A 54,824-nucleotide genomic window follows, 5' to 3' on the forward strand; every position below is an offset into this window, starting at 1 on the left:
AGCCTCGCCGTCCTTCCATTCGTTGGACTGACGGTCGAACACGCGGGGCGTGGATGCAACGGTGAAGTTCGCAACCGCAGCACCCGCGGGGGTGAAACGCAGTTCGGGGTCGGCGGTCAGATTGCCGACCACGGTGATGACGGTGTCGCCTGCCATGTGGTTCCTCCTGCAGTGTGGGGAGTCCTGATGCGCCAGAGCCTACGGCCCGGCGCCGACAGGCTCACTTGCCGTGGCGCAGAACCTTGGTGCGGAGCACCGACTCGTTCAGGCCGAGCTGGCGATCCAGCTCTGCAACGGCAGCAGGCGTCGCGCTGATGTCGATCACCGCGTAGATGCCTTCGCTGTTCTTGGCGATCTCGTAGGCGAGACGGCGCTTACCCCACACGTCGACCTTGTCGACCTTGCCGCCTTCCTGGCGAATGACGTTGAGGAACGTCTCCAGCGAGGGAGCGACAGTGCGCTCGTCCAGGCTGGGGTCCAGGATGATCATCAATTCGTAATGACGCATAAGACCTCATCACCTCCTATGGACTGTGAACGGTCACGGACGTTCCGTGACAGGAGGGTCGTTGCGTCAGCAACCCATGAAGGGTACACGACGGCCCGGCGACCAGCGAAATCGCCGACCGTCGCGGGCAGGGGATTTGTCCTAGGGTGAGGACATGCGCACGAGCTCCGGGACCGTCTCGCTCGTCGCCGTCCTGACGTGCGCGGTGATGATGTGGTTCGGCTACCTGAACAAGGCCCGGTGCGCCGGCCCCACCTTCGACGCCGAGGGCCGCACGCTGCGGTTCGAGGACATCAAGGACGCCGACGTCTGCTATTCCGACATCCAGCAGTTGTGGATCGGCCGCGGCATCAACCTCCACGTCTTCCCCTTCGTCGACGGGGGCATCACCTCGTCGGGAGCGTTGACCGGGGGCACCGTCGAGTACCCCGTGCTCAGCGGGGTGCTCATGTGGATCGGGGCCATCGGTGCCCACACCGATGCGGAGTTCCTCCTGCAGTCGGCGTTGTTGCTCGCCCCCTTCGGGCTGGTCACCGCGTGGTTGCTCGCCCGGATGGCCGGATGGGCCGCGCTGTTGTGGTCGCTCACGCCGCCGCTCGTGCTCTACGCCTTCCTCAACTGGGACCTGCCGGTCGTGGCGGTCACCGTCACCGCCGTCGCGGTGCTGACGATCGAACGCTGGCCGCTGCGGACTCGCGGAGTGGTCGCGGCAGTGCTGCTGGGCGTGGGCTTCTGTCTCAAGCTCTATCCGGGCATCTTCGTTCTGCCGCTCATGGCCTATGTTCTCACCGGCGGGAGCTCACCCGATCGGAAGCGGGACGTCCCCGGCGCCCTCGCCGTCGCGGGCACGGCGGCAGCGACGGTCGCCGCGATCAACCTGCCCTTCGCGATCCTCGGCTACGAGGGCTGGCGGGCGTCGTTCGCCTTCCAGCAGAACCGGGAAGCGGACGGGACCAGCAACTCCATCTGGTACTGGGGTCTGCGGCCGCTGATGGGCGGCTACCAGGAATACGAGAACACCCCCCAGTACAACGAGCTGGTGGCCCAGTTGTCGCCGACGCTGATCGCGCTGTCGTTCGCGCTCGCCCTGTGGCTCGGATGGCGCCGATATTTCCGCGACGGCGTCTATCCGTGGCTCGGTACCGGGGCCGCGATGCTGTGCGGGTTCATGCTCTTCCACAAGGTGCACTCACCGCAGTACACGTTGTGGCTGCTGCCGATGTTGATTCTGCTGCGCGTGCCATGGGGTCTCGTCGTCGCCTATCTGCTCGCCGATCTCGCCATCGGCATCGGCATCTTCCGGTGGTTCGCCGCGACCGCCGGCGAAACGGACATGGCCCTGCCGCTCACGCTCGTCCACATCGGAGTGTGGGGACGCGCGGTCCTGCTGGTCGTGCTGTTCTTCGTCTTCCTGCGCGTCCCGCCCAGAACTCCGTGGCAGCAGACGGAACGGACGGGCTACGCTCGCCGTCCGACGACGACCGGGAGAGCGCAATGAACGATAACTGGATGGAACATCCCGTCCTCGAGGGCCCTCGTATCCGACTCGAGCCCCTCGCCGACGCGCACGTCGAAGGTCTGCTGAAGGCCGCCGACGATCCCGACACGATCTTCGCCTGGGCACACCTTGTGATCCGCGACCTCGACGACGCGCGCACGTTCGTGCGCGAGGCCGTGGCCGATCCGTCCCGGCTGCCCTACGCAATCGTCGACAGGGCGACCGGCGAGGTGCTGGGGTCGACGTCCTACTACCTCCTCGAACCGGCCCACCGCACACTGGTGATCGGCTACACCTGGCTGTCGACCCGGGTGCAGCGGACCCACGTGAACAGCGAGTCGAAACTGCTTCTGCTGCAGCGCGCCTTCGACGACCTCGGGGCCGTGCGCGTGACCTGGCACGCCGACGAACGCAACACCCGTTCGCGCGACGCCCTGCGCCGGCTCGGCGCCACCGAGGAGGGCCTGCTCCGCAAGCACCGCAGGCGCCGCGACGGCAGCTGGCGGACCACCGCGCTGTTCTCCCTCACCGACGACGAGTGGCCCGGGGTACGCGCCCGGCTCGAGGAGCGCACGGTGCGATGAGGACGAGGCGCGCGCTCGCAGCCCCCATGGCGATCGCCGTGGGTGCGGTCGCGGTGTGCGCCGCGGTGGCGTGGGCCGACCCGACCACGCCGGGCGGGGTCATTCCGCCGTGCCCCACCTACTCACTGTTCGGAATCCTGTGTCCCGGCTGCGGTTCGTCGCGGATGTTGTATTCGCTCGTCCATCTCGACGTGCCGGCAGCATTGCACTACAACGCCCTCGGTCTCGTCGCGCTGGCCGTGCTCACCGTGTCCTTCGGTCTGTGGACGTGGAGCAGGGCGCGGGGCACACCGATGCCGCGGTGGACGCGATACCGGTGGCCCCCGCACCTCGTGCTGATCCTGACGGCGATGTGGTTCGTCGTGCGCAACATCCCGGTCGCGCCGTTCACCGCCCTACGGATCTGACCGTCAGAGGATCGGGCAGTTGACCAGGTAGTCCCAGTCCGTCCCGGGATCCCCGGTCACTCGGACGAGAATCGAGGATGCGCTACCTGCCGGCACATTCACCACTGCGACCCAACTCGTGGTAGGTGCCGGTGACACCTTCCCCTCCCGACTGCCGCGACTGGTTGCACTGCTGGGTCGTCGGCAGCGATGATCCGTTGCCCAGGATCGCACTGCCCAGATCGATCGCCCGTCCACCCAGATCCACCACGCTGCCGGGCAGTTCGGACACGCTGCCGGGCAGATCGTTGCTGCCGGCGCTGCCGGTGGGAGCGGCCGAAGCGGCAACGGGCGCACCGAATGCGACCGCCGCCACCGTGACCGCCGTCAGAACCGCGCGCAGACCCGACCTGCGAATACGAGACATGCTTCCTCCGATGATCGATGCGTTGAATCCCCCACCAGGACGTTCCCACACCGCGAGGCCTGTGCGTATCCTGCTATCGGATGAATCTGTCTCGGTCGGAACATCTTCCGGCCATTCCGATTCACGCCGTGTCGCCGCACGGCGGCCGGAAGGGAACACCCGGCAGGTGCCGTTCCCATTCGTCCTCGGTCACCGGAGTGCCGACGGTGGAACACAGTGTCGCCGCGACGGGCTCGGGGTCGAGTTGCCACAGCCGTACGGAACGGTCGGGACCACCTCCGACGAGCACCGCTCCGTCGTGCGTGAAGGTGGCGTCGTAGACCCGGCTTCCGTAGGCGGTGAGCACCGCGTGGGTGATGGGGGAGTCCGGTCGGGTGACGTCCCAGATCCACGCCGACCCGTCGCCGACGCCCGCCGCGAGACGATCCCCGCCGGGGGAGAAGTGCAGCGAGTACACCGCGTCCGCCGGCCCGGTGATCCGTGCCAGTTCGCGTGGGGCGGCAGGCTCCGCGACATCCCACAGGCGCACACTGCGGTCGGTGCTCGCCGCGGCCAGGATCGTTCCGTCGCCACCGAACGCGACCGTCTGCGCCTGACTCTCGAATCCGGACGACTCGGAGATCCGAGTCGGGTCGGTGGGATCGGAAAGATCCCACAGTTCGACGAGACCGCCGGCACTCGCTACAGCCACGATGTCGGCAGTGGGATGCCACGACAGCATGTACGGATAGTTGTCGGCTTCGAAGGTGCCGACGACACGCGGAGCAGCGAGATCGGAGGCGCCGACGATCGCGACTTTCGCGTTCCCCGTCGCCGTTACCGCCACGACGGGTCGGTCGGGAGCGAACTCGACCACTCCGACGACACCGTGACGACGCCCTCGGTTGTCCCGGCGAACTGCGGCGCTGCAGGGTCCGCCAGATCCACAGGTGCACGGACCCGCCGGATGTTCCTGCTGCAGCGAGTGATCCGGTCTTCGACAGTGCCGCGGCACCGCTGAACCGATCCTCGACGGATGGGCTCAGAGACGGCAGTTCCACCGCCGCAACGGTATCGGCGATGTCCCACAGCGGCAAACCATTCGACCGTCCTCCGCCGCCCGAGTTGGCTCCTTTCGTTAGTGCGTGAGTGAGGACCCCGAAATCCGTTCGAGCAGTCCTTGTAGGTCGGCGTCGACCTGCGGTGGGAAGATGTGTCGGGTGCCGTTGATCGCGATGGTCGCCGACCGCAGCGGACGCAGCAGTTTGACGACCTTGACGATCGCGAGACCGCTGCGTTCCTGCACCACCCGGGAGACCGCCAATGCCGCGAACACCACCGTCAGGTGCGCCTCGATCGCATCGCGGGTGCGGTGGAAGATCGGCCGGGCCCGCAGATCCGTCTTCGACATCCGGAACGACTGTTCGACATGCCACAACTCGTGATACTTGCCGATGATCTCGCTCGGATCCATCAGGGAGACAAGAAGGTTGGTGACGTAGCCTTTCAGGCCGACGAGCATCCTGGCGCGTTCGAGCGAGGCAGTGTCCAGCCGCCGGCCCTTCGCGGTGACTGTCACAAACCGTGCGGACTTCGGCGCGGCGTCCCCGTCGACTACGGCCCGGGTGCGGGCTTCCTGGGCCGCCCGGCGACAACGGGCGTGGCCCGGATGTGCATGTTCATGTTCGCCTACGAACCCGATGGTCGGTGCTCGGGCTGAGAACTCCGCTCGGCCGATGCCGGGGTGGGTCGTGCCGGTGGGTCGAGGCAGTTGTCGCTGTGCCGGGATTCCTGGGTGCGTTCCTGAATCAGGGGGCGACGTCGATGACCACACGGACCGGGTCATCGAGGGCGTACACCGCGAAGGGCAGGGCCGCATCGGTGTGAGAATGGTTGAGAATTCCTGTCGTGCAGAGACGTCGAGATATCAAGGGCTCGCCGGCTGGGGCGGGAGCGGCCGCTCGGTGGGCAGCGGTTCGTTCGGGGTCCAGGCGTCGAAGGGCACCTCGAAGGTGACCGTGCCGGCTCGTTCGAAGGTGAAGGTCACCGGGTGGGTCAGGCCGGGGCGGATCGCTTCGGCGGGGAATCGGCCGCGCACCGTCAGAGGTCGATCCGGTGCCGTGGTCGGTCGGAGTTGTTCGATGGGTTCTCCGGCGGCCAGGGAACTGCCGGGCAGAAGTTCGCGTACCTGATCGGAGGCATCGAGTGTCAACTCTCCGGCGGGGGAGTCGATCGAGACGAGCCGGTCGGGGGTGGAGGACTGGTTGATGACGGTGAAGGAGAGTGTGACCTGTCCGTATCGGGGGACGGCTGGATCGGTGGGTTCGGCCTCGAAGTACACATTGCGCAGCAGCAGGTCGCCGAGTTCGGCGTTGGTGCCGTTGATGGCGGCCTGCTGGGTATCGGTTTGGGTGATCTGCCCTGCCCCACATGCGACGAGCAGGGGCGCCGTCAACGCGAGAACGAGGAGCGACCAGGCGCGGCGACGCGCGGCCGAGATGCGGTGGGTGGGTAGGCGATGTCGTGCAGGGGGTTCCACAGGGTCTCCTTTCGTCGTGATCGACCGGGCGTCGGTTCGGACGTTCGCCGGATCACTGCGCTTTGCGGTAGGCGTGGCGCAGCTGCCAGATCCGGGCGCCGCCGATCACCGCGGCGATCAGCAGTCCCGCCAGAGCTGCGAACAGTAGCGCCACGCCCAGCGGGAGGGTGAAATTCCAGCCGAAGAAGGCAATGGCGGTGCGTTCGGTGTTCTGCAGGATGAACACCAGCAGCGCGATGGTGACCACAGCTCCTACTGTCAGTGCCACCAGCATCCGGCCGGTGCGGGTCGGTTCGACCGCTCCAGCTGCGGGTGCGGTGTGGTCTGCGGACCCGGTGGGGGTTGGGTCGGCGTCACCGGAACGCCGGGCGGGGTGTGAGTTGTGGGTACGCATGATCGGTTTCTCCCTTCATCGGTCCGAAGCAGGCACCAGGGCGATCCCGTGGGTGGTCAGAATGTGCCGAGGGTGCCCTGCCACACGGCCACGAGGAGGTAGATGGCGACAGCGAGGGGATAGTAGGGATTCATCGATGTTCCTCAGCATGCTTTACATGGGCCGCACGGGGCGATGTGACATCACTGCTGCGAGGCAGTGTGAGGGGTCGAGATCTCGAGGGGTGCTCGACATGGGCGCCACGCGCTGTCCGAGGCGAGTTCAGTGCGGTTCGGTGGAGGTGTTCGGCCGTGTGTCGCCGACCGGGATGTCGCGCTCGGGCCGGTCTGCTGAGGTCGGCGCGTACATGCGGTCCAGGTGCAGCTTGATCCATTCGGTGGTCACGGTCCGGGGGAGAAAGAAGTGCGAGTTCATGATCCTGCTCAGCTGGTGGGTTGCGGATACTCGCAGTCCACGGTCGGGTTGATGCCCATGTAGTTCAGGGGTCCGGCCACGATGGTTACGGCGATGGTGCCGACGCTGGCGCAGTTGGTCGAGGCGTCACCGTAGTATCCGCGTTGTCCTGCGGCGACGGCGCCGATGATCAACCAGATCAGTATCAGGAGGCTGAGCAGGCCGGACAGGCGGCTTCTGGTTCGCATCGTGTGCTCCAATCCACGAAAGCGGCGGCATCGCGCACGGTGCTCGGTCCGCCGTCCCAACCCGATGTGTGCTGTGTGCGGGACTGGGTGCTCGATCCGATCGGCGTTACCCGGCGGGTGCGCCCTCCGATACGCTGTTCGTTGCGGCGAAGCAACTGTTGCGATCTATGGTGCATCGTGAAATCGGCGGTGGATCTTGCGCTTTCGTTTCTACGGTCCACCCTAGTAACGCGGTGGAGGCGTGCCAAGGCAGGAGAGAGGATGTGGGTTGATGGTTATGCGATTGCAATCACTCGGTGCGGTCCGGGTCAATTCGTGCCCGGAATGATCCGTCCCTCTCACGACAGGGCTACCGGTCACGCTCCTCGAGGCCGCGGGCAGAAAGGGTGTGCGCGTAGCGGCGATCGCGGTGACCTCAGCCCAGGCAGCGGCCTGGTTCGCCTCGTCCCGTCCGCCGCCACGTTCGACGAGCCGGAAGGCGAGCGTCGCGGTGATCTCAACTCTGCCGGCCGCTCGGACTCAGAGCGTGCTGGGTGTGGGAGGGTGGCCGGGTAGCCGCACCACATGCAAGAAAGAGTTGTCGATCTTGCGGATCACGTCGGCGAACTGATCGAAGTCGAGGGGTTTGGTGATGCAGGCCGTGCCGGCAGATCCTCCCGGCGATCGACCAGATGATTCGGCACACCCAGCGGCTCAGCGTGCCCAGCCCGTGGGGATGCCACAACGTTGCATAGATGTCCCGCAACGCCCCTGCGATGAGTGCCGGGGGGCTCCCCCTGCGCCGAGCGCACTGAGTAACCACGTCATTGCCGTCTACCTCCGGTCCCTATCAGGGGTCGGTTGCACGCGATCGCCTCGTCCTGCTCCGGCCCGGATGTAGAGTTTGCGTCCCGCCGCGCCGGTGAGACCGAACGCGACCGTGCTTGCGGTCAGCACGAGCGTGCCGGCGCCGAGCACGGCGTCGTCGACGCCGAGGCGTTCGGCTTCCATCGTCAGATAGAACAATGCGGATACCCCCACCGGCCCGAACCAGCCGAGATACACCGCGTCGCGCAGCGGTAGGTGCAGTGGCCGTCGCAACAACAGTACGACCGGGATCCGCCGCAGAAGCAGGACAGCGACCACCAGGGCGGGTGCCTTCCAGCCCAGCTCGGCCCACTGTTGCCACGGCAGGGCGGCGCCGAGCAGGAAGAACAACGGCAGGACTGCGAACCTGTTGACGGCCTCGTCGATCTCGACTTCGGAAGTCCGTTCGGCGCCGGTGCCGACGGCGTTGAAGGCCAGGCCGCCGACGAATACGGCGAGCACCCCGTCGACGTGCAGCAGACCGGCCACGCCGAGGATGCCCAGGGCAAGCACAACGGTGAATAACAGGGCCGGGCCGTGTGCGGTGGCGCCGTGCTTGTCACCCAGTCGCAGTGCTGCACCGCCGACGGCGCCGAGGAGTGCGCCGGCGACCAGGGCGCCGAGGACCTGCCACAGTGATTCGGTGACCGCCGCACCGGCGCTGAGTGGGCCGGCGACCGCGATCGCGGCGACCACCAGTGGCAGCGCCAGGCCGTCGTTCGCGGCGGATTCGAGCGAGAGCAGCTGTCGGTCCCGGGCGGGAAGGTCACGTTCTGCAAGATCGCCGGTGACCACACTCGAGGCCAGCACCGGATCGGTGGGACAGATCGCGGTGCCGAACAGCAGCGCCGCGGCCAACGGTAAACCGGCCATCGCCCATCCGAGTCCGGCCGAGATCGCCGCCATCGCGGGCATGACGATCAACAGCAACACGGCCAGTGCGCGGCGGTGGCGACGCACCGCGGCGATGGGATAACGCAACGCAACCGCCATGACGGACACGGCCAGCAGGATCCGGGCGAGTTCATGGAACAGACCGTGCTCGACCGTCACCGGTGCAATCGGCAACGCATCGAGCAGTTGGGGACCGAGCAGTACCCCGGCAAGCAGACCGAGTAGGGGTTCGGACAACGGCAGGCGTCGCATCGTCGAGGAAATCGCTGCCACGACCACGCCGAGCGCGCCGACCACGGCGAGAACGACATCGATGTGCATGACCGTCGCATTCCCGGATCGACCTCTGGCAATCCTGCACGGCTCAACGAGCGGGCTCGTGCGCGGATCGCGGACCCAGATCGGGACGGTCAGTAGTCGTAGTCACCGCCGGTGGCGCCGGAGTGATGTCCCAGCCGTCGCAGATGAGTGCGCCGGCTCAGGCGGATCACAGGCCGGGCGAGAAAATCGAGCGAGCCGAGCAAGAACAGCCAGGTGCCGGCGGTCTGGGTGGAGTCGAAGAAGAACAACACGCTGCCGACGGTGAAGAACACCGCGATCAGGACGTCGTTGACGATCGAGGCTGTCTCGTACCGGTTGTCGATCACGACCTGCTCCCGGCCGACGGACAGTCGCAGCGACGGATCTGCGCGGGTGCGATCGGTGGCCATGGCCGGGCGAGTACCCGCGTGCAGGTGCGGGTACGCCCCACGAATGTGGTTCGGCAGCTGGTCCGATCCGATGCCTGTGGTGCGCGTCGGTGCGGCCGCCTATCTCTGGCTGGTAGTTCGTACTGCGAATCTCGGCAAAACGAACCCTGGCCAAACTCAACGCCTGCGTGGTGCGGGTGGCGGTGCGCTCATACCGGCCGGCACCGAGTTTGTCGGTGGCCTCGGCTTCGATCAGCGCCTGCAGGCCTGCAGGCCGGTGCTGATCAGTTCGGCGAACACGCTGGCGCTGTCGGCGCCGGTGAGTGCGTCGAGCTGAGCGAGCAGGGCAGGGCAGGGCAGGGCAGGGCAGGATGATCGTGGGTCATCGCATAGCTGCTTTCTGTGAGTCACTGTGGTAGTTCACTCGTTGATCACTACGCGATGGCCCACCCCCGGTGAGGGATCGACACGCCGTGGACCTGTCCGGATGTCCTCACCAGATTCCCACCACTCCCCGGGAGTTACCCCGCCCGCGAAAAGGAAGTTCTGCTCACCTGACTGGCAGCGGACTCGAAGACCGAAGCGGCGAGGCGGCTGTTCATCTCGCACCCGTGGATGCGGACTCTGTCCACCCGGTTCAGGCCGCGCGCAGGGAACTCAGCGCCGCGTGCTGCTCGACACCGACCCGTCCCGGCGCCACGGCGAGCGCCACCGCGGTCTGCCACGAGTCGAGACCCACGATGGTGCGCAGGATGAGGATCTCCTGCTGGAGTCGGGTCAGAGGGAAGGCCCGCGGGCTCGCGAACTCGGCATCGGCCGCGTCGGCGACCAGCGTGTAGGCCAACCGCAGGAAAGGTCGGTCGGCTCCGGACGGCGCGGTGAGCCCGGCGAGAATCGCACGGCAGGCGGCCAGGGCGAGACGATCGGCGTCGGCGAAGGTACCTCCGGCAGCTTTCGCACGGGCCCGGAAGTAGGCGATCACGAGCGGATGCAGGTCGCGCAGAAGTCGTGGGATCGCGGTGGCGTCGCCGCTCGCGACCGTCCACGCCAACTCACACGTCGTGAACTGTGAGGCGGTGACATCCGTCCCCGCTCCGAATCCCCGTCCGCCGTTCGCCATTGTCCCCCCTCGTGCTCGTTCCCGAGCCTAGGGGACCGACGAAGTCTCCGACATCCCTCGTTCGGATGATTCTTCTCTTGTGACCCGATGGTGAGCAGGTCGCAACCTGGCGGGCAGCCATCGTGGCGGACGGTCGGGAGCCTGGTCGAGCACACCACCGACGGGATCGTCGACGAAGCCGTACCGCACGGGATCCCGCACCGGACGCCGGATCTGCCACAGCACAACCGCGCACAGTGCCACGACGGCGACGTCGCGCAGGAAGACCGTGGCGGTGAACCACTGCTCCGGCAGCCCCTTCCGATCGGGACCGAGGTAGTAGTACATGCGCGGAACCCACACCAGCGCATCGATCGTCATCCAGGCGACCAGTGCGCGCCGGTGGGGTACGGCCAGCACGGCGAGCGGCACGAGCCACAGCGAATACTGCGGACTCCACACCTTGTTCGTGAGCAGGAAGGCCGCGACGAGAAGGAAACACAGCTGCGCGAGGCGGGGACGGCGCGGCGCGGTGAGCCCGATCCACCCGATCGCGGCGCAGGCCGCGGCGAACAACACGAGCGAGACCCCATTGAAGGTCGAGGCCGACCAGGCCGGCCAGCCCACGAACGAGTGCAGCACGTTGTAGATCGAATCCGGATCCGCTCCGCGATCGGAGTTGAGTCGGAAGAACTCCGCCCACCCGCTCGGGTACAGCACCATGATCGGCAGGTTCACCACTAGCCACGCCGCGGCGGCCGCTCCCGCGGTGCGGGCAAACGACCGCAGGTGGCCGGTCCGCAGGCACAGCACCAGCAGCGGACCGAGCAACAGCAAGGGATACAACTTCGTCGCCGCACCGAGGCCGAGCAGGACGCCGGCGAGAACCGGTCGACGGCGGGCCCACGCCAGCAGACCACCCGCGGCGAAGGCCGTGGCCAGGGCATCGAAGTTCGTGAAGGCGTGCACCACGACCAGTGGTGACGCCGCGACGAGCGCGGCGTCCCAGATCCTGCGGCCCGCCGACATCGCGGTGGCCCACACCGTGACGAGCCAGGCGAGCGCGAGACCGACCGCGACGACGGCGAAGTAGATCGCGACCTGCAGTGCATCGGGGAGCCACGGTGTGGCGTCCCACGCCTTCGCGATGCGCATCGAGCCGTACTGGTAGAGCCCCGCGAGCACCGGATACTCCATGTACCGGGTCTGCACCTGCCCGTCCGGGCCGGGTTCCTCCCACGACGTCCGGTACGGGAAGGCGCCCTCGGCGAGCCGTTCGGCACCGTAGAGCGGAACGATGTCGGAATAACACATCGCCACGTACTGCCGGTTGCCGCTCCAGTCCAGGCCGAGCGCGCCGTCGGGACCGACGGGTCCCTGCTGGACGCAGGCCGCCTTCGTGAACCAGCCGAAGGCGAGGAAGACGACCGCGAGCAGCAACATCGCCCGCAGGGGAGTGAAGAAGCGGGTGCGCCCGAGCACGGCGTGCCGGCCCACCGGACCGCCGATGACGGCGGTCAGGCGCGACACCGTCGGGTCGGTACGCCCGGGGGTGTCGCGCCAGTCCAGGGAACGACGATCCTCGGCCGGTGGTGCAGCGGACACCACCGGCCGGGCGTCGGATCCCCGGTCGTCGCTCACGCGGCGAGGCTACCCGGCCGGAGCGTATTCGAACGCGCCCTGGGGACTACCGCCCTGCGCGCCCTGGAATCCGCCTCCCTGCGCGCCCGGGATCGCGGGGCTCTCGAGTCCCGGGATGCGGTTCTGCGGAGGCGATCCACCCTCGTCGGAGTCGTCGCCGGTACCACCGCCGGTTCCGCCGCCGGTATCCTCGCTCTCCTCCTCCTGACCGCCGTTACCGGGACGGGAGGGCGCGTTCTGGGTGGTCGTCTGCGGGGCGACACCCGGAACGGGGATGGTGACGCCGGGGAAGATCTCCACGTTCTGCGTGGTGATCTCCGGAACCTCGGGAAGACTCGGCACGACACGCGAGGTGGTGGTCTGCTCACGGGTGGCCGGAGCTGTCGTCGACGCGGTCCACGCCGGCACGCCGGAGACACCGGCGATCGGTTCCGGCTTCGGGAACGACTCGACCTCGGTGCCCTCGAGAGCGCCGTCCATCGTGTCCTTCCAGATGTCCGACGGGATACCCGAGCCGTAGATCATGCCGCCCCAGCTGTTCTCGAGGGGCAGGCCCTCCTCGGTGCCGACCCACACCGCGGTCGACAGCGACGGGGTGTAACCGACCATCCACGCGTCCTTGTTGGAGCCGGTGTCGCCGAGCTGAGCGGTACCGGTCTTCGACGCGGACGGACGGCCGCCGGCCAGGGCGTGGCCGTTCGAGTACGCGGCGATCGGGGTCATCGCGGAAGTGGTGTTGTCGGCCACCGCCGCATCGACGACCTGCTCACCGGCAGGGGTGCCACGGTCGAGGAGCACCTCGCCGTCGGACGTCACGACCTTCTGCACGAAGTACGGCTCGTGATGACGGCCGGACGCCGCGAGCGTGGCGTACGCCGAGGCCATGTCGAGCACGCGCGACTGGTACTGGCCCAGCACGATGCCGTAGTTGGGGCCGACGCCCTCCGGCTCGGTGAGTGTCTCACCGATGCCCGGCAGTTCCTTCGCGACACCCAGCTTGTGCGCCATGTCGGCGATGGCCTGCGGGCCGTTGTCCATCTCGAGCATCATCCGGTAGAAGCTCGTGTTCAGCGACCGCTTGAGCGCTTCGGCGATGGTGCACTGCCCGCACGACTCGCCCTCGACGTTGCCGATCTTGATGCCGTTGACCGTCAGCGGACCGCTGTCGTAGGTCTGCGACAACGGCACGCCCTGGTCGAGGTTGGCGGCCAGGCCGAACACCTTGAACGACGAACCCGTCTGCAGACCGGACTGGGCGAAGTCGTAACCGACACCGCTCTCCCCGCCGTAGTAGGCGCGGATCGCCCCGGACCGGGGATCGACCGACACCACCGCGGTACGCAACTCCTCTGGTTCGCCCTCGAGATTGCTCTGCGCCGCCTCGACCGCCGACTGCTGGGCCTGGGGGTCGATCGTCGTGGTGATCTGGAGACCGGCCGTATTGAGGAGGTTCTCGTCGATGCCCTCGCGGGACAACTCGGCGAGCACCTGGTTCTTGATCAGACCTTCGGGGCCGGACGACTGGTCGCCGTTGTCGAGCTCAGCGATCGGCACGTAGGCCGGGTACTTCATACCCGACCGTTCGGCGGCATCGAGCGTGCCGGCGGCGACCATGCCGTCGAGCACGTAGTTCCAGCGCGCCTCCGCACCCTCGGGGTTCTGCTCGGGATCGAGCAGCGACGGCAACTGGATCGACGACGCGAGCACGGCGCCCTCCTCGACGGTGAGCTCACCGACGGGCTTGCCGAAGTACGCGTTCGACGCCGCTGCGATGCCGTAGGCACCGCGACCGAAGTAGATGGTGTTGAGGTAGGCCGCGAGGATGTCGTCCTTGGCCCACTGGTTCGCCATCTTCGTCGACAGCACCAGCTCCTTGAGCTTTCGCGTCAACGTCCGCTCGGAACCGACGACGGCGACCTTCACGTACTGCTGGGTGATGGTCGAACCACCACCAGCGCTGTCGCGGCCGAGCACGTTGTCGCGGGCGGCACGCGCGAAGCCGGTGACCGAGAAGCCGGGATTGCTGTAGAAATCGCGGTCCTCGGCGGCGAGCACGGCGTTGCGGACGTGCACGGGGATCGCGTCGAGTTCGACCTCGGTGCGGTTGCCCTCCGGTGGGATCACCTTCGTGATGACACCCTGGCCGTCGGAGTTGAAGATGGTCGCGGCCTGGTTCGTCTGCAGCTCACCGGGGCGCGGCACGTCCTGGACGATGTACGCCAGCATGAACATGAGGATCGGGACGAGGATGCCGGCGGCGACCACGCCGTAACCGATCCGGCGGATCGTGCGCCAGCGGTTGCTCTTGCCGTCGCCCTTTCCACCCCCGGCGCCGCCACCCGAACCGCCGCCGGGCGGAACCGTGGGAGGTCCGCCTGCGGGCGGGCCACCGGCAACGCGCGTCGTGGGTGCATCGTCCGCAGCACTCGCACTCTTTGCAGCGCTCGCACCGACTGCAGCGCTCGCCGCGGAGACCCGCTGCGTCGGGGCATCCGCTCCGGGACGCTGTACACCTGCCGCGTCCGCTCCGGGACGCTGCGCACCTGCCGCGTCCGCTCCGGGACGCTGCGCACCTGCCGCGTCCGCTCCGGGACGCATGGCGACGGTCGGATCGGCCTGCGGCGTGCGCTGGACGGGAGGCACCGCGCCGGGCGGCAACGTGCCGGGACGCGGCGGCATCGACTGGTTGGGGTTACGCGGCTGGTTGGCGCCCGGGGCGGGCACCGGTCCGCGCGGTGGGTACGGCTGTCCCGGTCGGCCCTGCTGGGGGCCCGGTCCCTGCCCCTGACCGGGAGCCGGAGGACGCTGTCCCTGGCCGGGGGACTGAGGGCGCTGTCCCTGGACGGGGGCTTGAGGACGCTGTCCCTGACCGGGAGCCTGGGGCGGGTACGGCGGCCGGCCGCCGGGGCGCGGCGGTTGCTGACCTGCGGGACCACCGGGCTGTCCGCCCGGTCGGCCCGGCTGGCCCTGTGCTCCCGGCTGGCCCTGCGGGCGCGGTTGCGGCGGCAACGGACGACCCTGCACCGGGCCCTGGGCAGGGCGCTGCTGTCCCGGAGCGGGCTGTCCCGGACCCGGCTGTCCCTGACCGGCACCGGCAGGAGGACCGGGACGTTGCTGCCCGGGTTGCGGTCCGGCGGGACCGCTGCGCTGGGGCGGGACGGCCTTGTTGTCCTCGGGTTCGTTGTCGGGGGAACTCACGTACTCATCTCCAACTGTTCTCGCGACGCATCACGCCGCGGCCTCGACACTGCTCCACGAAGAGCCGATCGGCGATGCCGACGGACGGCAGTCGATCGACGATGTGCGCAGCGGACGACGCGACGATCAGGTCGTGCGGGTCGGACCCAGGAGCGAACTCCACGAGAAAGCGTACGGGCACGTTGCCGGTACCCCTTCACTCGCTGGCGGTACGACGGCTCGATCCCGTCGACCGGCGACGCGGGCTCTTGGGTGCTGGTTGCGATCCCAGGACGTACGACTGCACCAGGTGATTCCAGCTGCAGGTGCGGCACACCTCGACCACGTGAACCGAGAATTCCTCCTGGCTGGCGGCCAGACGCACCAACTCTTCGGGGGTGCGCGCCGACCCGGACACCGGACCGAGTTTGTCGCCGAAGACCCACGAGACAAGAGTCAACTGCTCCTTACGGCAGATGGGGCACATCACATCGCTGCCCCGGCCGTGAAATTTCGCCGCCCGCAGCAGATAGGGGCTCGCGTCGCAGACCTCGCTGACTCCGCGTCGCCCCGAGTAGACCTCTGCGAGCAGCGAGCGCCGCTGCAACGCGTAGTCCACCACCTGCCGCTGAATTCGCACGGCTTCCAGAGTACGTGCGGGCGATGCGGCGAGGGGCGGGGAGTGGCCCACCGGACATCGAAGACGGGTGGTCGAGGTGGCACCGACGCATGTCCGATCGGGTCCGGCGAAGGGTGCCCGCCCGCAACCGGACGTGACACGAACCGTAGGGGGCGTATCGTCGTATATATCGGCGCGATATAGTTCCGTGTCGTATCAATCGGTTGGTTCGAACGGAAACAGGAGGTGACCCGTGCTGGAACTGGCGATACTCGGGCTCCTCCTCGAATCGCCCATGCACGGCTACGAGCTGCGCAAGCGTCTGACCGGGCTCCTCGGAGCCTTCCGCGCCTTCTCCTACGGGTCGCTCTATCCGACTCTGCGGAGAATGCAGGCGGACGGCCTCATCGAAGAGGATCCGGGAATTCCCGGTCCCGTGAAACGACGTGCCCGCCGCGTCTATCAGCTCACCCCGAAGGGTCGAGAACGCTTCACCGAGTTGGTCGCCGACACGGGACCGCAGAACTACACCGATGACGGATTCGGCGTGCACCTCGCCTTCTTCGGTCGCACTCCCGCCGAAGCGCGGATGCGAATTCTCGAAGGCAGGCGCCGCCAGGTCGAGGAGCGCAGAGAAGCGCTCCGCGATGCGATCGGACGGGCCAGCGGCACACTCGATCGTTACACCCGTCAGCTCCATCAGCTCGGCCTCGAGTCCAGCGAGCGCGAAGTGCGCTGGCTCAACGAACTCATCGCCGCCGAGCAGTCGTCAGCAGCACGCAACAAAGAAGGAGAACCCGACCATGGGTGAGAACAGCACCGCGGTGCGCGTGGCCATTGTGGGCGTGGGGAACTGTGCCTCTTCCCTGGTCCAGGGCGTCGAGTACTACAAGGATGCGGACGCCGAGACCACCGTCCCCGGCCTGATGCACGTCGAATTCGGTCCCTACCACGTGCGCGACGTCCAGTTCGTCGCCGCGTTCGACGTGGATGCCAAGAAGGTCGGCTTCGACCTGTCCGAGGCGATCCTCGCGAGCGAGAACAACACCATCAAGATCGCCGATGTGCCGCCGCTCGGCGTGCCCGTGCAGCGCGGCCACACGCTCGACGGCATCGGCAAGTACTACGCCGAGACCATCGAGCTGTCCGACACCGAGCCCGTCGACGTGGTTCAGGCGCTCAAGGACGCCCAGGTCGACGTTCTCGTCTCCTATCTCCCCGTGGGTTCCGAAGAGGCCGACAAGTTCTACGCGCAGTGCGCCATCGACGCGGGCGTCGCCTTCGTCAACGCTCTCCCCGTGTTCATCGCCTCCGACCCCGAGTGGGCGCAGAAGTTCACCGACGCCGGTGTCCCGATCGTCGGCGACGACATCAAATCGCAGGTCGGCGCCACCATCACCCACCGCGTGATGGCAAAGCTGTTCGAGGACCGCGGTGTCGTGCTCGACCGCACGTACCAGCTCAACGTCGGCGGCAACATGGACTTCAAGAACATGCTCGAGCGCGAGCGTCTGGAGTCGAAGAAGGTCTCCAAGACCCAGGCCGTCACGTCGAACCTCAACGGCCCCCTCGCCGGCAAGGTCCACGACCGCGACGTGCACATCGGCCCCTCCGACTACGTGCAGTGGCTCGACGACCGCAAGTGGGCATACGTCCGCCTGGAGGGTCGCGCCTTCGGTGACGCCCCGCTGAACCTCGAGTACAAGCTCGAGGTCTGGGACTCCCCGAACTCGGCCGGCATCATCATCGACGCCATCCGCGCGGCGAAGATCGCCAAGGACCGCGGCATCGGCGGCCCGATTCTCCCGGCTTCGGCATACCTGATGAAGTCCCCGCCGGTCCAGATGGCCGACGATTCCGCTCGTGCCCAGCTCGAGGCGTTCATCATCGGAGCCGACGCGTAAGTCGTTCTCCGGCAGTATTTCCGGCGAAGGCCGCATCCCTCACGTGGGATGCGGCCTTCGCCGTTGCCGCTGTGGGTTCCGGACCCGCCTACGCCATCTTCCGGATCACCGACAGCGGCAGCACCTTCATCGCGTAGCCGAGCGGAATCCACGGCCAGCCCGGCACGTACGCCTTGGCGGGTTCCTTCTCGATCGCAGCCGCCAGTGCGCGACAACCTGTTTCGGTGTCGACGATGAACGGGACCTTCTTCACCTTCTCGTTGATCTCCGACCGGATGTATCCCGGGAAGATCGTGCTCACCGAGATGTCGGTGTCGGCGAGGTCGGCCCGCATCCCCTCACCGAGCGAGGCGACGGCGGCCTTCGACGCGGCGTAGGTCGTCAGGTTGCGCGGCATGCCCCGCACCGCGCTCATGGACGAGATGAGGACGACGTGCCCGCGCCCACGGGGCCGCATGAGCTCGAGGGCCGCTTCGCTCTGCGCCAGTGCACCGAGGAAGTTGGTGTTCGCCGTCTGGGCGTTCGCGCGGAAGTAGCCGGTACCGAGCGGTTGTCCCTTGCCGAGGCCGGCGTTGACGATCACCCGGTCGAGACCACCGAGCTCCTCGTCGAACTCGCGGAAGACGGTGAACACGTCGTCGTGCTTGTTCACATCGAGAGCGCGCACGCTCACGGTGATGCCCGGGTACGCGGCGAGCAGTTCGTCCCGCAGCTCCTCGAGCCGTTCGACGCGCCGAGCGGCGAGCGCGAGATTCCTTCCTCGCGCGGCGAATTCACGCGCCATTCCGGCACCGAGGCCGGAACTCGCACCGGTGATGAGGATGTTCCGTCGCTGCGGGCGGCTCATCGGCTCTCCTTCTCGTATCGATCGATCAATGCACTGCAACGGGATTCGAGATAGCCGACCACGATCCAGAAGTCCTTGAAGGCAGGATTGGAGGTGTGGCCGTGGTGATAGCGGTAGTAGATCTGCTGGGCGATCACGGCGAGGCGGAACAGTCCGAACACCTCGTAGAATCCCCAACCGTCCACCGGCAGTCCGGTTCGCTCGGAATAGTATTCGACGATCTCCTGACGAGTGAGCATGCCGGGGAGATCGGACGGCTGTCGCTTCGTCAGCAGCAGCATGTCGTCGTCGTCCGCCTGGACCCAGTAGGCGAGCGACGAGCCGAGGTCCATCAGGGGGTCGCCGATGGTGGCCAGCTCCCAGTCGAGGACCGCGACCGGATTCAGCGGATCGTTCTCGTCGAGGACGATGTTGTCGAGCCGGAAGTCGCCGTGGATCACGGTCTGCGCGACGTCCTGCGGCTGCCGAGCCGCCAACCACTCGGTGACACGGGCGAAGTCGGGGACGTTGTCGGTGCGGGCCTTGGCGTAGCGCGACGTCCAGCCCGCGACCTGCCGTGCGACGTAACCGGATCCGCGACCCAGTTCGGACAGTCCTGCGGACTCCGGATCGATGCCGTGCAGTTCGACGAGCAGATCGACGATGCGCAGGCACAGGGTGCGGGTATCCGCTTCGGAGAGGTCGAGTTGCGTGGGCGGATTCGTCCGCAGGATGGTTCCGGGAACGCGGTCCATGACGTAGAAGTCGCTGCCGAGCACGCTGTGATCGGTGCACAGGCCGATCATGGTGGGCACGTAGGGGTAGACCGGTGCGAGCATCGACTGGATGCGGTACTCGCGTGCCATGTCGTGACCGGACGACGGCTTCGCCCCGGCCGGCGGCCGGCGCAGCACGAGATCGCGATCCGGATAGCGCAGCAGGTAGGTCAGGTTGGATGCGCCGCCGGAGAACTGGCGGACCTCCGGCACTCCGGTGATGCCGGCGTGCTCGGCAATCCACGCCGCGACCGCGTCGACGTCGAAGGCGTCCTCCTCGCGAACGGTGCGGGCGTTGTCGGGAAGTGTGGTCATCGTCGAAATCTCCCTCTCACGCGTACTTGCCGAGTTCGAACCGGGCGACGAGCCCCTGGTGCACCTCGTCGGGTCCGTCGGCGAGACGCAGTGCTCGCGCCGCCGTCCACGCACCGGCGAGGGGGAAGTCGTCGGAAAGGCCGCCACCACCGTGGATCTGGATGGCGAAGTCGACGATCTGCTGGGTGACGCGCGGTGCGACGACCTTGATCTCCGAGACCGCCGAGCGCGCTCCGGCGAGTCCCTGCGTGTCGAGCAGCCAGGCCGCGTGCAGGACGAGCAGCCGCAGTTGGTTGATCGCGATACGGGCGTCGGCGATGCGTTCGCGGTTGCCACCGAGGTTGATGATCGGCTTGCCGAAGGCGGTGCGCTCGAGGCCGCGGCGACACGCGAGTTCGAGGGTGTGCTCGGCCAGCCCGACGAGGCGCATGCAGTGGTGGATGCGGCCGGGACCGAGCCGGCCCTGGGCGATCTCGAATCCTCGTCCGGGACCGGCGATGACGGCATCGAGCGGCAGTCGCACGTCGGTGAACGACACCTCGCCGTGGCCGCCGGGCTCGTCGAAGAAGCCCATCGTCGGGAGCATGCGTTCGACCTTCACGCCGGGGGTGTCGAAGGGCACGAGGACCATCGAATGTCGCTGGTACTTGTGGGCTTCCGGATCGGTCAGGCCCATGAAGATGAGCACCTTGCAGTCGGGATGGCCGACGCCGGTGCTCCACCACTTACGGCCGTTGAGCACGATCTCGTCGCCCTCGACCACGGCGGTCGCGGCCATGTTCGTCGCGTCCGACGACGCGACCTCGGGTTCGGTCATGCAGAAGGCCGAACGGATCTCACCGTCGAGGAGCGGGCGCAGCCACTGTTCCTTCTGCGCCTCGCTGCCGTAGTGGTAGAGGACCTCCATGTTGCCGGTGTCGGGGGCGTCGCAGTTGAACACCGCGGAGGCGAACTGCGAGCGGCCCATCTCCTCGGCGAGCGGGGCGTATTCGATGTTCGACAGTCCGGCACCGAGTTCGGCGTCGGGCAGGAAGAGGTTCCACAGGCCCTCGGCGCGGGCCTTGCGCTGCAGCTCGCGGAATTCGGGGGAGACGGCCCACCTCTCGGCGGCGTCGATGTCGCGTCGTCCCTCACCCGGGGTGCGTCGCTCGGCCCGCAGTCGCTGTTCGACGGGCGTGACCTCGGCGACGATGAACGCTCGGAGGCGTTCGAGATAGTCGCGACTGCGCTCGGACTGTGCGAAATCCATCGGGTGCCTTCCGTCGAGTTCGACCGGGAATCTGCCCGGTCGGGCGGTCGTAACTGAGCGATGCTCAGTTAGGCTATCGGTGTGAGCACCCCGCGACAAGAGGCGTCCAAAGGACGGCGTCGCCTGCCACCCGAGGAACGTCGCCGGCAACTCGTGGCGATCGGGCTGCAGGAGCTGTCGACGCGCCCGATCCACGCCCTGTCGATCGACCGCGTCGCCGAGATCGCCGGCATCTCCCGCGGCCTGCTGTTCCGCTACTTCCCCACGAAGCAGGACTTCTACGTCGCCGTCGTCGGCGCCGCATCACGCCGGTTGCTCCGCGCGGCGGATCCCGATCCGGACGAGCAGGATCCCCTCCGGGCGGTGCTGCACCCGTTCGTGTCGTTCATCGACCGCCACGGCGACAACTACCAGACGTTCTTCCACAGCGGCGTCGGCTCCGACCCTCAGATCCGCGACATCCACGACTCGATGCGCGACACCATGGTCGAGCGGGTCGTCGCGGCGCTGGGCTGCGATGACACCCCCGTCACCCGCATGCGGCTGCGGGCGTGGTGGGCGTTCGTGGAGTCGCTGGCCATCGACCGGTTCCGCGAAGGCACACCGAGCGTCGACGAGGTCGTCGACTGTTCGGCCGCGCTGCTGCCGGCGGTGCTGGCCGGGCCGTAGACCCGAACCACCTCCCCTCGATGGGCGGAGTGCGGATCTACAAGCCGGGGATCTGGATCGTCACGCCGGGGAACACCTCGATCTGCGAAGGCACCGGGACGGGCAGATCGACCGGCGGCGCGGGAATCGTGATCGGCGGCAGGTTCGACAGGTCGGGCAGCTGGAAGGTCGGCGCCGGGGGAGCGGTGGTGGTCTCGATGCCGGCGTCCTTCGGGACACCCGCCTGACCACCGATCGGCGCCGGCCACGGGAAGCTCTCGACTGGCGTGCCTTCGAGGGCGCCGTCCATCGTTCCCTTCCAGATGTCCGACGGCAGTCCGGAACCGTAGATCGACCCGCCCCAGCTGTTGGTGATCGCCCCGGCGTCGGGGGTGCCCATCCACACGGCCGTCGACAGCGACGGCGTGTACCCGACCATCCAGGCGTCCTTGTTCAACCCGGTGTCGCCGAGCTGCGTGGTGCCGGTCTTCGACGCCGACGGCCGGCCACCGGCGAGCGCGTGCCCGCGCGAGTATGCGGCGATCGGCATCATGGCCTGGGTTGCGTTGTCGGCGACCGCGGCGTCGAAGCGCTGCTCGCCGGGTGACGGCGGACGATCGAGGAGCACGACACCGTCGGCCGTGACGACCTTCTGCACGAAGTACGGCTCGTGGAAGACACCGGACGCGGCGATCGTCGCGTAGGCGGAAGCCATGTCGATGACCCGTGCCTGGTACTGGCCGAGGACGATGCCGCCCTCCGGCGGACCGCCGTTCTCGCTCAGCGTCTGCCCCTCGACCCCGGGGATCGTCAGCGGGATCCCCGCCGCATGCGCGGCGTCGGCGATCTTCTGCGGGCCGTTCGACATGGACATCATGAGCCGGTAGAAGCTCGTGTTCAGCGACCGCTTGAGCGCCTCGGCGATCGTGCAACGTCCGCACGACTCACCCTCGACGTTGCCGATGCGGATATTGCCCACCGTGAGCGGGGAGCTGTCGAAACGCGCGTTGAGGCCGATCCCGTCGTCGAGCGCGGCGAGCAGGCCGAACACCTTGAATGCCGAACCCGTCTGGACGGGGGCCTGTGCGAAGTCGAAACCGGCACCGTCCTCACCGCCGTAGTAGGCGCGCACGGCACCGGAGCGGGGATCGATCGAGACCACGGCGGTGCGCAGTTCCCCGGGTTCGCCGGACAGCGTGGACCGAGCGGCGTCGATCGCCGCCTGCTGGGCCTTCAGGTCGATGGTGGTAGTGATGCGCAGACCTTCGGTGTTGAGGGCCTGTTCGCTGATCCCCGCCGCGGACAGCTCACGCAGCACCTGGGTACGGATGTGACCTTCCGGTCCGGTCGCCTCGGTGGCCAGCACGAGGGTGTCCGACGGCACCGTCGGGGGGAACACCTGGTCCGGCCGCTCGGCCGGGTCGAGGACCTTCATCTCGACCATGCCGTCGAGCACGTAGTTCCAGCGCTCCTCGATGGCAGGCAGGTTGTACTCGGGGTCGAGCGACGACGGTGTCTGGATCACCCCGGCCAGGACGGCGCCCTCGGAGACCGACAGTTCCTCGACGGGCTTGCCGAAGTACGCCTGGGACGCCGCGCCGATGCCGTAGGCGCCGCGACCGAAGTAGATGGTGTTGAGGTACGCCTCGAGGATCTCGTCCTTCGACCACTGCCGCGCCATCTTGGTGGAGATGACGAGTTCGCGCATCTTGCGTTCGAGCGTGCGATCGGAGCCGACGAGCACGTTCTTGACGTACTGCTGCGTGATCGTGGAACCGCCGCCGGCGGTGTCCTTGCCCATGACGTTGTCGCGGGCTGCGCGTGCGAAACCGGTGATCGAGAAGCCCGGGTTGCTGTAGAAGTTGCGGTCCTCCGCCGACAGCACGGCGTTGCGGACGTGCTCGGGGATCTGCGCGATCCCGACCTCGACACGGTTGCCCTCCGGCGGGACCACCCGGGTGATCTCGGTGGCGTCGTCGGATGCGTAGACCCGCGCGAGCTGGTTCGTCTTCATGTCCGCCGGGGTCGGCACCTCCGCCGAGTAGTAGGCGGTGGCGAAGATCCCGAGCGGGACGAGCACGGCGAGAACGAACGCGACGAGTACGGCGTAGCGAACGATGCGTCCCCTGCGCTTCTTCGCTGCGGCCGCGGCGGCGCGCGAGGATGTCGACCTTGTCGGGCTCGTCACTCGTTCCACTTTCTCGGTACCGAAAATCCGGACGGGAGGGTCTCCCGCCCACCGTATGGTACGGAAACGACCACGAGACGCCTCCGGAACACCGGTACGGTGCTCCTTCTCACGTCACGGCGGGGCCATCGTCACGACAGGGTCAGCCCGATCGGCGCCACGCGCGGAACGCGAACCCCCACATCACGACGAATGCGAGCAGCACGAGGGACGGCACGATGCCGGGTTGCGGCGACGTCAGCTCGGCGACCGCGGAGATCACGGCCATCACCGTGAACACCGTGAGCAGGCCGAGCAGCATCTCGAGTCGGTTCCGGCGCGGAACCTTCCTCACGACTTGACGCCACCCGCGGTCAGACCCGAGATGATGCGTCGCTGGAAGAGCAGCACCATCACCACGAGCGGCACCATGACGAGCGTGCCGCCGGCCATGATCGACGCGTACGGGGTGACGTACGGGTCGGTGCCGGTGAACCGTGCCATCGCCACCGTCACCGGGGCCGTGCTCTCGCTCGACAGCTGCGACATCAGCAGGTACTCGTTGACGGTCGCGATGAAGGCGAGGATCGCCGTGGTGAACAGCGCAGGTGCCGCGAGCGGCAGCATGACCAGGCGGAACGCCTGCCCGCGCGTCGCGCCGTCCATGCGGGCGGCCTCCTCGAGCTCCCACGGCAGTTCGGAGAAGAACGAGGTGAGCGTGTAGACGGTCAGCGGCAGCACGAACGAGATGTTCGGGATGATCAGCGCCTGGTACTTGCCGATCCAGCCGATGTCGGTGAACAGCTGGAACAGCGGCGTCACGAGCGCGACGACCGGAAACATCGACGCGCCGAGGATGATGCCGGTGACGAAGTACTTACCGCGGAACTCGAAGCGCGACAGGGCGTAGGCGGTGAACACGCCGAGCAGCAGCGCGACCGCGGTGGTGGCGCCGGCGATGATGACGCTGTTGAGCAGCGCCCGCGAGAAGTTGACCTTGGCGTCGGGGTCGAGCGCGTCGGCGAAGTTCTGCAGTGTCGGGTTCGACGGCCACAGGGTCGTGCTGAACGTCTCCGACGGGTCGCGCAGGGCCGTGACGATCATCCAGTAGCAGGGGGCCAGACCCCACACGACGATCAGCGCGACACCCAGATAGGTGCCGACGGTGCTCATCCTGCGCTTGAACGGCACCTTGCGGGTCTGCACCGGCGTGGGCTCCGGCTCCGGCCGGCTCCGAGGAATCTCGGTGGTGACGGTCATACGACCTCCCCCTTACGCTGCTTCTCCTGCGTACTCACCGCGTTGGCGCCGAGGAACCGCACCAGCACGAAGGCGACGGCGAAGATGAGCAGGAAGGTGATCGTCGACAGGGCGGACGCGGAGTTCGAACCCTGACGCATCTGGTCGACGACGAGCACCGAGATCGTGGACGTCGCCGGATTGGACCCCATCATGATCGCGGGCAGGTCGTACATGCGCAGCGCGTCCATGGTGCGGAACAGGATCGCCACCATGAGGGCGGGCTTGACCAGCGGCAGCGTGATCATCTTGAACCGCTGCCAGGCGTTCGCGCCGTCGACCTTCGCGGCCTCGTAGACGTCCTGCGGGATCATCTGCAGGCCGGCGAGGATGAGCAGCGCCATGAACGGTGCCGTCTTCCACACGTCGGCGACGATGATCGCGAAGCGCGCGGGCCACGGATCGGCGGTCCACAGGTAGTCGGTGCCGAGCAGTTTGTTGGCGGCACCGTCGTTGGCGAAGATGAAGAACCACAGCTTGGCGGTGACGGCGGTGGGGATCGCCCACGGCACCAGCACCGAGGCGCGCAGCAGGCCGCGACCCCGGAACGACTTGGCCATCACGATCGCCATCGCGAAACCGATCACCGTCTCGAGCGAGACCGTGACGACGGTGAAGAAGAAGGTGTTGAAGATCGACTGCCAGAACTGGGAGCCGAGGGTGCCCGGAGGGCACGGGATCGAACCGGTGGCGGTGTTGCAGGTCTGGGTGATCCAGCGCGTGTAGTTCTCGATCCCCACGAAACCGCCGGTGACGAATCGGCCCGTCTCGGGGTCGAGTCGCTTCGAGTCACCGTGCAGCGACATCCACACCGCTCGTCCGAGCGGGTACAGGATGATCACGGCCAGGACGAGCATCGACGGGGCGACGAACATCCACACCGGGATCTTGCGCCGCTTCTTCACCGCCGTGACGGGAGGTGCGGGCACGCGGTGACGTCCGCCGACACGTCCGCGGTCGGGACCGGGGACGGTCCCGACCGCGGGGGCGTGTGGCGGATCCGCGGGAGTGTCGACCTGCGGGTCAGCCATGTACTGCTCCTAGAGCATCAGTTGCCGGCGGTCTCGATGCCGGCCCGGGTGTCGTCCAGCGCCTGCTGGACGGTCTTCTCGCCACGGATCGCAGCGTAGGCGTTGTCGGCGATCGCCTTCGACACGGCCGAGTAGTACGGCGACGCCGGACGCGGCTTGGCGGCCTCGAGGGCCTCCTTCAGCGTCGAGAAGTAGGGGTACTGCTCGAGGATCGAGGCGTCGTCGTAGGCCTCGGCGAGAACCGGGGCGCCGCCCGCTTCCGCGTAGTACATCTGCGCCTGGCGGGTCTGCATGAACTCGAGGAAGTCGCGCGCGGTGGCGGGAGCATCCGAGAACGCGCTGATGCCGACGTTGTAACCGCCGAGCGTCGAGACGCCGGGGCCGTCGACGCCGGGCAGGACGGCGATGCCGTAGTTGCCGGCGACCGATGAGGTCTCACCGTCGGTGTAGAAGCCGGGCCACGTGCGCAGGAACAGTGCCTCGCCGTTGCCGAAGGCGGTCTGCGACTCGCCCTCGGTGTAGGTCTGCGCGGCGGCCGGGATGATGCCGTCCTCGAAGTTGTCGACGATGAACTGCAGGCCCTCGGCCGTCTTGTCGTCGACGGCCGGGGTCAGGCCGTCCTCGGCGACGAAGGAGCCACCGAAAGCGTTGACGATCTCGGTGACGTTGACCGTCAGGCCCTCGTAGTTCTTGAACTGACCGATGTAGCAGGCGATACCGGCCTCCTCGGCCTTCGGGCACTCGGCCTTCAGGTCGTCCCAGGTCGCGGGGGCCTCGTCGACGAGGTCGGTGCGGTAGTAGAGGAACGCGCCGTTGGTGTTCTTCGGGGCGGCGTACAGGGTGCCGTTGTAGGTACCCGACTCGACGGTCGCGGGCAGCAGGCCCTCGGTGTCGATCGCCAGGTCGTCCTCGAGGGGGAGCAGCCAGCCGTTCGCGGCGAACTCCGCCGTGTTGGTGACGTCCACGGCGATGAGGTCGTATTCGTCGCTGCGGGCCTGCATCCGCTGGGCGATGTCGTCGTACTGGTCGTTGGCCTCCTTGGCCAGCGGCTTGAACGTCACCTGCTCGTCGGGATGCTCGGCGTTCCAGTCGGCGATGATGCTCTCGAGCGCCGCGTTCAGGGGATCCTGCCCCTCGACGATCGTGATCGGGCCGCGGCCCTCACCGGAAGCAGCGGTATCCTCGCCGCCGGTCGAGGTGTCGTCGCCACCGTTGTCCGACGAGCAGCCCGCGAGAACGAGCGCGGTCGCGGCCGTAGCGGCGATCGCAGCCCTCCGCATCGCCTTCGTATTCAGAACCATCAACAACTCCCCATTTCGAGGTCGTAGAACACACGTCGGTGACCCAGCTGCACCGACACCGGCCACTACTGTGGCACGCAGCACCGGTAAAAGTCGGCATTCCGCCCATCCTGAATCGGTCGAGTGTCGACTCCGCAGACCGATCCCGGAGCGGTGATCAGCCGATCCGCTTCCCGTCGGACGTTCCGAAGACGTGCACGTGCTCGGGGTCGAAGCGCAGGTACAGCCGGTCGCCCTTCTGCGGAGGGTTGCGCCAGTCGCTGCGGGCGACGATCTGCTGGCCGATCCCGCCGACGTCCGCCCGGCCGTAGACGTAGGCCTCCGAGCCGAGCTCCTCGACCACGTCGACATCCATGGCCAGACCCTCGTTCGAGATCTCGAGGTGTTCGGGCCGGATCCCGAGCACGACCTCCTTCTCGGTGACCTGGCCGACCACGTCGCGCGGCACCGGTACGTGGGTGTCGCCGATCATCGCGCCGCGGTCGAAGACCGGGAGGCGGAACAGGTTCATCGCGGGCGAGCCCATGAAACCGGCGACGAAGACGTTCGCGGGCTTGTTGTAGAGCACGCGCGGCGACGCGCACTGCTGCAGGATGCCCTTCTCGAGCACAGCGACGCGGTCGCCCATCGTCATGGCCTCGACCTGGTCGTGGGTGACGTAGACGGTGGTGGTGCCGAGGCGGCGCTGCAGCTGTGCGATCTGCGTGCGGGTCTGCACGCGGAGTTTGGCGTCGAGGTTCGACAGCGGCTCGTCCATGAGGAAGACCTGCGGCTGGCGGACGATGGCGCGCCCCATCGCGACGCGCTGACGCTGACCGCCGGACAGCGCCTTGGGTTTGCGGTCGAGGAACTGCTCGAGGTCGAGCATCTTCGCGACCTCGACGACCCGTTCGCGGATCTCGTTCTTGGGTGTCTTGGCCAGTTTCAGCGCGAAGCCCATGTTCTCCGCGACCGACATGTGCGGGTAGAGGGCGTAGTTCTGGAACACCATCGCGATGTCGCGTTCCTTCGGATCCTGCCCGGTGACGTCCTGGTCGCCGATGAGGATGCGTCCGCTGTGCACCTCCTCGAGACCTGCGAGCATGCGCAGCGAGGTCGACTTGCCGCAGCCCGACGGTCCGACCAGGACGAGGAACTCGCCGTCCTCGATCTCGAGGTCGAGCGCGTCGACCGCAGGCGTACTCGAGCCGGGGAACAGGCACGTGGCCTTGTCGAAGGTCACCGACGCCATCTCGAAGATCCTTTCCGAAGCGGTACACGCTCGTGCGGTAGGGGAATCTACCGTGCGTCGCTCGATCGGCTCTCGACCGGCGTGACGTCGTCGTCGTTCCACACCTGGATTCCGCGGAGGCCCGGGACGTCACCGGCGCGGAAGACGGGGTCGCGACCCTGCTTGCGTTGCGCGCTGTAGTGATGGAACAACGCGTAGGCGATACCCGACAGCGGGATCAGGGCGATGAGGTTGACGGTGGCCATGATTCCCATGGCGAGGTCGGCCAGCGCCCACACCAGCGGCAGCGAGCCGATGGCCCCGAGGAAGACGCACAGCACGACCGCCGAGCGCAGGTAGGGCAGAATGCGGCGCGATCCGGTGAGGAACTCCATGTTGGATTCGCTGTAGTAGTAGTTGCCGATCACCGAGGTGAACGCGAGGAAGAAGATCAGCACGGCGAGGAAGTGCACCGTCCAGTCACCGAGTTGCAGCGCGAGCGCGTTCTGCGTCAGAGCGGCGCCCTCGAGACCGCTGCCGAATTCGGGTTCCGACAGCAGGATGATGAAAGCCGTGATCGAGCAGACCAGCAGGGTGTCGAAGTAGACGCCGAGGCTCTGGACCAGGCCCTGCTTGACCGGGTGGGAAACCGCGGCGGCGGCGCCGGCGTTGGGCGCCGAGCCCATGCCGGCCTCGTTCGAGAAGAGACCTCGGCGGATGCCGTTCATGAAGGCAGCGCCGAAGCCACCACCGATGACCTCCTCGAGACCGAAGGCGTTCTCGACGATGAGGCGGAACATGGTCGGAACCTCGCCGATGTTGAGGACCACGACGATGATGCCGATGACCAGGTAGACGAACGCCAGGACCGGCACGACGATCTGGGAGACGCCGGAGATGCGGCGGATTCCGCCGAAGATCACCGCGCCGACGATGAGGGCGACGGCCAGCCCCACGATCACCTGGAGTGCCATGGTCTTCTCGCCGACGGAACTCGAGACGGCGTCGACGATCGAGTTGGTCTGCACCGCGTTGAACACGAATCCGTAGGTGATCGTGATGATGACCGCGAAGATCATGCCCATCCAGCGTTTCCGCAGCCCGTACTGCATGTAGTAGGCGGGGCCACCGCGGAAGCTGCCGTCCTCGTCGCGCACCTTGTACAGCTGGGCGAGCGTGGACTCGAGGAAAGCGGTCGCTGCACCGACCAGGGCCATCGCCCACATCCAGAACACCGCGCCGGGACCACCGAGGCTGATCGCGATCGCGACACCGGCGACGTTGCCCGTTCCCACGCGGGAGGCCGCCGAGACGGAGAAGGCCCGGAAGGCGGACAGGCCGGGTTCTCCGTTGGGTTGTCTCTCGGGTTTCTCCACGATGGAACGCAGCATGTCGGGCAGGAGCCGGATCTGGATGAACCGGGACCGGATCGTGTAGTACAGGCCCGAACCGATGAGCAGTGCGATCACCGCATACCAGAACGTGTCGTTGATATCGGTGACGAAATCGACCGCAGTGTCCATCTGCACGATCTTGGTGGGTCGCGGGTGGTTTCGCAGGAACTTCGTGCGTGTTCCCGGTCTCGTGGGCGGAGTCGGTGCCAAGCTCTACGCTCGCTGGGTGAGTTCGGACAAGATGTTGAGTCGTATCGGCGGGTTGCTCCGCCAGGCGGAGTCCACCGACAACCCTCACGAGGCCGACGCCTTCCTCGCCGCGGCGCAGCGGCTCGCGACGTCCTCCTCGATCGATCTGGCGGTCGCGCGCAGTCACACGGCGGCGAAGGAACGCCGCGCAACTCCCGTGCAGCGACTGATCACCATCGGCGAGACGGGCAAGAAGGGACTGCGCACCTACGCCCAGTTGTTCATCGCGATCGCCGGGGCCAACGACGTGCAGTGCGACATCACCGCGAACTCCACCGTCATCTACGCCTACGGCTTCGCCGACGACATCGACGTGTGCGAGGCGCTGTACTCCTCCCTGCTCGTGCAGATGGTGCGGGCGTCCGACGCATATCTGCGCGAGGGCACCTACCGGAACGAGACCACGGTGCGCACCGTCGTCGAGGAACGCGGTGGCCGCCGTGTGCGCACACGCGTGCGCAAGCCCGTTGCCGCGGTGACGGCCCGGCTGAACTTCCAGTCGGCGTTTGCCGCCCGCATCGGCGCCCGGCTGGCCGAGGCGAAGCAAGAGATCGAACGCGAGGTGGAAACATCCGCGCCCGGTACGGCGTTGGTGTTGCGTGGGAAGAGTCTGGAACTGCAGGACTTCTACCGCAGTACGTCGCAGGCACGGGGCAGTTGGCGGGGAAACCGGGCCCCGTCGGCGCGCTCGGCCGATGCCCGGCGCGCGGGCGACCGCGCCGGACGCGCGGCCCGGCTGGGAACGGCACCCGAACTGCCGTCGGCTCCGAGGAGGCTGGAACGGTGACCAAGGTGCGCGACACCCGCAGAACCGCTGTGTACGAAGCGGAGTCCATCGTACGGAAGATGCTCGACCGCGCCGACGAGCGCGGTCTGCGGACCGTCGAGGTAGCCGGTTCCCACGTCACGCTCCCGGTGGAGAGACGGTTCGCCTCCATCGCCTCGGTCCAGGACTACATCGACGCCGTGCTCGCCCTCGACTGGGTACGCACCCGGTGGGAACGCGCCGCCGTGCCGGTGCGCGTGCGGGCCCGTGCGGGCAACGCGGCCGCACACTACGAACGCGACTGCGCGACGATCGCTCTTCCCGAACACCGGGTGAACACCGCGTGGGCGTTCCGCGAGATGGTGGTGTTGCACGAACTCGCGCACCATCTCGATCCGCAGGATCCAGACGACGCCACCGAGGGGGCCCACGGGCCGGCCTTCGTCGACCGCTTCCTCGCACTCGTCGGCGAAATAATCGGTCCGGAAGCAGCATTCGCTTTGCAGGCGACAGGGATCGCCACCCCGGTGCATCCGCGGCGATAACCTCCGGTTTCCGGAATCCTTACCGGCTCGAGAACCTTTCTTCGGCATGCCTGCGGACGGCCGGTCGAGATCTGTAGCAAGCCTCGTATCCTGCTGCACAACATACTGATTGGTACTTTTCGAGCCCGTCGTTCACTCCGGAATCCGCATGCCGACGAAGCACGCGAATCAAGGCCTCGAGCGACGTACTGTCGTTTACATCACACAAAGACTCGCATCGGCTGCGTACCGTACCGAGACCTCCCCGACCCCTTCCGAGCACGCCACACGACGCGCGGCATACGAAGGAGAACGGTGATGAAACCCGCAGCACGAGTCGCCCTCGGTGTGGGCATCGGATATTTCCTCGGCCGTATCAAGAAGATGCGGGTGACCATGATGCTCGCCGGTGCCGGAATGACCGGCAAACTGCCCAGCAATCCGCAGGAACTCCTGCAGCGCAGCGCCTCGATGCTCGGCTCGTCTCCCGAGATCAACAAGATCACCGAATCCGTTCGCGGAGAACTCGTGCATGCGGCTCGTGCCGCTGCCGTGACCGCGGCCAGCAACCGGATCGACGCCCTCAACGAACGTCTGCAGTCCCGTGCGAGCGGTGGCGGGCGATCGGAGGAACCCGAGGATGCCGAATACGAGGACGAATACGACGAATCACGCGACGAGGAGGAAAGTCGCGGCAGCAGGCGTCGCGGCAGCCGGAATCGGGACGAGGAGCCGGATTACGACGAGACGGACGAAGAGGGTTCCGACGAAGAGGATTCGGGCGAGGAGGATTCGGGCGACGAAGAGGAGCCGGAACCCGAGCGTCCCGCACCGCGGCGCCGTGAAGCCCGCGCCACATCCCGTCCGCGGACGTCCCGCAGCAAGAAGACGGCCGACAGCGAAGATCCGGACGACTCGGAGGAGGCACCTCCGAAGCCGCGCAAGCGCGCAGCGCGTAGCACTGCGTCGTCCTCCTCCTCCGGTCGTGCGCCCGTACGTCGAACGAAGGGGTGAGAGCGATGGCCAGGTTGAGCGATGTATCGGGCGGAGTCGCCGACGCGGTGGGCAAGGCCGGGAAGACCGCGACCGATACCGCCGGTAAGGCGGGCCGCGCCGCCTCGGACACGGCGGGGAAGGCCACGGGCGGACTGACCGGCGGTCTGCAGCAGTCGTTGCAGGGCCTCGCAGGAACCGTCGCGCAGAATGCGTTGTCGAGCCTGTCGGACAGGGTCACCGGCACGGCGGGACGATTACAGGATTACTCCGAGGGCAAAGGCGGAAATCTGGCCAGTGCGCTCACCGGCGTCGACAAGCTCGCTCAGGGCGAGTCGCCGCTGAAGGCGGCGGCGAGCTCGGGGTTCGAGAATCTGAAGAACACGGCGAAGGACAAGTTCGAGGACGTCAAGGAGGCCGTCACCGGCGGGGGCAAGGGGGGCGGCGGCGGCAACAAGAAGATCAAGCTCACCAACATCGTCGAGAGCATCGACGTGGGGGTGCCGGTCGATCTGGCCTACGACCTGTGGACGCAATTCGCCGACTGGCCGAAGTTCATGAAGAAGGTCGAACAGGTCGAGCAGGTCCAGGACGAGAAACTCCATTGGACGGGCAAGGTTTTCTGGTCGCGTCGGAACTGGGAGTCCACGATCCTCGAACAGGTGCCGTTCGAACGGATCGTGTGGCGTTCCAAGGGAGGAAAAGGTTACATCGACGGCGCGGTGACCTTCCATGAACTCACACCGGATCTCACCCGGATACTCCTGGTGCTCGAGTACCACCCCCGGGGCCTGCTCGAGCGCACCGCGAATCTGTGGCGGGCGGTGGGTCGCCGGTCAAGCCTGGAACTGAAGCACTTCCGGCGCCACGTCATGACCGAAGCCGTGTTGCATCCCGACGACGTCGTCGGCTGGCACGGCGAGATCCGCGACAGCGAGGTCGTCAAGGACGACGAGACCGCGCGCCGGGAGGAAGAGGAGCAGGAGGACACCGGCGAGAACGGCGAGGAGTGGGAGACCGACGCCTCCGGTGACGAGGACGAGATCCGCGACGAGGACGAGGATTTCGAGGAGAGTGAGCCGTCCGAGGACGAAGGCGACGAGGAGTCGGCCGAGGACGAGGAGGATCTCGAGGACGAGTATCCCGAGGATGACGAGTCCTCCGACGAAGAACCCGACGACGAAGAGGAAGAGCCCGAACCGCCTCGGAAACGTGCGCCCGCCAAGCGGACCCGGGCGACGAAGAGCACCGGTACGCGCTCGTCCCGCTCGAGAGGATCCCGGTCATGACCATCCAACCTGCAGGGGGCGGCGGTGGAGGCGGCGGGGGCGGTATGGCCCGTCCCAACTCGTCCGGCCTCGCCGACGTCATCGACACCATCCTCGACAAAGGCCTCGTCATCGACGCGTTCGTGCGTGTCTCGCTCGTCGGTATCGAACTGCTCACCATCGACGCCCGCGTCGTCGTGGCCAGTGTCGACACCTATCTGCGTTTCGCGGAAGCGGTGAACCGGCTCGAGATCTCCGACAACGAGCCGAAGGGCCTTCCGGATCTCGTCGGCGACATCACCTCCGGCGGTTCCAAGCACAAGACGAAGGGCGCGCTCGAGGCTGCGGGGGAGAAAGTCAGCGAGTTCCTCGGGGACGTCCAGGAGCAGCGGCAGCCCGCTCGACGATCACGCAGGGGTGAGGACTGATGTCCACCGAACAGACCGAGCGACCCGAGCAGGGCGACAGCGACGAAACCGCCACGACCACTGCGGTCTACGTCTACGGCATCGTCCCGTCGGATGTGGAACCGGAGGAGCATGCGGAAGGGGTGGGCAATCCGCCGGCCGAGGTGTCGGTGGTCAAGTCCGGTCGCATCGCTGCACTGGTGAGCGAGATCCCGACCGATCGCGCTCTCGGCACACCGGACGATCTCGAGGCGCACGCCGCGTTGCTCGACGGGACCGGGACGGTCGCCCCCGTGCTCCCGCTGAGATTCGGTGCCGTCCTCACCGACCGGGACGCGGTGGCCGCGGAATTGCTCGAGGGGAACGAGGGCGAACTCGCCTCGGCCCTCGACCAACTCGACGGTCTCGCACAGTTCGTCGTGAAGGGACGGTACGACGAGAGGGCGATCCTGCAGGAGATCCTCGAGGAGAACTCCGAGGCGGCGCAGTTGCGGGAGCAGATCCGTGGGCAGTCCGAGGACGCGACCCGCGAGGCGCGAATGGCGCTCGGGGAAATCATCAACGCGGCGATCGAGGCCAAACGGAACGAGGACACGCGCCGCACGGTCGAGGCCCTGTCGTCGCTCGACCCGATGGTCAACGAGCGGCAACCCACGCACGAGCAGGATGCCGTGCACATCGCCGTCCTCGTCGAACTCGAGCGGCAGGACGAACTCGAACAGGCCCTGCAGGAACTGGGTCGGGAATGGGAGGACCGGGTCGAGATCTCGTTGCTCGGCCCGATGGCGGCCTACGACTTCGTGGCGAAATCCGACCCCGGCGAAGGAGGTTGACGATGGGTCTGCTGACCTCCCTGCTCACGCTGCCCCTCGCTCCCGTCAGGGGAGTGATGTGGCTCGGAGAGATCATCCAGGAGCAGGTCGAACAGCAACTGCACGATCCCGCCAACGTGCGGCGCGAACTCGAGCAGATCGAGGAAGCGGCGGAGGCGGGTGAGCTGACCCCCGAGGAGAAGGACGAGGCGCAGCAGGCCGTGCTGAACCGCATGATCTCCCGGGGCGGCTCCGGCCCCGCCGGGGGAAAGGAGTGATCCCGTGGCGCAGGACACCGGCCCGCCCGCGATCTCGGCGGCCGAGGCCGCATCGGCGGCCCTCACACATCTGAAGGAACTGACCTCGAAGGAAGCTCAGGGGGTCACCTCCGTCGAACCCACCGAGGACGGATGGGTCGTCGAGGTGGAGGTCGTGGAAGACAGGCGGATTCCGTCGTCGGCCGACATGCTCGCGCTCTACGAGGTGGAGGTCGATCTGGACGGTGATCTGCTCGCGTACCGGCGGACCCGGCGTTACGGACGCGGCAGCAGCGACATCGGCGCAAGGACCGGGTCATGACGGTGGTCGGTGGGGGAGGCGGCATGTCGTCGCCGCAGCCCTACGGGGGTGGAGGACGGTCGACCAATCTCGGCGACATCCTCGAACGTGTCCTGGACAAGGGGTTGGTCATCGCCGGCGACATCCAGGTGAATCTGCTCGACATCGAACTGCTCACGATCAAGCTCCGCCTCGTCATCGCATCGCTCGAGACGGCCAAGGCCGTCGGGATCGACTGGTGGGAGAGCGATCCGTGGTTGACGAGCAAGGCTCGCGCACCCGAGGTCGATTCGAGCCGGGTGGAACTCGAATTGGAGAACCGGCAGCTTCGCGAACGGTTGGCCGCACTCGAGGCCCGAGCGGAGGAACTGGAGTCGGAACCGGCGGAGATCGTGGACGAGGAGAACCGTGACTGACACGACCGGGACCTGGATGTACGCCGTGACCGACGGGACGCTCGTCGGCCACGAGACCGAGGGCGCCTCCGGCGTCGCCGGCGAGCAGGTCCGCACGGTGCAGGAGGGCGGACTGACCGCCGTGGTCGGAACGGTGCCCCTGGACGATTTCGGCGAGGCCGCACTGGCTCGCAATCTCGAGGACCTGGACTGGCTGGAAAGAGTGGCCCGCGCCCATGATTCGGTCGTCGCCGGATTGGCACGGCACTTCTCCGTGGTACCCCTTCGACTCGCGACCGTCTGCCTCGACGACGAACGGGTCCGGGCCCTGCTCACCGAGCACCGGGAGCAGTTCGCGTCTGCGCTCGCCCTCGTGACCGGTCGTACCGAATGGGGGGTCAAGGCGTTCGCCGATCGCAAGGCGCTGACCGCGGCCGCCGCGGAAGCGCATGCGGAGGGTGCGGGTTCCGGCAGGGGCACGGCCTATCTGCTGCGTCGCCGCGCGCAACTGGCGGCGCAGGAGAGCATCGAACGCGATGCGGCCGAACGCGCCGCCGATATCCACGATCGGTTGCTGCGTGTGTCGGCCGCGGGTCGCCGGAGCGCGCCGACCGATCCGGCACTGAGCGGCAGCCAGGAGTGGATGCTGCTCAACGGGACATATCTCGTCGACGACGACAGGGCGGACGAATTCTATTCCGAGGTGGAGGAACTCGGGTCCCTGAATCCGGGGATCAGGCTCGAGACGAGCGGCCCGTGGCCGCCCTACTCGTTCGCTGGAGCAGAACGGATCTCGCCGTGAGATACGCCGACGGATCGGTGGACGAGGAACGGCGGATCGCTCTGATCGATCTGCTGGATCGGGTGCTGTCGGGCGGCGTGGTCATCACCGGCGACATCACACTGTCGATCGCGAATATCGATCTGGTGCGGATCTCGTTACGCGCGTTGATCTCGTCGATCAGTACCCTGTCGCTGCCCGGGGTCGACGTCCCCGTTCCCCGTGGGGCCCGGGAGGGTTCGTGAGCGAGCCGGTGAACTTCCCGTCGCGTATCGACGCCGATCCCGAATCCGTGGAGCGGGGTCTGGTGACGCTGGTGCTCACGCTCGTCGAACTGCTCCGGCAGCTGATGGAGCGTCAGGCCCTGCACCGCATGGATGCAGGGGATCTCAGCGACGAGCAGATCGAACGGCTCGGCACGACACTGATGCTGCTCGAGCAGCGCATGGGCGAACTGCGCGACCATTTCGGGCTCACCCCCGAGGATCTCAACATCGATCTCGGTCCGCTGGGGACACTGCTGCCCCGGGAGTGAGCCCGATCGGTCACATTCCGGCGATCTCCACGAGCTCGTAGTCCTTCACACCGCCGGCGAGCACCCGCAGGTGATCGTCCATGGTGCCGAGGGTGTGCTCGATCGCGGTCAGGCGGCTCAGGTAGTGGCCGATGGAGTGCTCGGCCGTGACACCGATGCCGCCGTGCATCTGCACGGACTCCTGGCCGATCTTCCGAGCGGACCGGCCGACCTGCAGCTTGGCGCGCGAGGCGATGGTCGGGTCGACGATGCCGTCGGCGAGGGCCATGGTCGCGTACAGGCTCATGCTCGACGCCAGCTCGTACAGCACGTACATGTCGGCCGCACGGTGGGTGAGCGCCTGGAACATCGACAGCGGCACACCGAACTGCTTGCGCTGCTTGAGGTAGCTCGTGGTCAGCTGCACCGAGGAGTCGAGGGCACCGACCGCCTCGGCGCACAGTGCCGCCTGCGCGTGCACCTGCGCCGCGGTGATGGCGGCGGACGCGTCGGCCGCCTCACCGAGCGGGGTCGCCGCAACATCGTCGAGCACGAGTTGCGCACCGCGACGCTCGTCGTGGGTGCGGTACGGCGTGCGGACCAGACCGTCCGCCGATGCGTCGACGACGAACAGTCCGACGCCACCCTCCGGGAGCTTCGCGGAGACGATGAAGGTGTCGGCGCAATCACCGTGCAGCACAGGATTCTTGCGACCGGAGACGGTCCAGGAGTCGCCGTCGCGCGCCGCGGTGGTGGCCACCTCGGTGTGCGGCCAGCGGCTGCCCGGCTCGTCGTGCGCGAACGCGAGGAGCACGGTGCCCTCGGACAGTCGCGGCAGGATGTCGGAGCGCTGCGCGTCGGTGCCGACCTCGGCGACGAGCCGGCCGGGCAGGTAGACGCAGTCGAGCACGGGCTCGGGTGCGAGCGCGCGGCCGATCTCGGTCATGACGGCCATGACCTCCACCGGTCCGGCTCCCATGCCGCCGTGCTCCTCCGCGAAGGGCAGGCCGAGCACGCCGAGTTCGCCGAGTTGCTTCCATACGTCGCGGTTCCAGCCCAGGTCACCTTCGGCCACCCGGTTGCGCGACTCGACGTCGTACGCGCCGGAGAGCAGGTCGCGGACGGTCGCGCGGAGCATGTCCTGTTCGGTGTCGAGTTCGAAGTTCATGTCCGGGGCCTCACAGTCCGAGAATCGAGGAAGCGATGATCGAACGCTGAACCTCGTTCGACCCGCCGTAGATGGTGACCTTGCGGTTGTTGAGGTAGGTCGGCATCGTCAGCTGCGCCCAGTCGGGCGAGTCGATACCGGCCTCGCCGGCGGGCAGCGAATCGGGGCCGGCGATGTCGACGAGCAGTTCGGTCGCGGCCTGCTGCAACTCGGAGCCGCGCATCTTGAGCAGCGACGATGCCGGGTTGGGCTTGCCGTCGGCCGAGCCGGCGACGACGCGTAGCTGGGTGAGCTCGAGAGCGAGCAGCTCGTTCTCGAGTTCGGCCAGGCGTGCCGCGAAGATCGGGTCGTCGAGCAGCGAGCCGCTGCCGTAGCGGGTCTCGGCCGCGAGGGACTTCGCCCGCGCGAGCTTGACCTTGGTGGCGCCGACCCGGGCGATGCCGGTGCGCTCGTTGCCGAGCAGGAACTTCGCCTGCGTCCAGCCGGTGTTCTCCTCGCCGACGAGGTTCTCGGCGGGAACGCGCACGTCTTCGAAGAAGACCTCGTTGACCTCGTAGCCGCCGTCGATCAGTTTGATCGGACGGAGGGTGACGCCCGGGGTGTCCATCGGGAAGAGCAGCATCGAGATGCCGGCCTGCTTCTTCGCGTTCGGATCGGTGCGGACGAGGCAGAAGATCCAGTCGGCGTGCTGCGCGAGCGTCGTCCACGTCTTCTGACCGTTGACGATGTAGTCGTCACCGTCGCGGACGGCGCGGGTCTTGAGGGACGCGAGGTCGGAGCCGGCCTCGGGCTCGGAGAAGCCCTGGCACCACCAGATGTCGAGGTTGGCGGTGGCGGGGAGGAAGCGTTCCTTCATCTCCTGCGAGCCGAACTGTGCGATGACCGGCCCGATCATGGACGCGTTGAACGGCAGCGGGTCGGGCACCGACGCGAGCTGCAGCTCGCTGAGCCAGATGTTGCGCTGCATCGGCGTCCAGTCCTGACCGCCCCATTCGACGGGCCAGTTGGGAACGGCGAGGCCGCGCGAATGCAGGATGCGCTGGACGGCGACGTAGTCGTCCTTGCCCAGCGGAGTGCCGGAGGCGGTCTTCGCACGCACTTCGGCGGGGATCTCGGTGGTGAAGAAGGTGCGCAGTTCGTCGCGGAACGCACGCTCCTCCTCGGTGAGCTTCAGGTTCATGGAGGGACCTTCCAGGGATGCCGGCGCCGTAGCGCTTCTCGCGATTCCAAACTAACCTTACATTGTTAGCTCGTCCAGGTCGGGCCGGAAGGAGGACGATGGATGGCGCGCCCGCGCACGCCTCTGCTCAGCCGTGAGCTCATCCGCGACGTCACGCTACGACTCGTCGACGAGCACGGCCTCGACGCCGTCTCGATGCGTCGGATCGCCGCCGAACTGGGTGTTCGCGCCCCGTCGCTGTACAGCCACTACGCCACCAAGGAAGAACTGCTCGACGACATCGCCGACGCCATCGGTGAATCGGTCGACGTCAGCGGGTTCGCCGAGGACGACTGGCAGGAAGCGCTCCGACGCTGGGCTCGCACCTACCGCGACGCGCTCGCCGCGCACCCGAATATGGTGCCCTTCCTCGCCTCGAGTCCCGGCACCCGGCCCGTCTCCCTCCAGGCGTCCGACGCCATCCACGGCGGCCTCACCCGCGCCGGCTGGCCGCCCCGCTTCGCGACGATGATCGGAGCCTCGATCAAGTACATCGTCATCGGTTCCGCGATCACCTCGTTCGCGGGCGGATTCGACGATCACATCGACACCTACAACGAGCGGTATCCGCATCTGTCGCAGGCGCATCGGCTTCGCGAGTACGCCGCCGAGATCGATGCCGAGAGCTTCGACCTCGTTCTCGAGTCCTTCCTGCGGGAACTCGGGCGACGATACGAGATGTTTCCTTAGCCCGAATGCACCGATCAGCTGAGCGCGTTGCTGTGAATATGGTTGTGCGGTAACGATCGCTCTGCTGGCATGGCTGATCGTCCGACCACTCGGGTCGGGTTGTTCCACTGGATCGTCAAGTCCCGAGTCTTGTTGAGGCTGAGCGTGTGTTCAGTCCTCAGGCCGCAGGTGCGGCCGGTGGTTGTGCGTAGCAGGCGGTCTCGATCTCGGTCGAGGTGCGGTAGTCGAGTATGCCGTGGACCCGTTCGGTATCGAACCAATGCACCCATTGCACGGTGGCCGCTTCGACGTCTTCCCGGCCGGTGTTCTCCGACAGAACGCGACAGATCGGTTCGATCCCCCAGCGGTGTTTGTGTTCGTCGATGAACACAGGCGATTACTTCAGTCGGCGTGGGGCCACCTCCCACTTGCGGGGGACGAACTCCACCTTCACGAAAAACACTGTGGCAGAGCGAAATATCTCCATCAACTGCCGTAGTTCGCGGTTCTCTTTCTCCGGACGGCGGATGCGCGCTTCGGCATCGACCGGCTCGGTCGGGAGCTCGTCGTCTTCGGCTTTGCGCACCCAGGTCCGCAGGGCTTCCTTGTGGACGCCGGTCTGCTCGGCGATCCGGTTGATGGCGCGCCGGTGCGGGTGTCGGGGTCACGGCGGGCTTCGACGGCGAGTCGGGTCGCTCGCTCACGCCAGTTCCTGAGGGTATTTGTAGTTCGCCATGATGAGTCTGGGGTGATCCTTCCGGGATGCCTGGCTCACCCTCGATGAAATCAGGGACGATTCAGTAATCATGCTCGACGATGACGTGATCGCCGTGCTCAGCACGGCGTGGCGTCGAACCGCTGGATGGGGCGCGGTCTATCGAGCGCGCGTGGCAGTCGCCGCGCCTTCCGCACGAAACGGCAGGACGTGGCATCGGCTGCTGCGGCGTTCAGCCTCACCCCGAGGCGTGAGCGTTGCGCCAGGCCGCCCAAACCTGGGGACGGAGCCGGCCACGATCGGGGACCTTCATGCCCTCGCCGCGGGCCCACGCGCGTACGTCGGCGGTGGACGGTTCCGCGGTGGGAGCGTCCTTGTGCTGCGGTGTGATGCGGTCACACGCCGCGTCCTCGACGCCGGTCCACTCGTGCGCGGCGGCGAGATAGCGGTAGGTCCACTCCTCGGCGAGCTGACGAGTCTCGCAGAACACGATCGGCACACCGGGGTAGCGGACCTGCAGCTCGGCGAGACCGTCCGCGATCATCGCCGGCCGGACCCGTTCGAACTTGAACACCGCCGAGTAACGGTCTTCGACCACCACTGCGGCGCGGGGCAGGGCAGCGAGCTCGGCCATCGCGAAACGCAGCCTCCCGCTGGTCAGGCTGCCTACCAGGTCGGCCAACGACTTGCGTTCGACCGAGGCGACCAACCGGTCGTCGACGAGCAGACCGTAGTCTCCGCACGCCAACACACGGCGGACGGTGTCGACCTGCTGCCCGGGGAATTTGTAGGGGTAACGCTCGTGGGAATCGACGACGATCGTCAGTTCGGCGATGCCGGCGGCTCGGGCGGTGGGGGTGCGCACATTCGGACGTGCCTGCTTCCGAGTGCGCGGGGATTGCCAGAACACGGCATCGCGCCCCCGAGCTTGGGTGAACACGATCTGCGACCGGTTCTCCCGTCCCCGGTCCAGGACCACGTCGATCGCGGCGCCGCGACGCACACACGAACGCAACCGAACCTGCTCGACGATCTCGGGGTCCTCAGGCCACTCGTCGGCCGGAACGGGATAGCAGAACAGGGCTTTGGTACGCGGCCAGGTGTCGGAGGTGCGAAACACCAGTCCGTCCGACAGGGGCAGGCGCAGCAGGAACGGCAGCCGTGATTCCGGGTCCGGGTTGCGGGCGATCACCATGTCCACGAAGTTCGGCGGCCTTTCGCTCGGCGATACATACCGAGCAGTGTCCGATACCGATCGCCCGCCGACAAGCCTGCCGGACACGCGTGTGCGAGGCAGGAATGCATCGGGTGGGCGCGACAGAAACCGGTCGTCGATGAAAGGTCCTGCCACATGTCCGACAAGAGCAGAGGTTCGGCCGGGCAGAAGCGCGCCGCGAAAGCCGAGAAGCGAGCGCAGAAGAACCAGGGGACGATGGTCTCGCTCGCAGATCGCTCTCGCCGAACCGCGGTCGACGAGTACCAGCGGCTCATACCCATATTCCATGCGTGGCTGCTCGACAGCGGCATAAGCACCGGGGTGGAGATGGCCGCGGCGCACGTCGTCGGTGTCGGGCAGGCAGTGGACTTACTCGCTCAGGACACGATCCGGTTCTCGGCGACCGCGTGGCGCACATCGGCCATCGACCATCTGCTCCGCGCTGCGTGCGGCTCGCCGGTACTGACGGTGGGCAACACCGACCAGCAGTTCCCGTCCGCCGAGCTCGACACCACCGCATTGATCGCGGCACCCGAGCCGGTGGACTGGTCCGAACCCGACCAGTTCGACATCGCCGCGGCCGTCGAAGGTCCGGACCAGTGGAGCGGCGAGCACAGTGGCCGGGTGTATGTCTCGGTGCATGTCGACTGTCGCTGACCTGCAAGCAACCCCCCGACCATCGGCAAGGATGTGTCTGCGGTTGCTCAGTCAGAAGTGATAATCCTGCCCGGATTCGGTCGTCGGACCGTGGATCGGGTCAGTAGTGGTAGCGGGCGGCGATGATGACCAGGGCACCGTCGATGACCTCGTAGACCAGGCGGTGTTCTTTGTCGATACGTCGAGACCACAGTCCTGACAGGGCATGTCTGAGCCGTTCGGGTTTGCCGATCCCCGAGTACGGGTCTCGTTGGCAATCCCTGACCAGCTCGTTGACACGCTCGAGCTGTTTTCTGTCGGTCGAGATCCAGAACTGGTAGTCGTCCCACGCTTCGTCGGTGAAGGTGATGTTCACTCGATGAGTTCCCTTTCGGTGTATTCACCTCCGCGAGCTCTCTGCATGCTGGCGAGCAGTCGTCGGGCGTTGGCCGGAGACTGCATCAGGTACGAGGTCTCGAGCATGGCGTCGTAGTCATCCTTCGACATCAGGACGGCATTGCCCCGCTTGGATACGATTTCCACAGGGGTGTGGTCCTTGTTGACCTGTTCGAGCAGCGGAAAGAAGTTTTTTCTCGCTTCGGTAGCAGTGATGGCAGCCATAGGTACTCCTTCCTCGAAGTCTCTCGGCCCAGCTCTTGAACCGGTACATTAAACGGTACCACTTCGGTACGGCATTCGGTACCAAAAGGCGCGAGGTGCGGCTTTCGTTCCCTCTGCTCGTCCATCTGCCGGCGCTGCGCTCCGGGTGCACGCACGCTGGCTCGTCCACCATCGACATCGACACCACCGACGGCGACACCCCCGCACGAATCCTTACCTTCAGCGGACCGCCGATCGGCGAACCCGTGGTGCTCGGCGGACCGTTCGTCATGAACACCAAGGTGGAAATCACCAATGCGTTCGAGGACTTTCACGCCGGTAAATTCGGCGACATCCCCCGCCGGTCCCGACTGCAGTACCTCTGATCGACCTTGTCATTGCCGGTGGCGTCGCCAGCGATCGATTCCTCGACGGTAAGCCCGTCGTTCTACTCATCACCCGCGGCGGCTCTTACGGCGCCGGCGCCCAGCGCGACGGCTGGGATCACAGCACCGCGTTCCTCGTCCGAATCCTCGGCGACCTGTGGGGTGGCGACGTCACCGTGATCGGACGCGATTCACACTCGTCGGCGTGAATCCCGCCCTCGACCAGTTCGCCGAGACCGCAGCGACTCTGGAGAAGGACGCGCGGGAAACTGCCGACATGTCCCCGGACCCGGCCCGCCGTCCGGCTGCGCCCGAGCTGGAGGTCATCGTCGTGCGCGTTCCCCTCGTCCGCCGATCGCTATCGAGCCCGGCGGGGAACATTTCGTCGGGTTCCTCCATCTCGGTGCTGCACTCACTTGCTTCAAGAAGCCGTCCACATGAGACACACTCTCTTAACCTGGACTCCATGACGCGCCCCATTCGCATCGGACTCCAACTACAGCCCCAGCAGCAACCCGATTACGGCGTCATCCGCGACACCGTGCTCCGCGCCGAGGACGCAGGCGCCGACATCGTGTTCAACTGGGACCACTTCTACCCGCTCTACGGCAACCCCGACGGCGCCCACTTCGAGTGCTGGACGATGCTCGGCGCCTGGGCGGAGCAGACCGAGCGCGTGGAGATCGGCGCACTGGTCACCGGTGGCGGCTACCGCAACCCCGACCTGCTCGCCGACATGGCCCGCACCGTCGACCACATCAGCGGCGGTCGTCTCATCCTCGGCATCGGCTCGGGCTGGTTCGAACGAGATTACGACGAGTACGGCTACGAGTTCGGCACCAAGGGCTCCCGCCTCGACCTGCTCGCCGAGTACATGCCCCGCATCGTGAATCGCCTCGGCAAGCTGAACCCGCAGCCCACCCGGCACATTCCCATCCTCATCGGTGGCGGCGGCCCGAAGAAGACGCTTCCGATGGTCGCGAAGTACGCGGACATCTGGCACAGCTTCGGCGAGATGGAGACCCACGCCGAGAAATCCGAGATCCTCGCGCAGCGCTGCGCCGAGGCCGGTCGTCGACCCGAGGACATCGAACGGTCCACTTCGTGGCCCGGCGCCGACGCGGCCCCGTCCTATGTGGAGCTCGGGATCACGCAGTTCACGGTGGGTGTCGGTGGTCCCGACTACGACCTCACCGAACTGCGCGAAGCCATCGCGTGGCGAGACGACAACTCCGCACCCCCGCTGACGGGGCTGAGCTGATCCCGGCCCGTGCCGACGGACCCTGAGCCGAGCACAGTACGTCGGTAGCATCGGTGGTGCATGTCGAACGCACCATGGCTACCGCCCTGCACCGCCGACGACTGGGACGACGGTCGGCGGCGGCGACGTCTCCGCGATACCCGCGCCGGTCATCACTGGGTACGGTTCGGCCGGCTTCGACGAGCCCTCGCGCGCACCGCCGTCGCGGCGCTCCCGCTCGTCGCCCTGTTCACCCAGTACTGGGCATGGGACGTCGCGCCGGTCCGTGAGCGACTCGCTCTCACGCAGCCACAGCTACATCCGATCCACGACGCGGCGACGCGGGAGGACCGCGACACGGCGGTCGTCGACCTGGTGGGCCTGGGCAACCTCGACGCGACCGAGACCGCCACGGCACTGCCCGCACTGAGCGAACTCGGGCAGGTGTGGGCGGTCGAGTACGACAACAGCGGTCTCGACACCGCCGTCGTCAGCCGCCTGATCCGCGAGCGTGCCGCGTGGTCCGGGATCGAGAACATCGTGCTCACCGGGCACAGCATGGGTGGGATCATCGCCCTCGAGGTCGCCCAGCACCTGTATCAGGACACCGATCTCGAGGTGACCGGCGTGATCCTGGACTGCACGCCGCTCGACCTGCACGCCGTGCGGGCCGACGCGCGCGACGCCGGTGAGGACCTGTTGCGCTGGATCGGCTGGCTGCCCGGCGCGCGGGAGAGCCGCAGTATGCGGATGCTCGTCGAGGTCGTCGCCCGCATGGACCGTTTCGTACTTCCCTCGGACCGGTGGTACCGCCGTATCGACACCGAAGAGTTGCACGACGTCGCGGTCGAGGTGCTCCACGACAAGATCTTCTCCACCGACGCCGCGAGCAACGGACTGATCGAATCGCAGTTCCGGGCGATCGTCGCCTCCGGTGCAATCGACAACCTGAGGGCACTCGCCGACGAACGCGACGACAAGATCCGTCCCGCCATAGCGTTCCTCCGGCCACGGAACGCCGTCAACGACAACGTCGTCGACGTCGAGTACAGTCACCGGATCCTGATCGACCAGTCCGGCGGTGTCGACGGCACGCTGCTGGTGTCGAAACTCGACCGCACCGGACACGCCAATCCGATCCAGGCTCCCGCGGAATACAACACCGCGATCACGAACCGGGTGGTGCCCTTCGTCGACGGCAGGCCCGGCGAGGTCGAGGACGAGGACGAGCAGTCGCGGGACGAGGAATTCTCCGATGGCAACCGTCCCGGTGTACGGCCGATCGTGGATCTCGACCGCATCGCCCCGGGCTGACCTCGGCCCGTTCTGTGACCGCCGTCTCACGGCCGCCGAATGCTCATCGGGTGTTCACCTTCTCGTTCCGTCCGACTCGCCTGACGCTCCTACGGTTCCGGCGTCGAACCGATTTCCGAGGAGAACGTTGTGGCCCGTAGAGTCCTGCCCTTGTTCGTCACGCACGACGGCATATCGTCGCGCTCGAACATCACGTGCAAGTACAAGTGCGGGGATGCCTGTTCGCACGCCGTCCCGAACACCTCCCGCGGTGAATACTTCGGCGACATCGTGCGCGCCGCCGTCTCGCGTCGCGGGGTCCTGCGAGGCGGTGCCATGGCCGTGCTCGCCGTCGGCGCCGGTGGTGTCCTGACGGCCTGTGCGGACGACTCCGCTGCGGCCGCCGGCAGTGACGCCGGGGCGGCGGGAGATCTCGGGCCGGTGCCCGACGGCACCAACTTCACGGCGGTCGCGCCGAACACCGATGACGCGGTGACGGTTCCGGAGGGGTACGAGAACGACGTCGTCATCCGCTGGGGCGATCCGGTGCTGCCCGATGCCCCGGCCTTCGACATCGGGAACCAGACGGCGACCGCGCAGGAGAAGCAGTTCGGGTTCAACAACGACTTCGCCGGCCTGCTCCCGGTGGACGGCCGACCCGACACCTACCTACTCGTCGTCAATCACGAATACACCACCGAACCCTTCATGTTCGCCGACTACGACGCGGACGACCCCACCGAGGAACAGGTGCGCATCGGCATCGCCGGTCACGGGCTGTCCGTCGTCCAGGTGAAGGGCGAACCCGGGACCGGGCGCCTGACACCGGAATTCGGCGAATACAACCGTCGTATCACCGGAACAACCGAGTTCCTTCTCACCGGACCGGCCGCGGGCAGCGGCCTGCTGAAGACCACCGCCGACCCGACGGGCACGCGGGTCTCGGGGACGTTCAACAACTGCGCCGGCGGGCTCACCCCGTGGGGCACCGTGCTGTCGGGCGAGGAGAACTTCAACCAGTACTTCGCCAACGCCGAGAGCGTCACCGACCCGGTCGTCGCCGAACGTCTCGCCCGGTACGGACTCGAGGGCGCGGAAACCGAACGGAAGTGGGAACGATTCGACCGGGGCTTCGACATCGCCGCGGAACCCAACGAGGTCAACCGGTTCGGGTGGATCGTCGAGATCGATCCGTGGGATCCGAATTCGGTGCCCGTCAAGCACACCGCACTGGGACGGTTCAAGCACGAGGCGGCCACCGTCCACATCACCGACGACGGCACCGTCGTGTCGTACAGCGGTGACGACGAACGCTTCGACTACATGTACAAGTTCGTCTCGTCGCGGAAGATGCAGCCCGGAAACTCGCGAGCTGCGATGCGGCACAACATGACCCTGCTCGACGCCGGCACGCTCTACGTCGCGAAGCTCAGCGGTGACCATCCGGACGAGATCGACGGATCCGGAACACTTCCCGAGGCCGGCGAGTTCCGCGGCAGCGGCGAGTGGATCCCGCTGCTGCGCGCGAACGAGGACGGCAGCGCCGAGTCGCTGGTCGACGGCATGAGCGCCGAAGAGGTCGCGGTGTTCACCCGCCTCGCCGGCGACCGGGTGGGCGCGACGAAGATGGATCGCCCCGAGGACTTCGAACCGAATCCGGTCTCCGGCAAGGTCTACGTCGCACTCACCAACAACACCAAGCGCGGCGTCGACGGCGCCGCGCCGGCCGACGAGGCGAATCCGCGCGAGAACAACAAGAACGGTCAGGTCCTCGAGATCGACGACGACCACGCGGGTACGTCCTTCACGTGGAGGCTGCTGCTCGTGTGCGGGGACCCGAACGAGGCCGACACCTACTTCGGCGGCTTCGACAAGTCGCAGGTCAGTCCGATCTCGTGCCCCGACAACCTGGCCTTCGATTCGTACGGCAATCTGTGGATCTCGACCGACGGCAACGCACTCGGCTCCAACGACGGATTGTTCAGCGTCGTCCTCGACGGTCCGCGTCGCGGTGAGACGAAGCAGTTCCTCACCGTGCCGATCGGCGCCGAGACGTGCGGGCCGATCGTGCAGGACGGCCGGGTCGTGGTGTGCGTCCAGCATCCCGGGGAGACCGACGACGCGTCGTGGGCGTCGCCGGCCTCGCACTGGCCCGACGGAGGCGACTCCCAGCCGCGTCCCGCCGTGGTCGCGGCGTGGAAGTCCGACGGCGGACGTATCGGGGTCTGACACCTCGTGCGTGGTTCCGGTCGCGCTCGCTCCCGGAACCACGCACGGGTCATCCGAGCCAGTCCAATACCGCTGCGGCGGTCCACGACTGCTGCATGCTGCCGAGCGGGTCGCCGGTGAACGGTTCGTAGTACTCGGCGAAGGTGCCGTCGCTCGCCTGCCGGAGTCCTTCCGCGCGAAGCACGTTGGCCCGTTCGGCCCAGCCACGACGGGCGAACGCCCACGAGAACAACCACGTCATCACGGGCCACACCGGTCCGCGCCAGTACTCGCGGGGACGGAAGTCGCCCGAGACGGGGGACGTCGACGGCGGTACCGCATAGCGAAGATCCGGATGCCCGCAGAACTTCGGCCCTTCGAAGGTGCGCAGCAGCGCCCTCTCGGCCTGCCGGTCGAGACCTCCGCACAGCAGTGGCGCGAACATCGCGAGAGTGTCGGTGGCGACCCACTTCCCGCTGCGTAGATCGAAATCCTTCGCCGCGCCCGTGCGGGAGTCGGTCGTGGTGATCACGCCCTTCCGGAACCGCTCGGCCCACTGATACAGCTCGCGCACATCCGCGTTGGGACGGGAATGCTCCTCACCGATGGTTGCAAGCACCTCGCACGACAGCGAGAACACCGCGCTGACGAAGACGTCCTCGACCGCGAAGCTCATGGCCTTCGCGAGCACGCTGTCCTCGTAACGCGCCGTCTTCATCTCCTCGAGCAACCACAGATAACGCGCGTATTCACGGTCGGTGGGTCGCTGGGTGGCGTCGGCGACGTGCTCGAGATCCTCGCGGTGGAAGGGCGGCACCGGACCGGCGATAACGTTGGCGTACGCCGTATCCCAGCGCGGGGAGTTGTCCATGCCCGACTCCCACCCGTGGTACAGCGCGATGCGGCCGTTGCCGTCGAGATCGCGTGCGTGCGAGAGCCAGCGGTGCCACCGCACGAGATCCGCCCACCGGCGATCCAGGAACTCCTCGGCGACAGCACGTGTCGAGCGGCCGTGCCGTCGTGAATGCTCGAGGATGCGCTGTACGGCGATGGCGTGCACGGGAGGCTGTGTGATACCCGAGGTCTGCACCTGCGCCGGTGCGTGCGCGGCCAGTTCGGAGACCGCCCAGCGCGCCGGGCCCGGGAAGTAGCCGTCGACACCGTTGGCGAAGACGATGTGTGGGATCATCCCGTTCTTCCACTGCGCCGAGAGCAGGGTGTCGAGTTCGACCACCGCCCGTTCGACACTGAGCGGCGCGAGCCCCACGGCGACGAACGCCGCATCCCAACTCCACATGTGTGGATAGAGCTTGGGAGCGGCACTCGTCATGGCGCCCAGGTCGTTCCCACGCAGCAGGTACGCCGCGCGTGCGGCGAGCTGTGTGGAGGTGAATCCTCGGTCCGGCATGGCCCCATTCTCTGTGCTGCGGACGGATCCGCACGACGAGGGCCGCAGCTGTAACAGCGCCGACACATTTCGCGCCGGCGCTGTGTCGAGCTGTGCTGTATCGATGTGTCAGGGGATGGTCAGTGCGCGGAGGGCAGGAAGGCCGTCGAGCCCGACAGGTCGCCCGGGCGGTGGGAGGCCGGGGCGAGCAGGCCGCGACGCTCGAGGATCGGACGCACGCCCTCACCGAAGCGGTAGGCCTCCTCGAGATGCGGGTAGCCCGACAGCACGAAGTGGTCGAGTCCGATCTCGGCGTACTCGGCGATGCGGTCGGCGACCTCCTCGTGGGAACCCACGAGCGCGGTGCCCGCGCCACCACGGACGAGTCCGACGCCCGCCCACAGGTTGGGGGAGACCTCGAGGCTGCGGGCGTCCTTGCTCGCGGCGTAAGCGCTGCCGCCGCCGTGCAGCTCGACCATCCGGCGCTGCCCCTCGGAACCGGAGCGGGCCAGGCTCTGCTGGGCCTTCTCGATGGTCGCGGGGTCGAGCGCGGAGAGCAGGCGGTCGGCCTCGGCCCAGGCCTCGTCGGAGGTGTCCCGGCTGATGACGTGCAGGCGGATGCCGTAGTCGAGGGTGCGTCCCTGGATGTCGGCAAGGCCGCGGATCCACGCGATCTTGTCGGAGACGGCGGCCGGCGGCTCACCCCACGTGAGATAGGTGTCGCAGAACTGCGATGCGACGGTGCCGGCGGCGGGAGAGGACCCGCCGAAGAAGAGCGGCGGCACCGGATCGGGGATGCGCTGGAGCTGGGCGTTCTCGACCTGGATGTATTCGGCCTGGAAGTCGACCGGGCCGTTGCCCGCCCGTGTGTGAATGTGTCGGACGTGGTCGGCGTCGCCGGGTTGCACGCTGTCCACCACCGGGAATCGAGTCCGTGACCACGCTGTCACAGCCCAGTTCCGCACCCGAGTCCGATCTCGATCGTCGCAGGAGACTACGCACCGTGGTCGCGGCGAGCCTGCTCGGCACCACGGTGGAGTGGTACGACTTCTTCCTCTACGCGACGGCTGCGAGCCTGGTGTTCAACCAGCTGTTCTTCCCCGACCAGAGTTCGTTCGTCGGCACGATGCCTCTGATCCGAGGCAAACGAGCCGGTACTAGGCTCGTCGTATGAGCAGGCAACGAGGTGGCCGCGCCGCATCGTCGCCGCGCAAGGAGAAGACGGGTGCACCGGGCGGCCCGGCCGAGGGGTTGTACGACATCGACACGGGTACGTGCGAGCTCGTCAAGGACCGCTATCTCGCCGACGGATGGGTCCTCGAGATCAACGGGGTGCCCAGCTCGCACATCGACCTGAGCGACCCGGCCCTGCTCGAGTTCGAGTACATGCGGTGGATCGCGATGCTCGTCGAGAGCAGGTTCGAACACGACTCGAGATTGCGCGTGCTGCACCTCGGTGGGGGTGCGTGCACGATGGCGCGCTACTTCGCCGCGGTCTACCCCGACGCTCGGCAGGTCGTCGTCGAGATCGACGGTCGCCTCGCCGAACTCGTCCGCCACTGGTTCGATCTGCCCCGCGCTCCGTTGCTGCGTATCCGGGTGGGGGAGGCCCGTCAGGTCCTCACCTCGCTCTCCGACGCGAGCCGCGACGTGATCGTGCGGGATGTCTTCGCCTACAACCGCACTCCCGTCGCACTCACCACCCTCCAGTTCACACAGCACGCCCGACGCGTGCTCGCGCCCGGCGGTGTCTACGTCGTCAACTGCGGCGACTTCCGCGACCTGACCGTCGCGAAACGTGAGGCCGCGACGATCGGTGAGGTCTTCGAGCACACCGTGATCATCGCCGACCCCGCGATGTTCAAGGGACGCCGCTACGGCAACGTCGTCATCGCCGGCAGCGACCTGCCGCTCGGTGACTCCCCGGCCCTGGCCCGCGACCTGCTCGGCGGAGCCGTCCCCGCGCAGATCCGGCTGGGTGACCAGGTCGAGAAGTTCGCCGCCGGGGCGCGCGTGCTCGACGACAGCGAGGCCACCACACCGCCCGGAACAAAGAGCACGGGCACGTAGTTGCACGGGTCATGACGTCAGCAGCCCCTACTCCGGTACTCCAGGTCTTCCGGCTCGGTATGCCCTGGCAGACGATCGATCCCTTCCTGTTCGTCGCACACCACGTCGACGCGTATCCGGCGGGCAACGACGAGCTCGGACCCGACGCGTCGCTCGACGGCCGCCCGATCGGCCAGGACTTCGGCAACCCGGCGGGCTGGAGCATGTACCACGGCACCACCGTCCCAGGATTCCCCGGCCACCCGCACCGCGGCTTCGAGACGGTGACCTTCGTGCGCTCGGGTTTCGTCGACCACTCCGATTCGGTGGGTGCGGCGGCGCGTTTCGGTGAGGGCGACACGCAGTGGCTCACCGCCGGCAACGGGGTCGTCCACAGCGAGATGTTCCCTCTGCTGAACAAGGATTCGGACAATCCGCTCGAGTTGTTCCAGATCTGGCTGAACCTGCCCGCCGAGTCGAAGACCGTCGATCCGCACTTCTCGATGCTGTGGAACGAGGACACCCCCACCGTGACCGTCTCGGACGAGGACGGACGCACCGTCTCCGTCCGCGTCATCGCCGGTGAGCTCGACGACGTGACTCCGCCGCCGCCCCCGCCGAATTCGTGGGCGTCCCGACCCGGCACCGACGTGGCGATCTGGAACATCGACCTGTCGTCCGGTGCGCGCTGGGAACTGCCGGCCGCGCGCGGTGAGCAGACGCAACGGGTCCTGTACGTGTACAACGGTTCCCCCGTGCGGATCGGTGACCGGACGATCGAGTCCGGGCACGGGGTCGTCGTCGACGCGTCGGTGCCGGTGCACCTCACCGGCGGCGACGAGGGCACGCAGATCCTGATGCTGCAGGGTCGCCCGATCGGCGAACCCGTCGTCTCGTACGGCCCGTTCGTGCTCAACGACGAGGCGGGTGTCCGCCAGGCGTTCGAGGACTACCGCCGCACCGGATTCGGCGGATGGCCCTGGGACAGCGACGGTCCCGTGCACGAACGTGACGCCGGCCGGTTCGCGCGGTATCCCGACGAGAAGCTCGAGCAACGCTGACGGCGTGCGCAGATCCTGTCGATTTCCGGCAGGATCTGCACGCCCGGCGATAGCATGCCGGGGTGACCCAGCCCGGATACGATGCCCTCGCGGATCTGTACGTCGAGCTGTTTCCCGATCCGTACCTGACTCCGCTCGAACGCCACACCGTCGCCGCCTTCGCCGAGATGGTGTGCCAGAGCCAGGTGCAGGGTGTCGTGCTGGACGTGGGCTGCGGGCCCGGATACGTGGCCGCGGATCTCGCCGACCGCGGACTCGACGTGATCGGCCTCGATCCCAGCACCGAGATGCTGCGCATCGCGCGGGGCGCCTACCCCGCGCTGCGATTCGTGCGGGACGACGCGCGACTCGGGTCCGACGAACTCCGCGACGTGGTTCCGAGCGCGATCATCGCGCGGTTCAGCCTCATCCACGTTCCGCCGTTCGAGATCCCCGGGATCCTCGACGGCTGGACGGAGCGGATTCCGTCCGGCGGCGTGGTGCTCATCGTGGGCCAGACAACCGACATCCCGGGCGAGGTGGTCGAGTTCGATCACGCGGTGGCGCCGGCGTGGCGGTGGCACCCGGATCGTCTCGCCGCGGCCCTGTCCGACGCCGGATTCGACGAGGTGTGGCGGACGGTCGGCCGCCCCGACACCGATCATCGCTTCCCCGACGTCCACCTGGCGGCGCGGCGGCGCTGACGGGTCAGGGCGTGAACTGCATCGATTCGTCGACACGCCCGAGCCGCATGGTGGGCAGGTCGAGGAGATAGTTCTGCCGCATCAACCACGGGCTGCGCGCACCCTGTTTGGGCAGAGCACCTTCCGCGCGGTGGATGTACCCGGCGTCGAGACCGAGAAGCGGGCGGGTACGCCCGTCGCCCGAATACCTCGGAACCGCCGAACGGTAACCGTTGCGTCGCATGTACCGCAGCAACCGGCACACGTAGAGGGACGCGAGATCGGCACGCAGGGTCCACGACGCGTTGGTGTAGCCGAGACACATCGCGGCATTGGGCAGGCCGTCGAGCATCATGCCACGGTAGATGAACCGGGCCGAGAGGTCGATCCTCTCCCCATCGACGACGAACTCGATGCCCCCGGCAGGCACCAGTTGCAGACCCGTTGCGGGAATCAGGATCTCGGCCTCGAGTTCGCGACCGGACTCGAGGCGGACACCCTTCTCGGTGACGGTGTCGATCCGGTCGGTGACGATCTCGGCCTTCCCGGCGCGCAGGGTGCGGAACAGGTCGGAGTCGGGGACCACGCACAGTCGCTGATCCCACGGGTCGTAGCGCGGTGAGAAGTGGGGATCGACCGGGATCCTGCCGCGCAGGCGACGTTCGGCGAGGGTGCGCAACATGCGTTTCGCGGCCGAGGGGAACCGCTGGCAGAACTGGTAGAAGCCGAGATTGGCTACGACGTTCTTCGTCCGCACTGCGCGGTGGGCCACCCTGTCCGGCAACAGGCGTCGAATCCGCGTCGCGATCGGGTCGCGCGCGGGCAGCGACATCACGTAGGTGGGGGAGCGCTGCAGCATCGTCACGTGCTCGGCCTTCTCCGCCAGGGCGGGCACGAGCGTGACGGCCGTGGCGCCACTGCCGATCACCACGATCCTCTTCCCCTCGTAGTCGAGGTTCTCGGGCCAGAACTGCGGATGCACGACCGTGCCCGCGAAGTCTTGCAGA

The 54,824-nt window shown here is 67.3% G+C and carries 62 protein-coding genes and 3 pseudogenes (2 of these 65 running past the window's edge); 29 read left to right on the plus strand and 36 right to left on the minus strand.

The window, feature by feature from the left end; translation table 11 throughout:
• Both KXC42_RS23695 and rpsF read right to left on the minus strand, forming a co-directional pair.
• Positions 1-156 carry the 5' portion of a single-stranded DNA-binding protein gene (locus tag KXC42_RS23695; protein WP_006550801.1) on the minus strand. The gene continues 363 nt to the left of window position 1, outside the view, so only the first 156 of its 519 coding nucleotides appear in the window; its start codon is at positions 154-156; the stop codon falls past the left edge of the window.
• Between the two features lie 64 nt (positions 157-220).
• Positions 221-508: a 30S ribosomal protein S6 gene (gene rpsF, locus KXC42_RS23700; protein ID WP_006550802.1), complete on the minus strand. Its 288-nt coding sequence runs from the start codon at positions 506-508 to the stop codon at positions 221-223.
• A 154-nt stretch (positions 509-662) separates the two neighbouring features.
• Between rpsF and KXC42_RS23705 the strand changes: the two genes are divergently transcribed.
• From KXC42_RS23705 to KXC42_RS23715, 3 genes are read left to right on the plus strand one after another with little or no spacing between them, the layout of a single operon-like run.
• A complete protein-coding gene (locus tag KXC42_RS23705; RefSeq protein WP_219129707.1) occupies positions 663-2,006 on the plus strand; it encodes a glycosyltransferase 87 family protein in 1,344 nt (447 codons plus the stop codon).
• Positions 2,003-2,590 carry a GNAT family N-acetyltransferase gene (locus KXC42_RS23710; protein WP_019290550.1) on the plus strand — a complete coding sequence of 196 codons (588 nt, stop codon included), beginning with the start codon at positions 2,003-2,005 and terminating at the stop codon, positions 2,588-2,590. The genes KXC42_RS23705 and KXC42_RS23710 overlap by 4 nt, the downstream gene beginning before the upstream one ends.
• 26 nt (positions 2,591-2,616) lie before the next feature.
• Positions 2,617-2,997, plus strand: coding sequence for a DUF2752 domain-containing protein (locus KXC42_RS23715; RefSeq protein WP_006550806.1), 381 nt, complete (start codon positions 2,617-2,619; stop codon positions 2,995-2,997).
• Positions 2,998-3,079: 82 nt separating this feature from the next.
• Here KXC42_RS23715 and KXC42_RS23720 read toward each other — a convergent pair whose 3' ends face one another.
• The 9 genes and pseudogenes from KXC42_RS23720 to KXC42_RS23760 form a co-directional block, all read right to left on the minus strand.
• A complete protein-coding gene (locus KXC42_RS23720; protein ID WP_006550807.1) occupies positions 3,080-3,403 on the minus strand; it encodes a hypothetical protein in 324 nt (107 codons plus the stop codon).
• A 121-nt stretch (positions 3,404-3,524) separates the two neighbouring features.
• Positions 3,525-4,229 carry a WD40 repeat domain-containing protein gene (locus KXC42_RS23725; protein WP_219129708.1) on the minus strand — a complete coding sequence of 235 codons (705 nt, stop codon included), beginning with the start codon at positions 4,227-4,229 and terminating at the stop codon, positions 3,525-3,527.
• A gap of 291 nt (positions 4,230-4,520) precedes the next feature.
• Positions 4,521-5,027: pseudogene (locus KXC42_RS23730) on the minus strand (transposase); the annotation flags it as partial.
• A 282-nt stretch (positions 5,028-5,309) separates the two neighbouring features.
• Positions 5,310-5,921, minus strand: coding sequence for a hypothetical protein (locus KXC42_RS23735; protein ID WP_094979692.1), 612 nt, complete (start codon positions 5,919-5,921; stop codon positions 5,310-5,312).
• Positions 5,922-5,973: 52 nt separating this feature from the next.
• Positions 5,974-6,315 (minus strand): lipopolysaccharide assembly protein LapA domain-containing protein, encoded by a 342-nt coding sequence (locus KXC42_RS27460; protein ID WP_232333413.1) that lies wholly within the window; start codon positions 6,313-6,315, stop codon positions 5,974-5,976.
• 261 nt (positions 6,316-6,576) lie between these two features.
• Entirely contained in the window at positions 6,577-6,729 is a 153-nt protein-coding gene (locus tag KXC42_RS23745) for a hypothetical protein (RefSeq protein ID WP_156665104.1), read from the minus strand.
• A gap of 8 nt (positions 6,730-6,737) precedes the next feature.
• Positions 6,738-6,956 carry a hypothetical protein gene (locus tag KXC42_RS23750; RefSeq protein WP_006550812.1) on the minus strand — a complete coding sequence of 73 codons (219 nt, stop codon included), beginning with the start codon at positions 6,954-6,956 and terminating at the stop codon, positions 6,738-6,740.
• Between the two features lie 813 nt (positions 6,957-7,769).
• Positions 7,770-9,017, minus strand: a complete 1,248-nt coding sequence (locus KXC42_RS23755) for a cation:proton antiporter (RefSeq protein ID WP_019290543.1) — start codon at positions 9,015-9,017, stop codon at positions 7,770-7,772.
• An 89-nt stretch (positions 9,018-9,106) separates the two neighbouring features.
• On the minus strand, positions 9,107-9,406 hold the full coding sequence (locus KXC42_RS23760; RefSeq protein ID WP_219129709.1) for a YrhK family protein: 300 nt from the start codon (positions 9,404-9,406) through the stop codon (positions 9,107-9,109).
• 43 nt (positions 9,407-9,449) lie between these two features.
• Between KXC42_RS23760 and KXC42_RS27845 the strand changes: the two genes are divergently transcribed.
• On the plus strand, positions 9,450-9,722 hold the full coding sequence (locus KXC42_RS27845) for a hypothetical protein (protein ID WP_373922203.1): 273 nt from the start codon (positions 9,450-9,452) through the stop codon (positions 9,720-9,722).
• A 300-nt stretch (positions 9,723-10,022) separates the two neighbouring features.
• Here the strand turns inward: KXC42_RS27845 and KXC42_RS23770 are convergent, their stop codons facing one another.
• The 5 genes from KXC42_RS23770 to KXC42_RS23790 form a co-directional block, all read right to left on the minus strand.
• Entirely contained in the window at positions 10,023-10,505 is a 483-nt protein-coding gene (locus KXC42_RS23770) for an RNA polymerase subunit sigma-24 (RefSeq protein WP_219129710.1), read from the minus strand.
• Between the two features lie 27 nt (positions 10,506-10,532).
• The gene (locus tag KXC42_RS23775) at positions 10,533-12,125 is read right to left on the minus strand and encodes a glycosyltransferase family 87 protein (protein WP_219129711.1); all 1,593 of its coding nucleotides are present in this window, start codon (positions 12,123-12,125) and stop codon (positions 10,533-10,535) included.
• 9 nt (positions 12,126-12,134) lie between these two features.
• A complete protein-coding gene (locus KXC42_RS23780; RefSeq protein ID WP_064060760.1) occupies positions 12,135-14,804 on the minus strand; it encodes a transglycosylase domain-containing protein in 2,670 nt (889 codons plus the stop codon).
• A gap of 523 nt (positions 14,805-15,327) precedes the next feature.
• Positions 15,328-15,504: a hypothetical protein gene (locus KXC42_RS23785; RefSeq protein ID WP_153811623.1), complete on the minus strand. Its 177-nt coding sequence runs from the start codon at positions 15,502-15,504 to the stop codon at positions 15,328-15,330.
• Between the two features lie 15 nt (positions 15,505-15,519).
• The gene (locus KXC42_RS23790; RefSeq protein ID WP_172414849.1) at positions 15,520-15,942 is read right to left on the minus strand and encodes a DUF5318 domain-containing protein; all 423 of its coding nucleotides are present in this window, start codon (positions 15,940-15,942) and stop codon (positions 15,520-15,522) included.
• A 232-nt stretch (positions 15,943-16,174) separates the two neighbouring features.
• On the opposite strand from KXC42_RS23790, the gene KXC42_RS23795 reads away from it, so the two are divergent.
• Together KXC42_RS23795 and KXC42_RS23800 are read left to right on the plus strand one after the other, a co-directional pair.
• A complete protein-coding gene (locus KXC42_RS23795; protein WP_006550821.1) occupies positions 16,175-16,732 on the plus strand; it encodes a PadR family transcriptional regulator in 558 nt (185 codons plus the stop codon).
• Positions 16,725-17,825, plus strand: coding sequence for an inositol-3-phosphate synthase (locus KXC42_RS23800; protein WP_006550822.1), 1,101 nt, complete (start codon positions 16,725-16,727; stop codon positions 17,823-17,825). The genes KXC42_RS23795 and KXC42_RS23800 overlap by 8 nt, the downstream gene beginning before the upstream one ends.
• 88 nt (positions 17,826-17,913) lie before the next feature.
• On the opposite strand, the gene KXC42_RS23805 is transcribed toward KXC42_RS23800, so the two are convergent.
• Genes KXC42_RS23805 through KXC42_RS23815 form a run of 3 tightly spaced genes read right to left on the minus strand, consistent with a single transcriptional unit; the run spans position 17,914 to position 20,991 of the window.
• Positions 17,914-18,672: an SDR family oxidoreductase gene (locus tag KXC42_RS23805; protein WP_006550823.1), complete on the minus strand. Its 759-nt coding sequence runs from the start codon at positions 18,670-18,672 to the stop codon at positions 17,914-17,916.
• Positions 18,669-19,742: a phosphotransferase family protein gene (locus KXC42_RS23810; RefSeq protein ID WP_219129712.1), complete on the minus strand. Its 1,074-nt coding sequence runs from the start codon at positions 19,740-19,742 to the stop codon at positions 18,669-18,671. Before KXC42_RS23810 ends, KXC42_RS23805 begins: the two co-directional genes overlap by 4 nt.
• Before the next feature lie 16 nt (positions 19,743-19,758).
• On the minus strand, positions 19,759-20,991 hold the full coding sequence (locus KXC42_RS23815; protein WP_006550825.1) for an acyl-CoA dehydrogenase family protein: 1,233 nt from the start codon (positions 20,989-20,991) through the stop codon (positions 19,759-19,761).
• 81 nt (positions 20,992-21,072) lie between these two features.
• On the opposite strand from KXC42_RS23815, the gene KXC42_RS23820 reads away from it, so the two are divergent.
• Positions 21,073-21,660: a TetR/AcrR family transcriptional regulator gene (locus tag KXC42_RS23820; RefSeq protein ID WP_033098472.1), complete on the plus strand. Its 588-nt coding sequence runs from the start codon at positions 21,073-21,075 to the stop codon at positions 21,658-21,660.
• Between the two features lie 37 nt (positions 21,661-21,697).
• On the opposite strand, the gene KXC42_RS23825 is transcribed toward KXC42_RS23820, so the two are convergent.
• From KXC42_RS23825 to KXC42_RS23855, 7 genes are all read right to left on the minus strand, one after another.
• Positions 21,698-23,827 (minus strand): transglycosylase domain-containing protein, encoded by a 2,130-nt coding sequence (locus KXC42_RS23825; protein WP_006550828.1) that lies wholly within the window; start codon positions 23,825-23,827, stop codon positions 21,698-21,700.
• 142 nt (positions 23,828-23,969) lie between these two features.
• On the minus strand, positions 23,970-24,161 hold the full coding sequence (locus tag KXC42_RS23830) for a hypothetical protein (protein ID WP_006550829.1): 192 nt from the start codon (positions 24,159-24,161) through the stop codon (positions 23,970-23,972).
• Positions 24,158-24,979, minus strand: a complete 822-nt coding sequence (locus KXC42_RS23835) for a carbohydrate ABC transporter permease (protein WP_033098494.1) — start codon at positions 24,977-24,979, stop codon at positions 24,158-24,160. Before KXC42_RS23835 ends, KXC42_RS23830 begins: the two co-directional genes overlap by 4 nt.
• An 83-nt stretch (positions 24,980-25,062) precedes the next feature.
• Positions 25,063-26,136, minus strand: coding sequence for a carbohydrate ABC transporter permease (locus tag KXC42_RS23840; RefSeq protein ID WP_019290533.1), 1,074 nt, complete (start codon positions 26,134-26,136; stop codon positions 25,063-25,065).
• Positions 26,137-26,153: 17 nt separating this feature from the next.
• Positions 26,154-27,437 carry an ABC transporter substrate-binding protein gene (locus KXC42_RS23845; protein WP_219129713.1) on the minus strand — a complete coding sequence of 428 codons (1,284 nt, stop codon included), beginning with the start codon at positions 27,435-27,437 and terminating at the stop codon, positions 26,154-26,156.
• Between the two features lie 157 nt (positions 27,438-27,594).
• A complete protein-coding gene (locus KXC42_RS23850) occupies positions 27,595-28,668 on the minus strand; it encodes an ABC transporter ATP-binding protein (RefSeq protein ID WP_006550833.1) in 1,074 nt (357 codons plus the stop codon).
• Between the two features lie 47 nt (positions 28,669-28,715).
• Positions 28,716-30,170: a sodium:alanine symporter family protein gene (locus KXC42_RS23855; protein ID WP_019290531.1), complete on the minus strand. Its 1,455-nt coding sequence runs from the start codon at positions 30,168-30,170 to the stop codon at positions 28,716-28,718.
• Positions 30,171-30,267: 97 nt separating this feature from the next.
• On the opposite strand from KXC42_RS23855, the gene KXC42_RS23860 reads away from it, so the two are divergent.
• The 12 genes from KXC42_RS23860 to KXC42_RS23915 all read left to right on the plus strand — a co-directional run bounded on the left by KXC42_RS23860 (position 30,268) and on the right by KXC42_RS23915 (position 37,329).
• Positions 30,268-31,077 (plus strand): DUF2786 domain-containing protein, encoded by an 810-nt coding sequence (locus KXC42_RS23860; RefSeq protein WP_033098495.1) that lies wholly within the window; start codon positions 30,268-30,270, stop codon positions 31,075-31,077.
• Positions 31,074-31,601, plus strand: a complete 528-nt coding sequence (locus tag KXC42_RS23865) for a TIGR04338 family metallohydrolase (RefSeq protein WP_019290529.1) — start codon at positions 31,074-31,076, stop codon at positions 31,599-31,601. The genes KXC42_RS23860 and KXC42_RS23865 overlap by 4 nt, the downstream gene beginning before the upstream one ends.
• 297 nt (positions 31,602-31,898) lie before the next feature.
• On the plus strand, positions 31,899-32,594 hold the full coding sequence (locus KXC42_RS23870) for a hypothetical protein (protein ID WP_094979687.1): 696 nt from the start codon (positions 31,899-31,901) through the stop codon (positions 32,592-32,594).
• Positions 32,595-32,599: 5 nt separating this feature from the next.
• On the plus strand, positions 32,600-33,862 hold the full coding sequence (locus tag KXC42_RS23875; protein WP_219129714.1) for an SRPBCC family protein: 1,263 nt from the start codon (positions 32,600-32,602) through the stop codon (positions 33,860-33,862).
• On the plus strand, positions 33,859-34,269 hold the full coding sequence (gene gvpJ, locus KXC42_RS23880) for a gas vesicle protein GvpJ (protein ID WP_024102484.1): 411 nt from the start codon (positions 33,859-33,861) through the stop codon (positions 34,267-34,269). The genes KXC42_RS23875 and gvpJ (KXC42_RS23880) overlap by 4 nt, the downstream gene beginning before the upstream one ends.
• The gene (locus KXC42_RS23885; protein ID WP_219129715.1) at positions 34,269-35,081 is read left to right on the plus strand and encodes a GvpL/GvpF family gas vesicle protein; all 813 of its coding nucleotides are present in this window, start codon (positions 34,269-34,271) and stop codon (positions 35,079-35,081) included. The genes gvpJ (KXC42_RS23880) and KXC42_RS23885 overlap by 1 nt, the downstream gene beginning before the upstream one ends.
• A 2-nt stretch (positions 35,082-35,083) precedes the next feature.
• Complete coding sequence (locus KXC42_RS23890; protein ID WP_019290525.1) at positions 35,084-35,338, plus strand: gas vesicle protein GvpG; 255 nt, start codon at positions 35,084-35,086, stop codon at positions 35,336-35,338.
• 4 nt (positions 35,339-35,342) lie between these two features.
• Positions 35,343-35,639, plus strand: a complete 297-nt coding sequence (gvpO, locus tag KXC42_RS23895) for a gas vesicle protein GvpO (RefSeq protein WP_019290524.1) — start codon at positions 35,343-35,345, stop codon at positions 35,637-35,639.
• Positions 35,636-36,034, plus strand: a complete 399-nt coding sequence (gene gvpJ, locus KXC42_RS23900; protein ID WP_033098478.1) for a gas vesicle protein GvpJ — start codon at positions 35,636-35,638, stop codon at positions 36,032-36,034. The genes gvpO and gvpJ (KXC42_RS23900) overlap by 4 nt, the downstream gene beginning before the upstream one ends.
• Positions 36,027-36,815 (plus strand): GvpL/GvpF family gas vesicle protein, encoded by a 789-nt coding sequence (locus KXC42_RS23905; RefSeq protein ID WP_033098479.1) that lies wholly within the window; start codon positions 36,027-36,029, stop codon positions 36,813-36,815. The genes gvpJ (KXC42_RS23900) and KXC42_RS23905 overlap by 8 nt, the downstream gene beginning before the upstream one ends.
• Complete coding sequence (locus tag KXC42_RS23910) at positions 36,812-37,039, plus strand: gas vesicle protein (protein WP_033098480.1); 228 nt, start codon at positions 36,812-36,814, stop codon at positions 37,037-37,039. The genes KXC42_RS23905 and KXC42_RS23910 overlap by 4 nt, the downstream gene beginning before the upstream one ends.
• On the plus strand, positions 37,036-37,329 hold the full coding sequence (locus KXC42_RS23915; RefSeq protein WP_016693994.1) for a gas vesicle protein K: 294 nt from the start codon (positions 37,036-37,038) through the stop codon (positions 37,327-37,329). Before KXC42_RS23910 ends, KXC42_RS23915 begins: the two co-directional genes overlap by 4 nt.
• A gap of 10 nt (positions 37,330-37,339) precedes the next feature.
• On the opposite strand, the gene KXC42_RS23920 is transcribed toward KXC42_RS23915, so the two are convergent.
• Both KXC42_RS23920 and KXC42_RS23925 read right to left on the minus strand, forming a co-directional pair.
• The gene (locus tag KXC42_RS23920; protein ID WP_024102488.1) at positions 37,340-38,476 is read right to left on the minus strand and encodes an acyl-CoA dehydrogenase family protein; all 1,137 of its coding nucleotides are present in this window, start codon (positions 38,474-38,476) and stop codon (positions 37,340-37,342) included.
• A gap of 10 nt (positions 38,477-38,486) precedes the next feature.
• Complete coding sequence (locus KXC42_RS23925) at positions 38,487-39,656, minus strand: acyl-CoA dehydrogenase family protein (protein WP_019290521.1); 1,170 nt, start codon at positions 39,654-39,656, stop codon at positions 38,487-38,489.
• A 102-nt stretch (positions 39,657-39,758) separates the two neighbouring features.
• On the opposite strand from KXC42_RS23925, the gene KXC42_RS23930 reads away from it, so the two are divergent.
• Positions 39,759-40,385, plus strand: a complete 627-nt coding sequence (locus KXC42_RS23930; protein WP_006550849.1) for a TetR/AcrR family transcriptional regulator — start codon at positions 39,759-39,761, stop codon at positions 40,383-40,385.
• A gap of 157 nt (positions 40,386-40,542) precedes the next feature.
• Here KXC42_RS23930 and KXC42_RS23935 read toward each other — a convergent pair whose 3' ends face one another.
• The 3 genes from KXC42_RS23935 to KXC42_RS23945 form a co-directional block, all read right to left on the minus strand.
• Entirely contained in the window at positions 40,543-40,755 is a 213-nt protein-coding gene (locus KXC42_RS23935; RefSeq protein WP_019290520.1) for a hypothetical protein, read from the minus strand.
• 6 nt (positions 40,756-40,761) lie between these two features.
• Complete coding sequence (locus KXC42_RS23940) at positions 40,762-41,004, minus strand: transposase (RefSeq protein WP_219130546.1); 243 nt, start codon at positions 41,002-41,004, stop codon at positions 40,762-40,764.
• Between the two features lie 313 nt (positions 41,005-41,317).
• Complete coding sequence (locus KXC42_RS23945) at positions 41,318-42,274, minus strand: ERCC4 domain-containing protein (protein WP_039584493.1); 957 nt, start codon at positions 42,272-42,274, stop codon at positions 41,318-41,320.
• 156 nt (positions 42,275-42,430) lie between these two features.
• On the opposite strand from KXC42_RS23945, the gene KXC42_RS23950 reads away from it, so the two are divergent.
• Positions 42,431-42,952 (plus strand): hypothetical protein, encoded by a 522-nt coding sequence (locus KXC42_RS23950; protein WP_006550853.1) that lies wholly within the window; start codon positions 42,431-42,433, stop codon positions 42,950-42,952.
• 100 nt (positions 42,953-43,052) lie between these two features.
• Here KXC42_RS23950 and KXC42_RS23955 read toward each other — a convergent pair whose 3' ends face one another.
• Together KXC42_RS23955 and KXC42_RS23960 are read right to left on the minus strand one after the other, a co-directional pair.
• The gene (locus KXC42_RS23955; protein ID WP_006550854.1) at positions 43,053-43,307 is read right to left on the minus strand and encodes a Txe/YoeB family addiction module toxin; all 255 of its coding nucleotides are present in this window, start codon (positions 43,305-43,307) and stop codon (positions 43,053-43,055) included.
• The gene (locus tag KXC42_RS23960; RefSeq protein WP_006550855.1) at positions 43,304-43,552 is read right to left on the minus strand and encodes a type II toxin-antitoxin system Phd/YefM family antitoxin; all 249 of its coding nucleotides are present in this window, start codon (positions 43,550-43,552) and stop codon (positions 43,304-43,306) included. Before KXC42_RS23960 ends, KXC42_RS23955 begins: the two co-directional genes overlap by 4 nt.
• 95 nt (positions 43,553-43,647) lie before the next feature.
• On the opposite strand from KXC42_RS23960, the gene KXC42_RS23965 reads away from it, so the two are divergent.
• From KXC42_RS23965 to KXC42_RS23980, 4 genes are all read left to right on the plus strand, one after another.
• Positions 43,648-43,917, plus strand: a complete 270-nt coding sequence (locus KXC42_RS23965) for a pirin-like C-terminal cupin domain-containing protein (protein ID WP_019290514.1) — start codon at positions 43,648-43,650, stop codon at positions 43,915-43,917.
• Between the two features lie 466 nt (positions 43,918-44,383).
• Positions 44,384-45,178 carry an LLM class F420-dependent oxidoreductase gene (locus KXC42_RS23970; RefSeq protein ID WP_006550857.1) on the plus strand — a complete coding sequence of 265 codons (795 nt, stop codon included), beginning with the start codon at positions 44,384-44,386 and terminating at the stop codon, positions 45,176-45,178.
• A gap of 60 nt (positions 45,179-45,238) precedes the next feature.
• Positions 45,239-46,471, plus strand: coding sequence for an alpha/beta fold hydrolase (locus KXC42_RS23975; protein WP_219129717.1), 1,233 nt, complete (start codon positions 45,239-45,241; stop codon positions 46,469-46,471).
• 129 nt (positions 46,472-46,600) lie between these two features.
• Positions 46,601-48,679 (plus strand): PhoX family phosphatase, encoded by a 2,079-nt coding sequence (locus KXC42_RS23980; RefSeq protein WP_219129718.1) that lies wholly within the window; start codon positions 46,601-46,603, stop codon positions 48,677-48,679.
• Between the two features lie 49 nt (positions 48,680-48,728).
• On the opposite strand, the gene KXC42_RS23985 is transcribed toward KXC42_RS23980, so the two are convergent.
• Both KXC42_RS23985 and KXC42_RS23990 read right to left on the minus strand, forming a co-directional pair.
• Positions 48,729-50,066: an amylo-alpha-1,6-glucosidase gene (locus KXC42_RS23985; protein ID WP_006550860.1), complete on the minus strand. Its 1,338-nt coding sequence runs from the start codon at positions 50,064-50,066 to the stop codon at positions 48,729-48,731.
• 119 nt (positions 50,067-50,185) lie between these two features.
• Positions 50,186-50,908: pseudogene (locus KXC42_RS23990) on the minus strand (LLM class flavin-dependent oxidoreductase); the annotation flags it as partial.
• A 71-nt stretch (positions 50,909-50,979) separates the two neighbouring features.
• On the opposite strand from KXC42_RS23990, the pseudogene KXC42_RS23995 reads away from it, so the two are divergent.
• The 4 genes and pseudogenes from KXC42_RS23995 to KXC42_RS24010 form a co-directional block, all read left to right on the plus strand.
• A pseudogene (locus KXC42_RS23995) lies at positions 50,980-51,174 on the plus strand (MFS transporter); the annotation flags it as partial.
• 41 nt (positions 51,175-51,215) lie between these two features.
• A complete protein-coding gene (locus KXC42_RS24000) occupies positions 51,216-52,115 on the plus strand; it encodes a spermidine synthase (protein WP_006550863.1) in 900 nt (299 codons plus the stop codon).
• A 59-nt stretch (positions 52,116-52,174) separates the two neighbouring features.
• Positions 52,175-53,155 (plus strand): pirin family protein, encoded by a 981-nt coding sequence (locus tag KXC42_RS24005; RefSeq protein ID WP_006550864.1) that lies wholly within the window; start codon positions 52,175-52,177, stop codon positions 53,153-53,155.
• 62 nt (positions 53,156-53,217) lie between these two features.
• Positions 53,218-53,838 (plus strand): trans-aconitate 2-methyltransferase, encoded by a 621-nt coding sequence (locus KXC42_RS24010; RefSeq protein WP_219129721.1) that lies wholly within the window; start codon positions 53,218-53,220, stop codon positions 53,836-53,838.
• 4 nt (positions 53,839-53,842) lie between these two features.
• On the opposite strand, the gene KXC42_RS24015 is transcribed toward KXC42_RS24010, so the two are convergent.
• Positions 53,843-54,824 carry the 3' portion of an NAD(P)/FAD-dependent oxidoreductase gene (locus tag KXC42_RS24015; protein WP_219129722.1) on the minus strand. Its footprint extends 461 nt past the window's final position, so the window shows 982 of its 1,443 coding nt (coding positions 462-1,443); its start codon lies beyond the right edge, outside the window; its stop codon occupies positions 53,843-53,845.

The sequence above is a fragment of the Rhodococcus sp. LW-XY12 genome, from assembly GCF_019317345.1.
In the GTDB taxonomy this organism is placed as follows: Bacteria; Actinomycetota; Actinomycetes; order Mycobacteriales; family Mycobacteriaceae; genus Rhodococcus; species Rhodococcus pyridinivorans.

What these genes read in the sequence shown, in the direction of transcription:
- KXC42_RS23845 (WP_219129713.1), bottom strand. Translation starts at nt 27,437, where the DNA reads ATGGTTCTGAATACGAAGGCGATGCGGAGGGCTGCGATCGCCGCTACG.
- KXC42_RS23780 (WP_064060760.1), bottom strand. Translation starts at nt 14,804, where the DNA reads ATGCCGCCGCGTCCCGGCACGTTGCCGCCCGGCGCGGTGCCTCCCGTC.
- KXC42_RS23850 (WP_006550833.1), bottom strand. Translation starts at nt 28,668, where the DNA reads ATGGCGTCGGTGACCTTCGACAAGGCCACGTGCCTGTTCCCCGGCTCG.
- KXC42_RS23805 (WP_006550823.1), bottom strand. Translation starts at nt 18,672, where the DNA reads ATGAGCCGCCCGCAGCGACGGAACATCCTCATCACCGGTGCGAGTTCC.
- KXC42_RS23950 (WP_006550853.1), top strand. Translation starts at nt 42,431, where the DNA reads ATGTCCGACAAGAGCAGAGGTTCGGCCGGGCAGAAGCGCGCCGCGAAA.
- KXC42_RS23885 (WP_219129715.1), top strand. Translation starts at nt 34,269, where the DNA reads ATGTCCACCGAACAGACCGAGCGACCCGAGCAGGGCGACAGCGACGAA.
- KXC42_RS23855 (WP_019290531.1), bottom strand. Translation starts at nt 30,170, where the DNA reads ATGGACACTGCGGTCGATTTCGTCACCGATATCAACGACACGTTCTGG.
- KXC42_RS23945 (WP_039584493.1), bottom strand. Translation starts at nt 42,274, where the DNA reads ATGGTGATCGCCCGCAACCCGGACCCGGAATCACGGCTGCCGTTCCTG.
- KXC42_RS23960 (WP_006550855.1), bottom strand. Translation starts at nt 43,552, where the DNA reads ATGGCTGCCATCACTGCTACCGAAGCGAGAAAAAACTTCTTTCCGCTG.
- KXC42_RS23875 (WP_219129714.1), top strand. Translation starts at nt 32,600, where the DNA reads ATGGCCAGGTTGAGCGATGTATCGGGCGGAGTCGCCGACGCGGTGGGC.
- KXC42_RS23800 (WP_006550822.1), top strand. Translation starts at nt 16,725, where the DNA reads ATGGGTGAGAACAGCACCGCGGTGCGCGTGGCCATTGTGGGCGTGGGG.
- gvpJ (WP_033098478.1), top strand. Translation starts at nt 35,636, where the DNA reads ATGACGGTGGTCGGTGGGGGAGGCGGCATGTCGTCGCCGCAGCCCTAC.
- KXC42_RS23920 (WP_024102488.1), bottom strand. Translation starts at nt 38,476, where the DNA reads ATGAACTTCGAACTCGACACCGAACAGGACATGCTCCGCGCGACCGTC.
- gvpJ (WP_024102484.1), top strand. Translation starts at nt 33,859, where the DNA reads ATGACCATCCAACCTGCAGGGGGCGGCGGTGGAGGCGGCGGGGGCGGT.
- KXC42_RS23970 (WP_006550857.1), top strand. Translation starts at nt 44,384, where the DNA reads ATGACGCGCCCCATTCGCATCGGACTCCAACTACAGCCCCAGCAGCAA.
- KXC42_RS23720 (WP_006550807.1), bottom strand. Translation starts at nt 3,403, where the DNA reads ATGTCTCGTATTCGCAGGTCGGGTCTGCGCGCGGTTCTGACGGCGGTC.
- KXC42_RS23930 (WP_006550849.1), top strand. Translation starts at nt 39,759, where the DNA reads ATGGCGCGCCCGCGCACGCCTCTGCTCAGCCGTGAGCTCATCCGCGAC.
- KXC42_RS27460 (WP_232333413.1), bottom strand. Translation starts at nt 6,315, where the DNA reads ATGCGTACCCACAACTCACACCCCGCCCGGCGTTCCGGTGACGCCGAC.
- KXC42_RS23985 (WP_006550860.1), bottom strand. Translation starts at nt 50,066, where the DNA reads ATGCCGGACCGAGGATTCACCTCCACACAGCTCGCCGCACGCGCGGCG.
- KXC42_RS23755 (WP_019290543.1), bottom strand. Translation starts at nt 9,017, where the DNA reads ATGCACATCGATGTCGTTCTCGCCGTGGTCGGCGCGCTCGGCGTGGTC.
- KXC42_RS24000 (WP_006550863.1), top strand. Translation starts at nt 51,216, where the DNA reads ATGAGCAGGCAACGAGGTGGCCGCGCCGCATCGTCGCCGCGCAAGGAG.
- KXC42_RS23925 (WP_019290521.1), bottom strand. Translation starts at nt 39,656, where the DNA reads ATGAACCTGAAGCTCACCGAGGAGGAGCGTGCGTTCCGCGACGAACTG.
- KXC42_RS23750 (WP_006550812.1), bottom strand. Translation starts at nt 6,956, where the DNA reads ATGCGAACCAGAAGCCGCCTGTCCGGCCTGCTCAGCCTCCTGATACTG.
- KXC42_RS23705 (WP_219129707.1), top strand. Translation starts at nt 663, where the DNA reads ATGCGCACGAGCTCCGGGACCGTCTCGCTCGTCGCCGTCCTGACGTGC.
- KXC42_RS23975 (WP_219129717.1), top strand. Translation starts at nt 45,239, where the DNA reads ATGTCGAACGCACCATGGCTACCGCCCTGCACCGCCGACGACTGGGAC.
- KXC42_RS23715 (WP_006550806.1), top strand. Translation starts at nt 2,617, where the DNA reads ATGGCGATCGCCGTGGGTGCGGTCGCGGTGTGCGCCGCGGTGGCGTGG.
- KXC42_RS24005 (WP_006550864.1), top strand. Translation starts at nt 52,175, where the DNA reads ATGCCCTGGCAGACGATCGATCCCTTCCTGTTCGTCGCACACCACGTC.
- KXC42_RS23770 (WP_219129710.1), bottom strand. Translation starts at nt 10,505, where the DNA reads ATGGCGAACGGCGGACGGGGATTCGGAGCGGGGACGGATGTCACCGCC.
- rpsF (WP_006550802.1), bottom strand. Translation starts at nt 508, where the DNA reads ATGCGTCATTACGAATTGATGATCATCCTGGACCCCAGCCTGGACGAG.
- KXC42_RS23840 (WP_019290533.1), bottom strand. Translation starts at nt 26,136, where the DNA reads ATGGCTGACCCGCAGGTCGACACTCCCGCGGATCCGCCACACGCCCCC.
- KXC42_RS23745 (WP_156665104.1), bottom strand. Translation starts at nt 6,729, where the DNA reads ATGAACTCGCACTTCTTTCTCCCCCGGACCGTGACCACCGAATGGATC.
- KXC42_RS23815 (WP_006550825.1), bottom strand. Translation starts at nt 20,991, where the DNA reads ATGGATTTCGCACAGTCCGAGCGCAGTCGCGACTATCTCGAACGCCTC.
- KXC42_RS23835 (WP_033098494.1), bottom strand. Translation starts at nt 24,979, where the DNA reads ATGAGCACCGTCGGCACCTATCTGGGTGTCGCGCTGATCGTCGTGTGG.
- KXC42_RS27845 (WP_373922203.1), top strand. Translation starts at nt 9,450, where the DNA reads ATGTGGTTCGGCAGCTGGTCCGATCCGATGCCTGTGGTGCGCGTCGGT.
- KXC42_RS23760 (WP_219129709.1), bottom strand. Translation starts at nt 9,406, where the DNA reads ATGGCCACCGATCGCACCCGCGCAGATCCGTCGCTGCGACTGTCCGTC.
- KXC42_RS23870 (WP_094979687.1), top strand. Translation starts at nt 31,899, where the DNA reads ATGAAACCCGCAGCACGAGTCGCCCTCGGTGTGGGCATCGGATATTTC.
- KXC42_RS23810 (WP_219129712.1), bottom strand. Translation starts at nt 19,742, where the DNA reads ATGACCACACTTCCCGACAACGCCCGCACCGTTCGCGAGGAGGACGCC.
- KXC42_RS23710 (WP_019290550.1), top strand. Translation starts at nt 2,003, where the DNA reads ATGAACGATAACTGGATGGAACATCCCGTCCTCGAGGGCCCTCGTATC.
- KXC42_RS23890 (WP_019290525.1), top strand. Translation starts at nt 35,084, where the DNA reads ATGGGTCTGCTGACCTCCCTGCTCACGCTGCCCCTCGCTCCCGTCAGG.